General features: G+C 56.7%; 57 protein-coding genes, 3 tRNA genes and 3 pseudogenes (1 of these 63 cut by a window edge). 29 read left to right on the top strand and 34 right to left on the bottom strand.

Annotation, left to right across the window (positions count from 1 at the left end; all coding sequences use genetic code 11):
• The first annotated feature begins 31 nt into the window (after nt 1-31).
• Together PCAL_RS02490 and PCAL_RS02485 are read left to right on the top strand one after the other, a co-directional pair.
• Entirely contained in the window at nt 32-1111 is a 1080-nt protein-coding gene (locus PCAL_RS02490; RefSeq protein ID WP_011849148.1) for a radical SAM protein, read from the top strand.
• Between the two features lie 124 nt (nt 1112-1235).
• Nucleotides 1236-1442 (top strand): hypothetical protein, encoded by a 207-nt coding sequence (locus tag PCAL_RS02485; RefSeq protein WP_193322837.1) that lies wholly within the window; start codon nt 1236-1238, stop codon nt 1440-1442.
• Nucleotides 1443-1459: 17 nt separating this feature from the next.
• Here the strand turns inward: PCAL_RS02485 and PCAL_RS02480 are convergent, their stop codons facing one another.
• Nucleotides 1460-2515, bottom strand: a complete 1056-nt coding sequence (locus tag PCAL_RS02480; RefSeq protein WP_011849147.1) for a DUF488 domain-containing protein — start codon at nt 2513-2515, stop codon at nt 1460-1462.
• 279 nt (nt 2516-2794) lie between these two features.
• Here PCAL_RS02480 and PCAL_RS02475 point away from each other — a divergent pair, with 279 nt between their 5' ends.
• Genes PCAL_RS02475 through PCAL_RS02465 form a run of 3 tightly spaced genes read left to right on the top strand, consistent with a single transcriptional unit; the run spans nt 2795 to nt 4880 of the window.
• On the top strand, nt 2795-3439 hold the full coding sequence (locus PCAL_RS02475) for a hypothetical protein (protein ID WP_193322836.1): 645 nt from the start codon (nt 2795-2797) through the stop codon (nt 3437-3439).
• Nucleotides 3415-3651, top strand: a complete 237-nt coding sequence (locus PCAL_RS02470) for a winged helix-turn-helix domain-containing protein (RefSeq protein WP_011849146.1) — start codon at nt 3415-3417, stop codon at nt 3649-3651. The genes PCAL_RS02475 and PCAL_RS02470 overlap by 25 nt, the downstream gene beginning before the upstream one ends.
• A gap of 44 nt (nt 3652-3695) precedes the next feature.
• On the top strand, nt 3696-4880 hold the full coding sequence (locus tag PCAL_RS02465; protein WP_226951985.1) for a serpin family protein: 1185 nt from the start codon (nt 3696-3698) through the stop codon (nt 4878-4880).
• Between the two features lie 151 nt (nt 4881-5031).
• On the opposite strand, the pseudogene PCAL_RS02460 reads toward PCAL_RS02465, so the two are convergent.
• From PCAL_RS02460 to PCAL_RS02440, 5 genes and pseudogenes are all read right to left on the bottom strand, one after another.
• A pseudogene (locus PCAL_RS02460) lies at nt 5032-5157 on the bottom strand (NUDIX domain-containing protein); the annotation flags it as partial.
• A gap of 281 nt (nt 5158-5438) precedes the next feature.
• Nucleotides 5439-7250: a hypothetical protein gene (locus PCAL_RS02455; RefSeq protein ID WP_011849144.1), complete on the bottom strand. Its 1812-nt coding sequence runs from the start codon at nt 7248-7250 to the stop codon at nt 5439-5441.
• A 364-nt stretch (nt 7251-7614) separates the two neighbouring features.
• Nucleotides 7615-8274: a PD-(D/E)XK nuclease family protein gene (locus tag PCAL_RS02450; RefSeq protein WP_011849143.1), complete on the bottom strand. Its 660-nt coding sequence runs from the start codon at nt 8272-8274 to the stop codon at nt 7615-7617.
• Nucleotides 8275-8304: 30 nt separating this feature from the next.
• The gene (locus PCAL_RS02445) at nt 8305-9954 is read right to left on the bottom strand and encodes a thiamine pyrophosphate-binding protein (protein WP_011849142.1); all 1650 of its coding nucleotides are present in this window, start codon (nt 9952-9954) and stop codon (nt 8305-8307) included.
• Nucleotides 9951-10955 (bottom strand): 2-hydroxyacid dehydrogenase, encoded by a 1005-nt coding sequence (locus tag PCAL_RS02440; protein ID WP_011849141.1) that lies wholly within the window; start codon nt 10953-10955, stop codon nt 9951-9953. Before PCAL_RS02440 ends, PCAL_RS02445 begins: the two co-directional genes overlap by 4 nt.
• A 180-nt stretch (nt 10956-11135) precedes the next feature.
• Between PCAL_RS02440 and PCAL_RS02435 the strand changes: the two genes are divergently transcribed.
• From PCAL_RS02435 to PCAL_RS02425, 3 genes are all read left to right on the top strand, one after another.
• On the top strand, nt 11136-12137 hold the full coding sequence (locus tag PCAL_RS02435) for a formate--phosphoribosylaminoimidazolecarboxamide ligase (RefSeq protein WP_011849140.1): 1002 nt from the start codon (nt 11136-11138) through the stop codon (nt 12135-12137).
• Between the two features lie 28 nt (nt 12138-12165).
• Nucleotides 12166-13011 carry an aldo/keto reductase gene (locus tag PCAL_RS02430; protein ID WP_193322834.1) on the top strand — a complete coding sequence of 282 codons (846 nt, stop codon included), beginning with the start codon at nt 12166-12168 and terminating at the stop codon, nt 13009-13011.
• Between the two features lie 22 nt (nt 13012-13033).
• A tRNA-Ser gene (locus tag PCAL_RS02425) sits at nt 13034-13118 on the top strand.
• Between the two features lie 120 nt (nt 13119-13238).
• On the opposite strand, the gene PCAL_RS02420 is transcribed toward PCAL_RS02425, so the two are convergent.
• Both PCAL_RS02420 and PCAL_RS02415 read right to left on the bottom strand, forming a co-directional pair.
• Nucleotides 13239-14003, bottom strand: coding sequence for an ABC transporter ATP-binding protein (locus PCAL_RS02420; RefSeq protein WP_011849138.1), 765 nt, complete (start codon nt 14001-14003; stop codon nt 13239-13241).
• 29 nt (nt 14004-14032) lie between these two features.
• A complete protein-coding gene (locus tag PCAL_RS02415) occupies nt 14033-15358 on the bottom strand; it encodes an ABC transporter substrate-binding protein (RefSeq protein WP_193322833.1) in 1326 nt (441 codons plus the stop codon).
• A gap of 98 nt (nt 15359-15456) precedes the next feature.
• On the opposite strand from PCAL_RS02415, the gene PCAL_RS02410 reads away from it, so the two are divergent.
• The 3 genes from PCAL_RS02410 to rpl7ae are packed head-to-tail and all read left to right on the top strand — an operon-like array spanning nt 15457 to nt 17954.
• On the top strand, nt 15457-16392 hold the full coding sequence (locus PCAL_RS02410) for a branched-chain amino acid ABC transporter permease (RefSeq protein ID WP_011849136.1): 936 nt from the start codon (nt 15457-15459) through the stop codon (nt 16390-16392).
• A 1-nt stretch (nt 16393) separates the two neighbouring features.
• Entirely contained in the window at nt 16394-17473 is a 1080-nt protein-coding gene (locus PCAL_RS02405; RefSeq protein WP_011849135.1) for a branched-chain amino acid ABC transporter permease, read from the top strand.
• 31 nt (nt 17474-17504) lie between these two features.
• Complete coding sequence (gene rpl7ae, locus PCAL_RS02400; RefSeq protein ID WP_011849134.1) at nt 17505-17954, top strand: 50S ribosomal protein L7Ae; 450 nt, start codon at nt 17505-17507, stop codon at nt 17952-17954.
• 149 nt (nt 17955-18103) lie between these two features.
• Here rpl7ae and PCAL_RS02395 read toward each other — a convergent pair whose 3' ends face one another.
• Nucleotides 18104-18292 (bottom strand): 50S ribosomal protein L24e, encoded by a 189-nt coding sequence (locus PCAL_RS02395; protein WP_011849133.1) that lies wholly within the window; start codon nt 18290-18292, stop codon nt 18104-18106.
• Complete coding sequence (locus PCAL_RS02390) at nt 18289-18522, bottom strand: 30S ribosomal protein S28e (protein ID WP_011849132.1); 234 nt, start codon at nt 18520-18522, stop codon at nt 18289-18291. The genes PCAL_RS02395 and PCAL_RS02390 overlap by 4 nt, the downstream gene beginning before the upstream one ends.
• A 55-nt stretch (nt 18523-18577) precedes the next feature.
• Between PCAL_RS02390 and PCAL_RS02385 the strand changes: the two genes are divergently transcribed.
• Both PCAL_RS02385 and PCAL_RS02380 read left to right on the top strand, forming a co-directional pair.
• A complete protein-coding gene (locus tag PCAL_RS02385) occupies nt 18578-20467 on the top strand; it encodes an arginine--tRNA ligase (protein ID WP_011849131.1) in 1890 nt (629 codons plus the stop codon).
• A complete protein-coding gene (locus PCAL_RS02380; RefSeq protein ID WP_011849130.1) occupies nt 20464-21000 on the top strand; it encodes a hypothetical protein in 537 nt (178 codons plus the stop codon). Before PCAL_RS02385 ends, PCAL_RS02380 begins: the two co-directional genes overlap by 4 nt.
• Here PCAL_RS02380 and PCAL_RS02375 read toward each other — a convergent pair.
• The 3 genes from PCAL_RS02375 to PCAL_RS02365 are packed head-to-tail and all read right to left on the bottom strand — an operon-like array spanning nt 20995 to nt 22166.
• Complete coding sequence (locus PCAL_RS02375; protein ID WP_193322832.1) at nt 20995-21309, bottom strand: hypothetical protein; 315 nt, start codon at nt 21307-21309, stop codon at nt 20995-20997. The two genes, PCAL_RS02380 and PCAL_RS02375, sit on opposite strands and share 6 nt — an antisense overlap.
• A complete protein-coding gene (locus PCAL_RS02370; RefSeq protein WP_011849128.1) occupies nt 21287-21649 on the bottom strand; it encodes an SUI1 family translation initiation factor in 363 nt (120 codons plus the stop codon). The genes PCAL_RS02375 and PCAL_RS02370 overlap by 23 nt, the downstream gene beginning before the upstream one ends.
• A gap of 22 nt (nt 21650-21671) precedes the next feature.
• Nucleotides 21672-22166 carry a hypothetical protein gene (locus PCAL_RS02365; RefSeq protein WP_011849127.1) on the bottom strand — a complete coding sequence of 165 codons (495 nt, stop codon included), beginning with the start codon at nt 22164-22166 and terminating at the stop codon, nt 21672-21674.
• Nucleotides 22167-22252: 86 nt separating this feature from the next.
• Between PCAL_RS02365 and rpl15p the strand changes: the two are divergent.
• The 3 genes and pseudogenes from rpl15p to PCAL_RS02350 form a co-directional block, all read left to right on the top strand.
• Nucleotides 22253-22419, top strand: a pseudogene (rpl15p, locus tag PCAL_RS02360) (50S ribosomal protein L15); the annotation flags it as partial.
• Between the two features lie 50 nt (nt 22420-22469).
• Nucleotides 22470-23312, top strand: coding sequence for an S-methyl-5'-thioadenosine phosphorylase (locus tag PCAL_RS02355; protein ID WP_011849125.1), 843 nt, complete (start codon nt 22470-22472; stop codon nt 23310-23312).
• Between the two features lie 187 nt (nt 23313-23499).
• Nucleotides 23500-23898 (top strand): translation initiation factor IF-5A, encoded by a 399-nt coding sequence (locus PCAL_RS02350; RefSeq protein ID WP_011849124.1) that lies wholly within the window; start codon nt 23500-23502, stop codon nt 23896-23898.
• Here PCAL_RS02350 and PCAL_RS02345 read toward each other — a convergent pair.
• From PCAL_RS02345 to PCAL_RS02320, 6 genes and pseudogenes are all read right to left on the bottom strand, one after another.
• The gene (locus PCAL_RS02345; protein ID WP_011849123.1) at nt 23885-24469 is read right to left on the bottom strand and encodes a DUF655 domain-containing protein; all 585 of its coding nucleotides are present in this window, start codon (nt 24467-24469) and stop codon (nt 23885-23887) included. The genes PCAL_RS02350 and PCAL_RS02345 overlap by 14 nt on opposite strands.
• Nucleotides 24466-24801: an RNA polymerase Rpb4 family protein gene (locus PCAL_RS02340; RefSeq protein WP_011849122.1), complete on the bottom strand. Its 336-nt coding sequence runs from the start codon at nt 24799-24801 to the stop codon at nt 24466-24468. The genes PCAL_RS02345 and PCAL_RS02340 overlap by 4 nt, the downstream gene beginning before the upstream one ends.
• Before the next feature lie 981 nt (nt 24802-25782).
• Nucleotides 25783-25948: pseudogene (locus PCAL_RS02335) on the bottom strand (PLP-dependent transferase); the annotation flags it as partial.
• A gap of 76 nt (nt 25949-26024) precedes the next feature.
• Nucleotides 26025-26579, bottom strand: a complete 555-nt coding sequence (locus PCAL_RS02330) for a transcription initiation factor IIB family protein (RefSeq protein ID WP_011849121.1) — start codon at nt 26577-26579, stop codon at nt 26025-26027.
• Nucleotides 26580-26632: 53 nt separating this feature from the next.
• Nucleotides 26633-29398: a DOMON domain-containing protein gene (locus PCAL_RS02325; protein ID WP_193322831.1), complete on the bottom strand. Its 2766-nt coding sequence runs from the start codon at nt 29396-29398 to the stop codon at nt 26633-26635.
• 87 nt (nt 29399-29485) lie between these two features.
• Nucleotides 29486-29749 (bottom strand): hypothetical protein, encoded by a 264-nt coding sequence (locus tag PCAL_RS02320; RefSeq protein ID WP_011849119.1) that lies wholly within the window; start codon nt 29747-29749, stop codon nt 29486-29488.
• A gap of 393 nt (nt 29750-30142) precedes the next feature.
• Between PCAL_RS02320 and PCAL_RS02315 the strand changes: the two genes are divergently transcribed.
• The 4 genes from PCAL_RS02315 to PCAL_RS02300 all read left to right on the top strand — a co-directional run bounded on the left by PCAL_RS02315 (nt 30143) and on the right by PCAL_RS02300 (nt 36307).
• The gene (locus PCAL_RS02315) at nt 30143-31282 is read left to right on the top strand and encodes an RNA-guided endonuclease TnpB family protein (RefSeq protein ID WP_011849118.1); all 1140 of its coding nucleotides are present in this window, start codon (nt 30143-30145) and stop codon (nt 31280-31282) included.
• Nucleotides 31283-31593: 311 nt separating this feature from the next.
• Nucleotides 31594-32826, top strand: coding sequence for an MFS transporter (locus PCAL_RS02310; RefSeq protein WP_011849117.1), 1233 nt, complete (start codon nt 31594-31596; stop codon nt 32824-32826).
• Entirely contained in the window at nt 32823-34766 is a 1944-nt protein-coding gene (locus PCAL_RS02305; protein WP_011849116.1) for a hydantoinase/oxoprolinase family protein, read from the top strand. The genes PCAL_RS02310 and PCAL_RS02305 overlap by 4 nt, the downstream gene beginning before the upstream one ends.
• Nucleotides 34763-36307, top strand: a complete 1545-nt coding sequence (locus PCAL_RS02300) for a hydantoinase B/oxoprolinase family protein (RefSeq protein WP_011849115.1) — start codon at nt 34763-34765, stop codon at nt 36305-36307. The genes PCAL_RS02305 and PCAL_RS02300 overlap by 4 nt, the downstream gene beginning before the upstream one ends.
• Here the strand turns inward: PCAL_RS02300 and PCAL_RS02295 are convergent.
• A complete protein-coding gene (locus PCAL_RS02295) occupies nt 36297-37454 on the bottom strand; it encodes an MFS transporter (RefSeq protein WP_011849114.1) in 1158 nt (385 codons plus the stop codon). The genes PCAL_RS02300 and PCAL_RS02295 overlap by 11 nt on opposite strands.
• 52 nt (nt 37455-37506) lie before the next feature.
• On the opposite strand from PCAL_RS02295, the gene PCAL_RS02290 reads away from it, so the two are divergent.
• Nucleotides 37507-39144, top strand: coding sequence for an ABC transporter substrate-binding protein (locus PCAL_RS02290; protein ID WP_193322830.1), 1638 nt, complete (start codon nt 37507-37509; stop codon nt 39142-39144).
• 6 nt (nt 39145-39150) lie between these two features.
• On the opposite strand, the gene PCAL_RS02285 is transcribed toward PCAL_RS02290, so the two are convergent.
• Both PCAL_RS02285 and PCAL_RS02280 read right to left on the bottom strand, forming a co-directional pair.
• Nucleotides 39151-39942, bottom strand: a complete 792-nt coding sequence (locus tag PCAL_RS02285) for an ABC transporter permease (protein ID WP_193322829.1) — start codon at nt 39940-39942, stop codon at nt 39151-39153.
• On the bottom strand, nt 39939-40952 hold the full coding sequence (locus tag PCAL_RS02280) for an ABC transporter permease (protein WP_011849111.1): 1014 nt from the start codon (nt 40950-40952) through the stop codon (nt 39939-39941). The genes PCAL_RS02285 and PCAL_RS02280 overlap by 4 nt, the downstream gene beginning before the upstream one ends.
• Before the next feature lie 56 nt (nt 40953-41008).
• Between PCAL_RS02280 and PCAL_RS02275 the strand changes: the two genes are divergently transcribed.
• Nucleotides 41009-41103: transfer RNA gene (locus PCAL_RS02275), tRNA-Ile, on the top strand.
• A gap of 193 nt (nt 41104-41296) precedes the next feature.
• The gene (locus tag PCAL_RS02270; protein ID WP_011849110.1) at nt 41297-42109 is read left to right on the top strand and encodes a PD-(D/E)XK nuclease family protein; all 813 of its coding nucleotides are present in this window, start codon (nt 41297-41299) and stop codon (nt 42107-42109) included.
• Nucleotides 42110-42287: 178 nt separating this feature from the next.
• Here PCAL_RS02270 and PCAL_RS02265 read toward each other — a convergent pair.
• The 4 genes from PCAL_RS02265 to PCAL_RS02250 all read right to left on the bottom strand — a co-directional run bounded on the left by PCAL_RS02265 (nt 42288) and on the right by PCAL_RS02250 (nt 44008).
• Nucleotides 42288-42381 (bottom strand) — tRNA-Arg (locus PCAL_RS02265).
• Between the two features lie 30 nt (nt 42382-42411).
• Complete coding sequence (locus tag PCAL_RS02260; protein WP_011849109.1) at nt 42412-42570, bottom strand: hypothetical protein; 159 nt, start codon at nt 42568-42570, stop codon at nt 42412-42414.
• A gap of 41 nt (nt 42571-42611) precedes the next feature.
• Nucleotides 42612-43091 (bottom strand): hypothetical protein, encoded by a 480-nt coding sequence (locus PCAL_RS02255; protein ID WP_011849108.1) that lies wholly within the window; start codon nt 43089-43091, stop codon nt 42612-42614.
• The gene (locus PCAL_RS02250; RefSeq protein ID WP_011849107.1) at nt 43088-44008 is read right to left on the bottom strand and encodes a DUF58 domain-containing protein; all 921 of its coding nucleotides are present in this window, start codon (nt 44006-44008) and stop codon (nt 43088-43090) included. Before PCAL_RS02250 ends, PCAL_RS02255 begins: the two co-directional genes overlap by 4 nt.
• 36 nt (nt 44009-44044) lie before the next feature.
• Between PCAL_RS02250 and PCAL_RS02245 the strand changes: the two genes are divergently transcribed.
• A complete protein-coding gene (locus PCAL_RS02245; RefSeq protein WP_011849106.1) occupies nt 44045-44953 on the top strand; it encodes an AAA family ATPase in 909 nt (302 codons plus the stop codon).
• Here PCAL_RS02245 and PCAL_RS02240 read toward each other — a convergent pair.
• The 6 genes from PCAL_RS02240 to PCAL_RS02215 all read right to left on the bottom strand — a co-directional run bounded on the left by PCAL_RS02240 (nt 44944) and on the right by PCAL_RS02215 (nt 51633).
• A complete protein-coding gene (locus PCAL_RS02240) occupies nt 44944-45840 on the bottom strand; it encodes a hypothetical protein (protein ID WP_011849105.1) in 897 nt (298 codons plus the stop codon). The genes PCAL_RS02245 and PCAL_RS02240 overlap by 10 nt on opposite strands.
• Entirely contained in the window at nt 45837-47312 is a 1476-nt protein-coding gene (locus PCAL_RS02235; protein WP_193322828.1) for a DUF4129 domain-containing transglutaminase family protein, read from the bottom strand. Before PCAL_RS02235 ends, PCAL_RS02240 begins: the two co-directional genes overlap by 4 nt.
• A 194-nt stretch (nt 47313-47506) precedes the next feature.
• On the bottom strand, nt 47507-47863 hold the full coding sequence (locus PCAL_RS02230) for a helix-turn-helix domain-containing protein (RefSeq protein WP_011849103.1): 357 nt from the start codon (nt 47861-47863) through the stop codon (nt 47507-47509).
• A 40-nt stretch (nt 47864-47903) separates the two neighbouring features.
• Nucleotides 47904-49088 (bottom strand): RAD55 family ATPase, encoded by a 1185-nt coding sequence (locus tag PCAL_RS02225; protein WP_011849102.1) that lies wholly within the window; start codon nt 49086-49088, stop codon nt 47904-47906.
• Nucleotides 49072-49365, bottom strand: a complete 294-nt coding sequence (locus PCAL_RS02220) for a hypothetical protein (protein ID WP_193322827.1) — start codon at nt 49363-49365, stop codon at nt 49072-49074. Before PCAL_RS02220 ends, PCAL_RS02225 begins: the two co-directional genes overlap by 17 nt.
• A gap of 636 nt (nt 49366-50001) precedes the next feature.
• Complete coding sequence (locus PCAL_RS02215; protein WP_011849100.1) at nt 50002-51633, bottom strand: hypothetical protein; 1632 nt, start codon at nt 51631-51633, stop codon at nt 50002-50004.
• Between the two features lie 257 nt (nt 51634-51890).
• Here PCAL_RS02215 and PCAL_RS02210 point away from each other — a divergent pair, with 257 nt between their 5' ends.
• On the top strand, nt 51891-52112 hold the full coding sequence (locus PCAL_RS02210; protein WP_193322826.1) for a hypothetical protein: 222 nt from the start codon (nt 51891-51893) through the stop codon (nt 52110-52112).
• Nucleotides 52113-52119: 7 nt separating this feature from the next.
• Here the strand turns inward: PCAL_RS02210 and PCAL_RS02205 are convergent, their stop codons facing one another.
• Nucleotides 52120-52287 carry a hypothetical protein gene (locus PCAL_RS02205; protein ID WP_193322825.1) on the bottom strand — a complete coding sequence of 56 codons (168 nt, stop codon included), beginning with the start codon at nt 52285-52287 and terminating at the stop codon, nt 52120-52122.
• Between the two features lie 250 nt (nt 52288-52537).
• Here PCAL_RS02205 and PCAL_RS02200 point away from each other — a divergent pair, with 250 nt between their 5' ends.
• From PCAL_RS02200 to PCAL_RS02190, 3 genes are all read left to right on the top strand, one after another.
• Nucleotides 52538-52933, top strand: coding sequence for a hypothetical protein (locus tag PCAL_RS02200; RefSeq protein WP_011849098.1), 396 nt, complete (start codon nt 52538-52540; stop codon nt 52931-52933).
• A 74-nt stretch (nt 52934-53007) separates the two neighbouring features.
• The gene (locus PCAL_RS02195; protein ID WP_193322824.1) at nt 53008-53175 is read left to right on the top strand and encodes a hypothetical protein; all 168 of its coding nucleotides are present in this window, start codon (nt 53008-53010) and stop codon (nt 53173-53175) included.
• Nucleotides 53176-53250: 75 nt separating this feature from the next.
• On the top strand, nt 53251-54258 hold the full coding sequence (locus PCAL_RS02190) for an RAD55 family ATPase (RefSeq protein ID WP_011849097.1): 1008 nt from the start codon (nt 53251-53253) through the stop codon (nt 54256-54258).
• On the opposite strand, the gene PCAL_RS02185 is transcribed toward PCAL_RS02190, so the two are convergent.
• Nucleotides 54255-54398, bottom strand: coding sequence for a hypothetical protein (locus PCAL_RS02185; RefSeq protein WP_193322823.1), 144 nt, complete (start codon nt 54396-54398; stop codon nt 54255-54257). The two genes, PCAL_RS02190 and PCAL_RS02185, sit on opposite strands and share 4 nt — an antisense overlap.
• A gap of 114 nt (nt 54399-54512) precedes the next feature.
• Here PCAL_RS02185 and PCAL_RS02180 point away from each other — a divergent pair, with 114 nt between their 5' ends.
• Nucleotides 54513-54770, top strand: partial view of a TatD family hydrolase gene (locus tag PCAL_RS02180; RefSeq protein ID WP_011849096.1) — the beginning only. It continues 615 nt past the right edge of the window; only the first 258 of its 873 coding nucleotides appear in the window; it begins with the start codon at nt 54513-54515; the stop codon falls past the right edge of the window.

Raw genomic sequence — 54770 nt, 5'->3', positions numbered from 1 at the left:
TAAGTTTTTATCTGCTATTCCGGCGTCTTATGTGCGCCTAGTGTTTGGGAGGCATTTAGTGGAGATTGACGGGTCTTTTCCTCAAGTGGGCACGCTGGCCTTTGGGATTGTAGATAGGGGGACTAACGTGGTTGAGGTTAGGCCTACCACCGTGTGTGCGCTTTCTTGCGTCTTTTGTTCTGTGAATGCGGGGCCTGGGTCGAGGGTTAGGTGGGTTGAGTATGTGGTGGACGTGGGGGCGTTGCTCGTGGCGTTGGAGGAGGTTGTTAGGTTTAAGGGGGTTGACGACGTGGAGGTGCATATAGATGGGATGGGGGATCCTGGGAACTACCCCGCCTTGGCTGAGCTTGTGGCTGGGGCGAAGGCGATTAGGGGGGTTGCGTTGGTGTCTATGCAGACGAGGCTTTTTATGCTGGGGGAGGAGGGGCTTAGGGCTCTTGCCTCGGCTGGGCTGGATAGGTTGAACGTGAGCATAGACGCGCTTGACCCTGAGTTGGCTAAGAGGCTGGCGGGCGCTCCGTGGTACAACGTGGAGAGGGTTGTGGAGCTTGTGAAAAAGGCCCTTGACCTTGGCATAAATGTGGTGGTGAGCCCGGTGTGGATTCCCGGCCTCAATGACGGAGAGATGGCGAAGATAGCGAGGTGGGCGGCGGAGGCGGGGCTTGGGAGAGGCCTTACGCCGGTTTTGATCCAGAAGTACGTGCCGCACAAGAGGGGGCGCAAGGTCAAGGTGAGGCCTATGGGGTGGGGCGAGTTTTGGAGGCGCCTCAGGGAGCTTGAGAGAGAGACGGGGGTGCCCTTGGTCCCAAGGCCGGGGGAGTTCAACATCCACAGAGCCCCCGAGCTCCCCAAGCCCTACAAGGTGGGTGAGGTGGTGTCTGTGGAAGTGGTGGAGCGGGGTATTTTCAAGGGCGAGGTGCTCGCCGTGCCTGTGGCCAAGAGGGGGACGGCGGTTTGGGATAGGACTTTGACTGTGGCAGTGGGGCGGGGGGCGGAGGAGCTGTTGGGCGCCAGGGTGAAGGTGAGGATTCTCGAAAACGAGCACAACATATACATCGCGGCCCCTGTGGGCCGCCGACTGCCGCCACAAGCACATTACAGCGGAGAGTAGCATATGCTTGCTCATTGTTAGAGCGGCTGAGGGAGAGGGGCCTTGACGCTACGTCGTAGATCTAGTCGCATCGCCTCTGGAGTTGGGCCTCTCTGAGCTTCCTACTCTCACGTAGAACTGTGAGATGTATCAGAGAGGCGTCTTAGACCGCGGCGACTTGGTACAGGCGCGTGAAAAGATTTACAAGGCGGTGAGGGTGAATGCGTTGGCGAACGGTCTGCTTGAGGCTGTGAAGAGGGGACTGTGGCTGGCCGGGCAAAGCTCGGCGACGGTGTATATGTGGCGTGGGACGCCGCGTTCACGTAAACTGGCTCCACTAGGTAGGCGCTGAAGTGGCGAAGCTTAGGTTCATAGTCCTCCTGGTAGAGAAAGCGCGCCGGCTTTGCGCCTCTCGTTGATTAGGGCCACTAGTTTCTCCACGAAGTGGCTGTGCCGCCGCATCTCCTCCAGGGGCGGGGGGCTTAGGCAGTCCTTAAATACGCCGGGAACTTCTCCAAGGCACTGGGTGGCCTTTTGCCACGTGTCTGCCCAGAGGCCGCACTTGAGTACTGCGGCTAGGAACACCAGCCTCTTGGCCGCCTTGCACACTAGCACGGGGTGGGTGCCCTCTCTGAAGTACTGCGCCAGGGCCTCCGCCTCTCTTAGCTCGTTTTCCAAGGCCTCGCGGGGGTCGACTAGGAGGGGCTTTCCGCAGAGGAGTACGCCTCTTGTGACAAAGAGGTGGAAGAGGTCGGGGCGTGGGGCCGGTATTGTCTGGGCGTCGTACCCCTGGGGCAACTCGCCGGCGGGCTCGCCGTAGGCCACGACGTCTATGTCGCCGCCGCTGTTGTACAACGCCCCTCCGAAGAGGTAGACGCTGTGGGTTTTACACAAGTGGGCGAAGTCGCCCGCCGCCCTGGCAACGAGCTCGACGGGCGGCGGCTGTAAGACGCTGTAGCAGGGAGTGGGGACGTGGGGCTCCTCCCTTCCCCCCTTCCTAATGTGCACCACCGTGTGCCCCCTGGCGGCGAGGTAGTCGGCGATAAACTGTCTGTGGCAGTGCCGCCAGTCCTCCTCTTTGCACAACAGCGCCGCCGTCCTCTCGGCCGCCAGCTTGTTCAACTCCTCGAGGCTAAGGATTGCTGGCCCGTAGCGGTAGAGACGCCAGACATATGCGTCAAAGGTGGGGGACTGAGAGCAGCCGGCCCTTACCCCCCTCACGCCCAGCGCCCCCAACTCGCCCATCCACAAGTACTCCACGCCGGCCCCCTTCAACAGCTCTTCTAGCTCCCCCTGCGAGAATCCCCGCATCTTAGACCGGGGGAAGCGCCTAACGTCGACTACCACCTCTACGCCGCGCCTCTTAAGCTCGGCGAGAAGCCCCTCGGGGGTGAAGGCGGAGTACCCAACGGTGTACACAACCACGCGATAAAGTGGCCCCGCTTAAAAAACGTTGTCGGGGTGCGCCAGTGGGCCGTCCGCCGTGGTCAGCGGCCGGCTACCCAGCCGCAGTGTTTAAGGGCTCCTCGCGGCATTGCTGTGGGCTAAGGCAACGTTCAAAGCGCCTTGCTAGGCGTCTGTCACGGGGAGACGTGGGCCATGTGGAATAGGCGATATGGGCGTAAGGCGGCTTTCTACAATGCGCGTTGCGCTGGTGTGTACTTTCAATACGTCAACTTTTTAACGGCCCCTCTTTTACGAGTTGTGAAATTTCTCTACGTCATTCTAGCAACGGCGGCTCTCGCCATAGCCACGGGCGCAATACAATTGGCGGCTCCCAGCCACGTGCTCATGGCAGAAATGACAAGCGCCGCCGCGCCCCCCGCGTGGCCAAATGTGTCGATCCCCCTGTCGGTCCCGGCGCGGGAGATCAAGGTAAATGTCGTGGAGCGGCGCCCCGCCGCTAACCTCACGGCGAGTTGTAAGCCCGTAGAAGCGGAGAGTAGGATCTACATAGCTGTCTTAGAAAACGGCTACTTCAACTTCACACATTTTATGGCTACCTTGGACAGTTGTAGGCTTAACTTCACGGGCGGTCCCAGCGTCGTGGAAGAGGTCGGCCGGGGAGGCGTCTCGTTTTTTGAGGCATTGCGGCTGGTAGCGCTGGCGCTTGGGGTGGCGCTGTTTCTCTACGGCGCGTATCTGGCCAAGTGTAGAGGCGCCGAGTGCCTGTTGGATAGGGCAAAGTCGCTTCTCTTCCTCTCGGCCGCCTCCATAGCCGCCTCTCTTGCCGCCCTCCCCTCGCAGTTGTTGGCCGCCTTGCCCGCCGCCGTGGGTGTCTACGGCTTGTGGAGATTCTATGTGGGCATGAGGCGCGTGAGAAAATGGCTAAGTACGACCTTGACGTAGTGGCTAGGATACTCCTCTCCCTCTTGGAGTCCCCCAAGGGCCGCACTGCGCTGTATATGAGGACAGGGCTCAATTACCCACGTTTCCTCCAGTACCTAGACTTCCTAAAGGATAGGGGCCTCGTGGCGGAGGTCGACGGCTCGGTGAGGCTCACGGAGAGGGGTAAGGAGGTGGCCCTCGCCTTGGCCAAGGCGTTGGAGGATTTGACATAGACTTTGAGTACGTCAAATTTATTTGCTCGACTCCCGGCGGGGCTGTGCTACGTCTGTACCTCCTAGTTGCCATGGGGGCAATTGCCTTGGTACTGCTAGAGGCGTTGTCGTCAAGCGTTGGAAGCCCGGCGGCCCCTCCGCCTAGAAATTGCTCGCCCTCTCCTGCCCTCAACTTCAACGCCAGCGGCTACAACGAGTTCGCCGTGGAGTTTTACAAGAGGCTGGCCCTGAGCCACTTAGGCGAAAATTTCGCCGTGTCTCCTTTTTCCGTTTACAAGGCCTTCGCCATGGTGTACGCAGGCGCTGGGGGCGAGACTAGAGAGGAGATCAAGCGAGTTTTCGGCTTCGGCGAAGACCCCTGCGAAGTGGCGCCAGCTGGCAGAGGCATGGAAGAGGCAACCTCAGCGTGGCTCCAGACGGGAGCGACATTTACACAGCAGTACTTGGAAAAGCTTGCTTGTCTCTGCGCCGAGGCTCACCGCGTAGATTTTCGCGGCAACTTTAAGGCCACGGTCGAGGAGATAAACAAGTGGGTTGAGGAAAAGACGCGCGGCCTTGTAAAAGACCTAATTCCGTCGAGTCCAAAGAGGGACGTCGTAGCAGTGCTGGTGTCGGCGCTGTACTTTGAGGCAGGCTGGTGGCCGCGCTCCTTTTCCAGGGTGGGGGAGGGGAGCTTCGCCGGGGCGGCGCACCCCGTGGAGTACATGGCCCTCGACTTGAGGTCGTGCGGCGACCCATCGTTGGTGGGCAAAATAGAGGACAACATAACCGTGGTGAAGCTACCGCTGAAGAACACGGAGACTGCCATGTACATTGTCGTGCCGCTGGATTTCAAAGCCTACGTGGCCTCGTTGAATTATGAAAAACTCAGGGAAGATCTCTCCAATTTGACGGCCGAGGTCGTGTACGTAAAAATGCCGATCTTTGTGGCAGAGTTTAAGGGTTCTGTAAAAGATGTGTTGAAAGAAATGGGCATCATAAGGGCCTTTGACCCATCTAAGGCCGACTTTTCGCCCATGGACGGCTCCCGCGACGTCTATCTAAGCGACGTATTCCACGGGACCTACGTCAAGGCCTATGAAAATGGGGTAGTCGCCGCGGCGGCCACCGCGGTCGAAGTCGCTGTATGCGCCAAAGTAGGCGGTGCGGAGGTGGTAGTGGATAGGCCGTTTCTCTTCGTCTTGGCAGATGACAGGGTCATATACTTCATAGGCCACGTTGTCGGCTAGGGAGGCGTGGCGCCAACGTCTTCTCTCTGCCACAGCCTTCACCAACTGCACCACGGAGTTCCACACCTTCTCCCCGCCCTGCTTCAGCTCCCCGGACTTCACAAGGCTCAGACCCCGAGCTGAACTACGACCACCTCGCGATGGCCCAGTGGTACACGTACTCCACCTCCTCCCGGAAGCCCTCTACCAACTCCACGTCGAGGCCCGTCTCCTCCTTTACCTCCCTCAGCGCAGTTGCCTCGGGCGCCTCGCCAGGCTCGATGTTGCCCTTGGGAAAGGGAACATTAGTTTGGAACTTGCTACAGCTCTAAAACATTTTGCGGCATGAGACAAACCTATATAGTTCTACATATCAGTTTTATTAATTCTATTCTGGTTAAATATCAATAATCTGAAAACTGTGTAAAGCACGACGTTCGAGATCCTAATGGTTTTAGCGGCGGACTAAACTTTGACAAGTGCCGTGTGGCCGCCGTTTTGGACAAGAATTTTCGTCGGACAACGGCGTCGGCGCCGCTTAGACAAAGAAAATGTAAATGGGAGGGAATGCGGCGGGAATTATACACATGAAAAACAAAGAGAAGGTGCAGAAAAAAGGTGTGACACAACACTCAATATGGCTTCAACCAGCGTTTGCTCATATATAATAAACATCTTCTTCTTTTGATACACGGAAAACCGCAAACCAGAGGCTTCGAGTAGCTTCAACACTTCTTCGAACTTAGATTTGTCGATCAGAGATATGACGATGGATTTATGCTTCCCGTACGTTTTTGTGCGAAATCTCGCCACTTCGGCAATTTTTTCGAAAATGCGCCTTAAAGTTTCATGGTCGGGCACCGACACAGCCCGCGGCACTCTTTTGACGGCCTCCTTCTCCATTTGGTTCAAGAACTTCACCTCGAAGCCGCGTTTAGCCAAGTTCATCAGATCTTTGTACTTTATGTAGAGGCGCCCGTTATAGCCGGCCTCTACCCCCACGCGTCTGAGTAGCTCGCGTAGTTCGACGGCCTTCTTTCCACCGATTCTAAACCTCCCCTTTTCGTTGTTCAACAAGTACTTCTTTCCTCCTATATTCACGACTACAGCCACTGGGTACTCTAGCAACGTCTTATACAGCTTCACAGTCTTTTTAAACGCCGGCGTCGGCGGCGCTGGTAACAAGAGCTTCATGAGCCGCGGCCAGAGGGCGACTTTGCCCTCATGCCACGAAACTTTTAGCGCTTTTGCTAACTCTCTAGCTGCACCCCCCTCTGGCTTTGCTTTTGCGGATATCCGTATCAAATACGGACTTATTGTGCCATCGCCAATTATTAGCGACGTCAGAGTTGCACTTAGCGCCATCCACGAATTTACATCGTCTACAACGCTTTCAACTTTATGCCGTCTTATCGCCATATTGTTCAACACGCCGATAACTTCATATCCATGAGCAATCACCGCCTTTGGGTTTCCAAACGGGATACCGAATCGTAAATATGTCTCTTTTATCACACGGGCGGAGAAGCCTATTGGCCTTATGTAAACACGCGGATTTTCGCCTATCTTAGTTTTTGTAATGTAGCGAACGGCAAGCTTAAACACTAGCGGCTTGTCTTCATCAAATACCAGCCTTTTGGTAGCATATTTCACCAAGGCAATCCAATCAAACAACCTTAAGGCTACTTGGCCGGGGTTGCCCGCCTCATGTACAAGCTTAACCCTAGAGTCGTCGCTCAACAGCCAGCCCAAGCTTCTGAACAGCGCTACCGGGGCCTTGTCCCTTCCGCCTAACAACTTCGACGCACTCTCCGACAAAGGTACCTCAAGCCACAATCGCTCATATTCATGATCTATATTAAAGACGTTAAAGTGTAACTCATCGAAAATGCCGCTCTTTATCTTTAGAAGAGCGTCGAGAATTTTTCTTTCAAGCACGACAGACCTTTGACGACCTCTGTGCGGAACCCCCTTTGGTTCACCCCATATAACATAAAGTTTTTCTCCATCTATTACTAAATACGAGTATACAGGCTTCCTTAATTGCCAATTTACAATTTCATTCGATGGCCTACTCTTTTTTTCTACACCGCCGTACCTCTCTAGACTTTCCAGAGCCTTTAAGCGGATTTTGTACTCTACCTCTGCCAGCGCCCTTATGAGCTTGCCGCAGAGGGGGGCCGTGTTCGCAATGTACGTCCACATGAGGGTTAGGTCGCCCATGTCGTACTGGCGATCCCAGCTACGTTTGCACTTGCGGCCGGGGAAGTAGCACTTATCTGAGCGGAATGCCGCAAGGTCGAGGTACTTGTAGTACAGCTCTTTAAGCTGAGCGCACAGCTCGTCCCAACGCTCAAGCCTCTCGCGGAGCTCCTCCAAAGCCTCACTCACACTCACCTCTCCCATGTTAAAAATACATTTTAAAACCACCTACGCAAGCTCGGCCGCGCAGTGAGAATTCAGGTACTAGAAAGCGGCCAACGATTAGCCGCCGTCTAATACTTGATTTGACTCGGCAAGACGCTTGAAAGCAACCCACCCTCTTTACATTTTCTTTGTCTAAGCGGCGCCGACGCCGTTGTCCGACGAAAATTCTTGTCCAAAACGGCGGCCACACGGCACTTGTCAAAGTTTAGTCCGCCGCCAAAACCCACTTAGGCCCGAAACGTCGCACTTTACAGAGTTTTTTGATTTTTGATATACATCCAGAATAAAATTGACAAATTGGATATATAGAGCTGTATAGTAGGGCTTTTTACAGGGCTGATGCAAACAATGTGTCGGTGGGGTATACCACCTCTATCCCCATATCCTTTGCCATGGCCTTAACTCTCTCTGGCACCCTGTCGTGTATAAACGGCGTCACTACAAAGACGGCGTCTACTTTCACCCCCTTGGCTTTTTCGAAGTACTCCCTCTTCCGCCGCAGCGTGGGCAAGTCGCTGCGCTTGAGGGCAGAGGTTATCTCCACGAGGAACGTCTTGCCGTCTTTCACGACTACGTCGTACTCAACCTCGGAGGGCTCCCCGTAGACGTACCCCTCTCTGTCGAATAACATCACCTTCTCCACCGCCCAGCCGGCCTCGGCCAAGAGCCTCCTCACCCCCTCCCTAAAGGCCTCCTCGCTGAGAACCCCCCACCTGGCGCCTAGGGCAGTAATAGTCGTCTCCAAGCGGCGCATCTCACTATCAAATCTACGTTCCAAAGCCGCCACTCTCTCCTCCAGCCTTTTTACGTCCTCTTTTGTCGCCATCTTTTCCTCAAGTCTTCTTATGTCCTCTTTCGTGGCTAACAACTGCCATGGAGCTATCTTTGCCAGGGCTTGGTACAAGATCTCCGGCTTTGCCACTAGGACCTCCACTAGTATCGACGGGTTCTCCATCAACACCTTCTTTACCGCCTCCACAAGTTCCACGCAAAAGAGTACCCCCCTTGTATTTATATTTTAGAATCTCAGGGCGCCGTCTATGTTCATTGGGGGGAGGTCGTCGGGGTGTATTTTCAGCTCTAATAGGAGGGGCTTGTCCGTTGGCCTTGTAATAAAGTTCACGGCTTTTTCTATTTCCTCGTCTTGGCTTATTGACATGGCCTCGACTCCAAAAGCCTCGGCGAGTTTTACAAAGTCGGGGTTTGTATGTAGAGTTCCGTAGATGCGGCCCATTTTCTGCGCCTTCTGTCTTGCGTAGAGGACTCTATATGCGTTGTCGTTTACTACTATGATTTTTACGCCTATCTTCTCCCTAACCGCGGTCTCCAAGTCCTGTACAGTCATCATAAACTCTCCATCGCCTAATACTGCGTAGACGTCTCTCTCAGGGGCCACTACCTTTGCCCCAAGGGCCGCGGGGAAGGCGAACCCCATGGCGCCTAGGTTAAACGCGGCGAGGTACCCCCTCACTGCTTTTACTGTGATAAAGGCGAAGGTGTAGACGAGGTGCATGCCCTGTCCTCCCACCATGACGAAGTCCCGGGGGAGGGACTTGTTTAACCTGTGGAAGAACTTGGAGGGGTTTACAAACCCCTTGTAGCTCCTCGAGAGGGCCTCTGAGAGCAGGGCGTTCCACGCGGCCTTCCACTCCTCTATTTCCCTAAACCACTCGACGCTTGGCTCATATTTAAGGTCCAGTGCGGCTAGTTTTTTCAAAAAGTCGACGGCATCTGCGTAGTGGTATAGCGTATATGGCACGGGCTTCTTCTCGGCTAGGGGGTCCAAATTTACGGCGACGATGTCCCCCCTGGGCACGAAGTTGTAGCCGTACGTCGTCGTGTCTGACAGACCTGCGCCCACGGCCAGCACTAAGTCTGCCTCGACCAAAGCCCTGTCGGCCACAATGTTACCGCCGCCGAATCCCACTTTGCCTAAAAACAGCGGGTGGTCCTCCGGATAGGCCCCTCTTCCGTTGCCTGTCACAGCGACTGGTATCTTCCACCTCTCAGACACATCCAAGAGGAGGCGCCTCCCCTCTTCGTTATTCACGCCGCCTCCCGCAAGGATCAACGGCCTCTTAGACTTAGACAAGAGCTCGGCGACTTTGTCTACGAAGTCCTTGGGCACGGTCGGCGGCGGTGCAATCTTGACCTCGCACTTCTCCGCCTGCGAAGACATGTTCCACACGTCCTCTGGTACTTCTACAAACACTGGACCCTGGGGAGGCGAAGCTGCGAGAGAGTAGGCCTCCGAGATCACTTTCCCAATTTCCAAGGGCTTGTCCACTCTGTAGACGCCCTTGACTAATGGCCTAATGATATCCCGCTGAGGGACTTCGAGCCAAGAGTCGAGGCCGGCCAGCCTCCTCTTGACGGCCCCCGAGATGAGGAGCAGCGGCGACACGTCTTTATACGCGGCGGCCACAGATATGAGCGAGTTCAAAAAGCCAGGCCCCGCGTGGACTGCGGCAACGCCGGGCCTGCCGGTGATTCTGCCCTCTGCGTCGGCCATGGAGACGGCCACTTGTTCGTGCCGCGTTGAAATATACCTAATTTTGCTGTCTCTCAAGGCGTCTACAAAGTCGAGAATCGACGTGCCAATTAGGCCGTATACGCGCTTTACCCCCAATTGCTCAAGACATTTGACAACTGCCTCAGCGACGTTCATGGCATATTAACAACGTTGTCAGGCTTAAGGCCGGCGAGCACTTTAAACACGTTTTCAAGGCTCACGTTTATTATGCGCATTCTAGCCTCGTTTGTGGCGCCGGCGATGTGCGGCGTCACTACGACGTTGTACCCCTCTCTGGCGGCTTGAATAAGCGGGTGATCAGGCGGAGGCGGCTCCACTGAAAACACGTCTACTCCAGCCCCCGCAATCCAGCCCTCTCTAACTGCCTTGGCGAGAGCCTCCTCGTCCACTATCTCGCCTCTTGAAACATTTATAACCACGGCGGTGGGCTTCATAAGCCTTAGCTCCCTCTCGCCGATCATCTTCCTAGTAGCTGGGGTCAGAGGCACATGGATGCTGAGGATGTCGCTCTCGGCCAATAGCCTGTTAAAAGGCCTATATTCTGCGCCCCTCTTCTCCATCTCTTCGTTTCTCACCACGTCGTAGTATATTACCTTGGCGCCTAGCGCCATAGCTCTGACCGCCACCTCGCGGCCAATCCTCCCCATGCCCAACACGCCCCACGTTTTTCCAAACACTTCGCCGATAACGTTCATGAGCTCCCCTTGCGTCCACTGGCCTTCTAAAAGCCTCCTATGGGCATACACGGCGCGTTTTAACAACATGAGAGCCAGCATTATTGTGTGCTCAGCCACAGAAATGGCGTTAGCCCCACCTATGTTGGCCACGGGGATGCCCCGCCTCGCGCAAGCCTCTACGTCGATGTGGTCGTAGCCGGTGCTTGGCTGTTGAATAAGCCTAACCTTAGACATCTTCTCACAGAGCGAGGCATCTATCTTAATTCTAAAGGTGTAGTCCCCCACCACGACGTCTGCATCTGCCACATGTCGCCCAATCTCCTCGTAATTTGGCTCAAAAAATGTCACAACTTCCACCTCGTCGATGGCGATGCCGTACTTCTGGGCAATGGGGGTTGCCCACATTTTAAGCAAAGCCTCAGGCGCTGGAGATAAAACAACGATCTTATACTTAGCCATATAAGAAAGAATTGAGGCATTTAAAACTTTAAAATATTTACATATAAATTCACAATATTTGTCTTGTCTATAAAATAGGTTTAAGATTGTTAAGAGGAGTATTTAGACAGATGAGGAGACTTTAGAAAAACATGGACATTGTTTACGGCAACTTTAAAAAAGCTCTGCAACGCCTAGGCCATGTCCGCCGCGCTGAAGAGGTACGACTTGGATAAGTTGGCCGTGGCCACGGTGGCCTCCCACACCGCGCTCCAAATCCTCAGGGGAGCCAAGAGGTACGGCTTTAGGACAATAGCCGTGGCACAGAGAAACGCCGACTTCTACCGCCAGTTCTCCTTCATCGACGAAGTGTGGACCGCCGACTTCTCCAACTTTAGGCACGTCGCTGAGAAGCTCGTGGAGAAAAACGCCTTGTTCATACCCCACGGCTCATACGTCGAGTACGTGGGGTGGAGACAGGCGCTGGAGGCCCCAGTGCCCACCCTAGGCTGTAGAGAGCTGTTGCGCTGGGAGGCCGACCAGTACAAGAAGATGGAGCTGCTGGCCGCCGCGGGGATACCCACGCCGAGGTACTACAAGAGGGCCGAAGAGGCCGAGGGCCCCGTAATAGTCAAACTCTTCGGCGCCAAGGGCGGCAGGGGGTACTTCGTGGCAAAGAACAGAGAGGAGTTGGCCAAAAGGATCAAGGCGGTGGAGGGCGACTACATAATTCAGGAATACGTCTTCGGCGTGCCCGCCTACTACCACTACTTCGCCTCGCCGGTGTACAACAGAGTGGAGATCTTCGGCATGGACATCAGATACGAGACCAATGTAGATGGGAGAACCTTCGGCTGGGTAGAGCCCACCTTCGTAGTGGTGGGGAATCTCCCGCTGGTGTTAAGGGAGTCTCTGCTCCCCGTGGTGCACAAGTACGGAGTCGACTTCGCCAAGGCAGTGAGAGAAAAGGTCAGCTGCGAGCTGGCGGGACCCTACTGTCTCGAGAGCATAATAAGAGACGACATGACCATCGTCGTCTTTGAATTCTCGGGGAGGATCGTGGCTGGGACAAACGTCTACATGGGCGTGGGCTCCCCCTACTCTGTCCTCTACTTCGACGAGCCCATGGACATGGGAGAGAGGATAGCCCACGAGATAAAAGAGGCCGCTGCGAGGGGCATATTGGAGAAACTTTTCACATAAATTTTTAAATATGTATACAAATACTCATGTGAAGTGCCTCAAGAGGGTGGGCTGCGTGCCCCCCATGGGGGTGGGGACTTTTGGAATAGGCGGAGACTTCTGGCACAGAGACGACTCGCGGGACTACCACTGGATACAAGCGCTCCGCAGAGCCTTTGAGCTCGGCCTAACCCTGGTAGACACCTCTGAGCTCTACGGCAGAGGACACGCCGAGGAGCTTGTAAAATATGCCTCCTCAGACATAAGAGACTTGTACATAGTGGCCAAAATCCAGCCCACGGCCCCCACCCCAGAGGAGGTCTTCAAACGCCTCGCCGCCTCCGCCGAGAGGCTGGGCAGGAGGGTGTGGCTGGCGATGTTCCACTGGGTCCCAGTAGGCGCGTCCATATGCGACGTGGTAAAGGCGCTGGAAGCCGCCGTTGAGAAAGGCCTAGCCAACCACTACGGCTTGAGCAATGTGACAGCCCAACAACTCCGCCAAGCCCTCACCTGCTACAAGAAGACGCCCCCCGCCGCCGTGGAGAACAGGTACAGCCTACTCCACAGACGCGACGAGGTAGACATATTCCCCATAGTGGAGAAGGAGGGGATGCTCTACATCGCCTACTCGCCACTCGAAAGAGGCGCCCTAGCCCTAGACCCCTTCCTAGCCGAAATAGGGAAACGGTACGGAAAAACCGCCGCCCAAGTGGCCCTCAACTGGTACACGAGGTGGCCCCACGTGGTCCCAGTCCCCAAAGCCGCCGACATTAAACACGTAGAGGAAAACGCAGGCGCGCTGGGGTGGGCACTCACAGAAAAAGACTGGGAGCTCATAAACACACACTACTACGCCTACAGATTCGAAGTAGCTCCCCAGCGAGACAAAACTTAAAAACACACAAACCACGAGACACGCCGGGGTGGCCGAGTTGGTCCAAGGCGCGGGCCTGCTAAGCCCGTCCCCATACGGGGGCGTGGGTTCAAATCCCACCCCCGGCGTGTTTTCTCGCTGTCCTCCCGCCTTAACGGCGACGCTTTAAACCAAACGGCGCGCTTTACTTAAAAGAGGCACGAGTCGACAGAAGGAGAATAAAGAGGCTTCAAACCCTGTCGTGCAGTTTAGCCCCCTATGTACACCTCTTTCACCTTTGGGTCGTTGGCCACTTGCTCTGGGGTCCCCTTTGATATTACTCTCCCGCTTGCCATGGCGTATACGTAGTCCACGTACTTAAAGGCGATGTCGATTCTGTGCTCGATGACGAGGAATGTGGTCCCCGTCTGGTTTATTTCTTTCACAGTTTTAAAGACCTCGTGGGCCTGGTCGATGGGGACGCCGGCGATGGGCTCGTCGAGGATTATCAGCTCTGCGCCCGCCATCAGGGCCCTGGCCAGTTCCAGGAGCTTCAGCTCCCCCGCTGAGAGGAGGTACGCCGGGGAGTCCCACTTGTCCTCCAGCCTGACGGCTTTGAGGATTTTAAAAGCCCTCTTCGCCAGCTCCTCCTCCTGCTTGACCCAGTTTCTCGTGAGCGCGGGGAGGACGCCCTCGCCCCTCTGCCCCCTGGCCACCACTAAGAGGTTTTCGAGTACTGTCAGCTTTAGGAAGATCTGCGGTATTTGAAACGTCCTCACAATGCCCGCTTCGAAGACCTTGTGCGGAGGCCAGCCTGTGATGTCCACGGCACGCCCGTCTTTGTAGAACAGGACGCGGCCCGCCTCGGGCTTGTAGACCCCGGTCACCACGTTTACAAAGGTGGTTTTCCCAGAGCCGTTTGGGCCGATTATCAAGGTCACCTTTCCCCTCTCCACGGCTATGTCCACTCCGTCTAGGGCGCGGAATGCGCCGAACTGTTTTACAACGCCCTCAGCCGTAAGTATAAAAGACATGGGGCAAAAAAGGTGGGTGTTTATATGTGCTACTGCTGGAAGAGGGGCTTGCCCTGGTCGTAGACCACGATCTTTCTATCTGTGCCGTAGTAGTACCCCGCGTCTATGTACTTTGGCTGTCCGCCTTCAACGACTACGCCCCATATGAGGTAGTTGGGGTAGGCCCTGTCGCCGTATTCGTCTAAGTACACCTTCCCGGTCACTCCCGAGTACTTGCCCTCTTTGGCCCACTGCTCTAGTGTGGCCTTCACCTTGTCTGGGTCGTCTGTGCCGAGCTCGCATACGATCTTCATGAGCATCATGGCGGCGTCGTAGCTGTAGGGGTCGTAGGCCACGGGGTCTCTCCCGTACTTAGCCTTGTACTTCTGTTTAAAGGCTTGGTAGTTGGGGTCGTTGGGGTCCGGCGCGGCGATAGTGCCAAGCAACTTAGCGGCGGCCATGTACTGGCCCACCTGCTTTATCAAAGCCTCGCTGTAGGCAAAGCCGTCGGTCCCAATCCACCTCACTTTGCTCAACACGGGGTCACCGCCGGCGGCAGACATGGCGGCCACACCGTCGTCTTCAAAAGTGAGGAAGACCACCGCGGCGTCTGGCGAAGGCTGGCCAATGGCCTTAGACACCTCGTTCACCACTGTGGGCATTGCCTGTGGAAAAGCCTTGGGATCTGGGTCATAGCCCTTTACAGCGACGATCTGTATGCCCAACTTCTGCGCCTCTGAGACAATGGCGTCTTTAAGCCCGACGCCCCACGCGTCGTTTCTATAGATAATGGCCGCCCTCTTAATGCCCAGCTTCTGCATCAAGTCGGCTATGGCCTTGGCCTGGGCAAAGTCGGTGGGGACCATTCTAAACACCCAGTCGGCCACCGCCAGTAGTGGGGAAGTTGAGGATGGGCTAACCACGATTATGTGGTTTTGGTCGGCGAAAGACTTCACCGCGCTTACCTCTCTACTAGACATTGGGCCAGCGATTAGCCTAGCCCCCTTGCCGTACAACACCTGCAACTTCTGCAAAGCCTGGTTGGGGTCAGTCGCCGTGTCCTCTACCAATAGTTCAAACTTAATGCCCTTACCAGCGCACATCTGATTAGCATCCTCTACAGCCAGCTCCACCGCATTCTTCATGCCAATGCCATAAGACTGCAGCCCCCCAGTCAAAGGCGTCAACGCGCCTATTTTGACAACTTTTACCTGCTGTGCAGGCGTAGTCGCTGTGGGCGTGGCGGTGGTTTTTGTTGCTGGGGCCGTCGTGGGGGAGGGCGCTGGTGTAGTAGGCTGTTGCATTAGGAGCACTGCGGCTATTACGGCTATAATTACCACCGCGATTGCTACCCAGATGTAGGCTTTTGACGCCATAGAGGCCCATGACCGGGTATATAAAAGCATTGCTCATCTATATAGATAAATGTAGTCTATTGTACTAAAAGTTATTTAATAGGTCTTTTTGGGGGTGCATGGACTTGTTCATAGACTACCCAACTCTTGCAAGGGCTATAATATTTTCAAACATATACGCATTGCTAGGCCTTGGGCTAAACCTCACTTACATCACTACTAAGATACCGTCTTTTGCCCACGGCGACTTGGCCACAGTGGGGGCCTACGTGAGCTATTTCACCATCGTCTTCCTTCTCGGTGGTGCTGCCGCAAGCGTCTACCTCTCTCTCCCTCTAGTAGTGCTGATGAGCGGGGCCGTCGCCGTGGCTACCTACATCGCGGTTTTTAGGCCAATGATTCGGAGGGGGGCTAGCATAACTGCGCTCATGATCGCCTCCTTCGGCGTCCACTTTGTCCTCTTCTCTGCGGTGGCCATAGCGGCGGATTATGTGCAAAATACGTACAAGGTGTTGACTAGGAACGTCTTGCTTGCAAATTACGAATTTGTGTGGCCTGGCACCGACTTCTTGACCTCCTCTCTCATAAACACGTCGCTGGCGGTGGCCGCGGTGTCGGCTCTGCTCTACTTCATTCTCTACAGAACTAGGTACGGAGTGGTCATGAGGGCCAGCATAGACAACATCTACTTGGCCAAGGCTGTGGGGATAAACGTGGAGGCCGTCTTTGCCATTGCGTGGTTCTTAATAGGCGCCGTGACCGGCCTCGCGGGGGTGTACATGGCCATGTTCTTCCCCATGACTGAGGAGCTGGGCTGGCTGAGGCTCGCCCTTGTCTTCGTCGCATCTGTGGTGGGCGGTCTCTCCAACATATTCGGCGGCCTCTTAGGCGGATACGTGGTGGGACTTAGCACAGTGCTAGGCGCAGCATATATCCTGGCCCCCCTCAACGTGCCCATAGAGTTTCAGTTGATCATACCCTTCTCCATCGTCATTGTCATTCTGCTATTCATGCCTCAGGGACTTGTCTCACTCTTAACCAAGCGGGGGAGGTGATATGTTTCTCCAAATTGATGTATTTATAAGAGAGACGGTCGCCATAGCGGCTATATACGCTATATACGTCCTCAGCCTCAACTTAGAGGTGGGGTACCTGGGCCTGCCGCAGTTTGGCAAAGTCATGTTCTTGGCGCTGGGGGCCTTCGCCGTTGGGGGAATTGCCACTAAGGTTGCGCTCCTCCTATACGGCGGCCTTATACAGAGCAGACTTGGGATAAACCCCCTGGCAAACCTCGACGCGTACTGCACCGCCTATCAGTACCAGGCGGCCGATGTGATAAAGGGGATCTTCCTCTCCAATCCCCTGGAGGCTGTGGCGTTCTTCCTTATGGCTCTCATCATAGCCGCCGCGTTGGCGGGGGTGTTCGGCGTAGTGATGAGTTGGCCGGCCATAAGGCTCCGCGAGGACTACCTAGGCATTCTCCTCTTGGTGAGCGCCGAGACTATTAGAGTAATAACCACCTACACCCCCCAGTTGGCCTGCGGGGTCTTCGGTGCCGTGGTGCCGGATCCCTTTGTGTGGATGGGGGAGCTCAGGCCCTGGGGGTACGCCCTCGTCGTCGTCTTGCTCCTCGTGTTGACCTTCTTCGTGGCGGAGAGGCTGGGCAACTCTCCCTTTGGCAGAGCGCTTAGGGCTATCCGCGACGCAGAGACGGCGGCTGCGGTATTTGGAAAAGACATAGTCCGCTTTAGGGTTAGAGTTTTGGCGGTCGCCTCGGCGCTCAGCGGCGTGGCCGGCGCCCTCCTGGCTTTCTACAACAACTTCGTAAACATGGGCCAGTTTGTCCCACTCTACACCTTCTACGCTTGGCTCATGTTGATCATTGGGGGCAGCGGCAACAACGTGGGCGCGCTAGTTGGGGTAGGCATATACTACGCCGCGGATAGGTTGTTGAGCTTGTACAAGGAGGGGATTAGGCAGGTGGTCAACGTGGACCCCGTCTTCTTCCAGTACATGGTCTTCGGCATAGTCGTCATCTTGGTGCTAATGTTTATGCCGCAGGGCGTCGTGGCGGAGCGGCCTGTGAAGACGCTGAAGCGGAGGAGGCTCGAGGAGCTCCGCAGAGAGGCGGCCTAAAGTTTATATATTGGGTTATTTCTAGGGGGCCATGGCGGTGACGATTGACCCAAAGACGTTCTACGCCAACCCTCTGCCGGGGAAGCCGTTCTACGTCAGATTCGAGGTGCCGAGCGACGTGGCTGAGAAGGCGCTGGAGATACTTTCAATTGCGAGGCAGACGGGGAAGATCAAAAAGGGGACTAACGAGACTACTAAAGCCGTGGAGCGCGGCCTTGCGAAACTTGTGTTAATTGCCGAGGACGTGGACCCCCCCGAGGTTGTTGCCCACCTCCCGCTTCTCTGCGAGGAGAAGAAGGTGCCCTACGTCTATGTGCCGTCTAAGGAGAAGTTGGGAAAGGCGGCTGGGATAAACGTGGCCGCCGCGGCCGCGGTGGTAATTGAGGCAGGCCAAGCTGCAGGAGAGCTGGAGGCGCTGGTAAACAAGATCAACGAGATTAGGGCAAAACACGGGCTAAACGCCATCCCGGTCAGACGCTAATTTTTCCCTCACATTTTTACTGCAACTGTCGTTTTGGCGACACTCCACTTGCGAGGAGTACAAAGTGTATAGCTTGTGGCTGATATACATCTACCGATTCACGCCTCGGCGCGTCAACCGGTACTACGGGTATAACGAGGAGAAGTGTACTACTTTGAAGTTTTGGCTTTTTTCTTTCTTACCCATGCAAGTTTTCTGGGGTTTCTCCCGTACTTGACTGCGCTTACGAAGCATTTTCTGCTGCAGAATCTCTGTACTGTGCCGTCGCTTCTTACGTACATTATGCCGTAGCCTGGGGGTATGTCGGCGCCGCAGAAGGAGCACTTGTGGATCTTCATCTTGCCGTAATTCTCCTGGCTTCTCTTTCGGTTTCTCTTAGCATTACAATGTCGCCGAGGCGTACTGGGCCTTTTACGTTTCTAGTGAGTACTCTGCCCTTGTCTCTCCCCTCTAGTACTCTGATCTTCACTTGTGTTACTTCGCCTGCCACGCCTGTCCTCCCCAGTATCTGTACCACTAGCCCGGCTACTGCATCCTCGTATGGCGAGAACTTTACCTCCTCAGCCATAGGCGGCCGTTTGCACGAGTTTTTAAAGTTTTATAAGTGGGAATTACTCGCCTTTGTGGACCCTCTACAGCCTGCTAGGGAGGAGTTTGGGAGAGTGGTGGCCGAGGTGGCGAAGCGGCTTGGCATTGGCGAAGTGCCCGAGGTGGAGAGGGCGAAGAGGTTTGGCTACTTCACTGCGCGTTTCCACAAGTACAAGGTGGATCCCGGGCAGTTGAAGGCGGCGGCGGAGGGGGACTGGGGGCTTGAGTATCTGCAGTGGGTCTCTGCAGATGGCTTGTACCTCAACGCGGAGTTGAACGTGGCCAGGCTGGCCGGGCTTGTGTTCGACGCAGTGGCTGAAATGGGCAGGCGTTATGGGTCAGACGTATGTCCAGGGGGGTCCTTCCTCGTGGAGCACACCTCTGCCAACCCCGTCCACCCTCTGCACATTGGCCATGGGAGAAACGCCATTTTGGGCGACTCGCTGGCGCGGCTTTTGAAGTTCTGCGGCGCTAAGGTGGAGACGCACTTCTACGTCGACGACTGCGGCGTCCAGGTGATGTACGCAGCGATTGGCTACCGCGCCGTTAGGAAGGAGGCGGCGGAGGCCGTGGCTCGGGGGGCTAAGCCGGACTTAGTGGTGGGCTACATATACTCTGCCACAAACGCCGTGGCGGAGATAAATAGACTGAAGAAGGAGCTGACGGCGGCGGGGGAGGAGGAGAAGAAGAGGGAGATAATTGCACAGATTGATGAGTGGGTGGCGGTCTTGAAGCGGCTGATGGACGTGGAGGGGGGCCTTGTGAACAAGGTGGTGGAGGTCCTTGGGCAGAGAGATGTGGCTCAAGAGGCCGTGGAGCTCAACAGGAGGTACGAGGCCGGCGACGCCGAGGCGAGGGAGGCCGTGAGAGAGGTGGTGGATCTTGTGCTGAGGGGTCAGAGGGAGACTTTGGCGAGGCTTGGCATAGAGATAGACTACTGGGACTACGAGAGCGACATATCCGTCTGGTCTGGCGAGGCCATGAGGATTGTGAGAGAGTTGCAGAGGAGGTGGCCTCAGTATGTGGAAAACAAGGGCGGCGCCGTGGTGTTCCGCGCCGACAAATTCGCGGAGGACTTCAAGTTGCACGAGGTGTTGGACCTCCCCAAGTTCATACCTCCCGTCACTTTGACTCGGTCTGACGGCACCACTCTCTACGTCACGAGGGACGTGGCCTACGCTCTGTGGCAGTGGAAAAGGGGCTTGGGCAAGGTTATTAGGGTGGTCTCCACGGAGCAGACCCACGAGCAGGCGCACGTCCGCATAATCCTCTACGCCCTAGGCCACGAAGACGCGGCTAAGAACGTTGTACACTACGCCTATGAAATGGTCAACTTGCCGGGGGCGAAGATGTCCGCGAGGAGGGGGCAGTACATCTCCCTAGACGAGATTTTGGACGAGGCGGCTGAGCGGTCCGCCGCCTTGGTGAAAGAGGCTAACCCAGAGGTGGCGGGAGTAATAGCCGAGAGGGTGGGCGTGGGCTCTGTGAGATATGCCTTCCTCTCCACCGGTCCTAGGAAGCCCATAGAGTTCAAGTGGGACGCCGTCTTGAACATGCGCCAGAACTCTGGCCCATTCCTACAGTACACGTATGTCCGCGCCTACTCCATACTGGAGAAGGCCCAGGCCCCGCCAGCGCGGCCTGAGATACCGGGGGAGATGTTGCCCGAGGAGAAGACCCTGGTGGTAAAAGTGGCGGAGTGGCCCACGGTCGTGAAAGAGGCGTTTCAAGCCCTCCGCCCAGACTACGTCGCAGAGTACTTAGACGGCCTCGCCCTAGTGTTCAACAGCTACTACGAGAAGGCGCCTGTGTTAAAGGCCGAGGAGCCGCTCCGCGGCTTTAGGCTGGCCTTAGTAAACGCGGTGAAGACGGTGTTGGAGGCAGGGTTCTACATCCTCGGCATACCCACCTTGACCAAGATGTGAAAGAGGTCGGCGTAGTGGGGGAGTGCATAGCCGCCGAGGCGCTGAGGCAGAGGGGCCTTCGAGTGTTCAAGCCGGGGGAGTTCGTGAGAGCGCTGGAGCTGGCCGCGGTCTACCACTCGCTGGAGGGCCAATGCGCTGCGGAGCCCCCGCGGCCGCTGGCCTACACGCTGGCCACTCCCTACGGCTACGTGAAAGTCGGCTATTGGCGAGGCAGATGTCTCGAGGGACTGCCCGACGCCACGCCCCTCGAGGCCAGCGCATACGCCCCTTGCGTAAAGAAGTGCATAGAGGCGGAGCTAGGCTCCTTGCTCCAGGCCCTAAGCCGCCACATACACCTACTCGCCTATAGGCGCGCCCTCGCCACAGTTGACTTATTCGCCGAGAAAGACGGCGAGATCTACGCCGTAGAAGTAAAGACTAACACAGGCCGGCTCACCGAGGCGCAGAGGGAGAAGGCAGAGGCGCTGGAGCTGAAACACCTCTTGGTGCGGGTGCACATTCAAAACCCCATTGTGGAAATACGCCCCCTATAGGGGCTGGGAAAAAAGTTGGGATTCTAAGACTTGGCTGGCCTTCTCTAGGCACACGACGATGTCTCTAGCCAAGAATTCCCTCGTCATTGGGGACAGTGCGCCGTATATCCCGTCGTTTGCCAAGGCGTAGGCTGAGGCTAGGAATTTGGCGAGGACGTATTCCCCGCTGGATTGGGCCAGTTTGTCGATTTTTCTCCAAGCCTCGAGCCACTCCGTGGCCTCTAGTAGCTCTAGGCAGAGGGTGGCCAAGGCCTTGTAGTCCCCCCTCCCCAGCGCCTCCTCCGCCTTACGTCTCAGTGACTCCCTCATCGATGAGTATGTTCTCCTCCTTGAACCCCATCTCTACTAAGAGCTTCTTGACCTTGTGCCGGTGATCGCCTTGTATCTCAATCCAGCTATCCCTAATAGTCCCCCCCGCCGCCAGCCTCTTCTTCAACTCCCTGGCCAAGTCTTTGATTCCCAGCTGTTTTGCGTCGTCGGAGTTTCCGAAGTCCACAATAGTCACGTAGTGTCCCCTCCTGTTCTCCAGCCTAATCCTAATCAAGGCCTTTTCCTTGGTAATTGTCTGCATCAGCGCCGTGTCTTCGCCCCCGCCGAGCAGTTGGTCAATTATGTCCTCGGCGTCTTGACCCGGAAGCTTGATCTCCATTCCAAACTCTACACTTTCCTCACTATTTAAACATTTCCTCGATGACTGGCTCTATCCGGACCTGTGCCTTTTGAACAACTGAAACAGGCGCATTTATAAAAACGGCGAGGTAGCCAGCGGTGAAGGCTCTGTCTACGCACTCCACAACGCCCGGGGCGTCGGTGAGGAGGAGCTCCACTGGCTTAACCACTATATGCTGCGGCGTTTTAACGCCGAGGGGGTAGGCGTAGGGCTTGCGGATACATTGAAACATCCTCTTCCTGGGAGTCGCCACATACCCCACCCCAAACTCCCCGCCCTTGTCCACAAGGGCCACGTATGTCTCCCACGGCGGAGACACGCCGACCACCTCTACGCCGGAGATGCGGTACTGCTTACCAGGCGAAATCTCGACCTCTACCTCGCGTTTAAAAACCCAGGGCAAATTTAACGCAGAGACCTCATAACGCTCGCCCAGCCTCTTCGCCCCGTACTTCCTCAATAACTCCGTAGGCGTCGGCGCAAATACCTCAGACATGTCAGCTAGAACAGCCAACTATAAAAGCCTCGCCCACACGCCCTCGCCTAAGCGCTAGCCAGCCGTCAAATACTCCAAAGTAGCACTTGGGCCAGCATAGGAAGAGCGGCGGCTCTGGCGGCAAGGGCATGGTTGGCTTTCACAAGCACGAGTGGTCTCTTGTCATGAAATACGGCGAGAGCGGCACCGGCTGGCCCTTCTACGGAAAACACGGGTTTAACAACCCGAGCCCACCTCCGTCGAATGGCGCCCTAGGCGTTTTTGGCGTCATAATAGTTAAATAAAGTAGGTAATTTAGGCGACATGGTTGTGAAACTGACTCAACCGCCTAGGAGGCCTCAGGAGATAGGGTTTGACAGCTTCCCCACTCTGGGCATCATTGGGGGCTCTGGGCTGTACGACCCTGGGATTTTTGAAAACGCCGTGGAGGTACAGATGCACACCCCCTACGGGCTCCCCTCAGACAACGTCATCGTTGGCAGAGTCGCCGGGCGGGTAGTGGCCTTTCTGCCTAGGCACGGGAGGGGGCACAAGTACCCGCCCCACAAGATACCCTACAGGGCCAACATATACGCCCTCCACGCCCTCGGCGTCAAGTCCGTGGTGGCGGTCAGCGCGGTGGGCTCGCTGAGGCCCGACTACGCCCCCGGCGACTTCGTCGTCCCAGACCAGTTCGTGGACATGACCAAGGGGCGCGAGTACACCTTCTACGACGGGCCGCGGACGTGCCACGTGCAAATAGGCCTCGAGCCCTTTACACAGGAGATTCGGAAGGTGTTAGTGGAGACTGCGTCGAAGTACAACAAGACTCACGACGGCGGGTGCTACATATGTATCGAGGGGCCACGCTTCAGCACAAAGGCCGAGTCCCGCATCTGGAGAGAGGTGTTTGGCTGCGACATCATAGGCATGACGCTTGTCCCCGAGATAAACCTAGCGAGAGAGTTGGGGATGTGCTACGGCCTAATAGCCCTCGTCACAGACTACGACATATGGGTCCCCCACCAGCCGGTCACAGCCGAGGCCGTGGAGAAAATGATGACGGAAAAAATGGCGCTAATCCGCAAAGTAATCGTCGAGGCGATTCCCAAGATTCCTGAGGAGATTCCAAAATGCGCAGAGATTCTCAACTACTCCTGCGTCTAGTGCGCACTAGTAGCGAATAATCCACGACCCACCCTCCTCGCCCACTTTTACATGGGTTATTGCCTGGGGGAACGCCCCCGGGCCTAAGGGCCGGTGGCCCGCCTATGGGGTAGTCTAGGGCGGCGAAGGAGGTTGGCCCGCGTCTAGCCTCGCGTAATACTTAAATAGAGGTGCCGATTGTGGTGCCATGTCGACGAAGTATGTGGAAGTGGGAGAGCTCAAGGAGGGGTCCTACGTGGTCATAGACGGGGAGCCTTGCCGTGTTGTTGAAATTGAGAAGTCGAAGACGGGTAAACACGGCTCTGCCAAGGCCAGGGTTGTGGCCGTGGGCGTCTTTGATGGGGCGAAGAGGACGCTCAGTTTGCCAGTGGATGCGCAGATCGAGGTTCCAATAATTGAGAAATTCACGGCGCAGGTTCTCTCAATATCGGGCGACGTGATTCAGCTCATGGACATGCGGGACTACAAGACCATTGAGGTGCCTATGAAGTACGTGGAAGAGGAGGCCAAGGGGAGACTGGCTCCGGGGGCAGAGGTGGAGGTGTGGCAGATTTTAGACCGCTTCAAAATAGTCAGAGTGAAGTAGCGGGAGGCGGAGTGGTGAATAGGTAGTAGGGGTCTTCCCCCGCGATTTCCCTGAGAATTCTGTCCGTGATTAATTCTACCAGGTCTATTCCGACTCTTTGTTTGACATCTTCGTAGGAGGTAAAGGGCTTCTTCTTCCTCTCCTCGAGGATCTCCTGAACTTTCTTCTTACCCACCCCCCTTAGTAGCTCTAGGCTGTGCATTTTAAGAGTGAGGGGCCCTGCCTCGTTTAGCCATTTCACGAAGCGGCTCTCCTGTTGTTCTACAAGCTTTTTAACAATGGCGACGAGGTTCTCCCGGCCCTGGGGCTGAAGGTCATCGTATTTAATCCTCCTCACGATTTTGTCCACCTTATCTCTGGCCCCGGGGCCCACGTACAGTCTCTCCCCTATCTCCACAGAGACGCCTCTCTTCAGGGTGACCTCCAGGAGAGTGAAGTGCTCCTCTCCCACTAAGTGGGCGTAGGTGGCGTCGTGGGGGAAGTCTCGCCTAATCTTAGGGGGGAGTTTGTATACTGCGACTTCAGGCGGCAGTATGTCAATTACGTAGCCGTATTCCTCCCTCTTTTTCATTGCCCAGTCAACAGCTTCAAAATCTCCTTCAGCTCCGAGTCTGAGTACTCCCTCTTCTCCAGGTAGGAGAGCACGACCCTCAGCTCCTCTAACGAATCTATGGACAAGTTCACCAGTTGAGCAGCTGTGACTCTAGTAAAGCCGAAGCGCTCCATGAGCTGTTTCACCAAGGCCTCGGCCTCGTCCCCCCTCCTCTTAACGACTTTCTCAAGGTAGTCGAGAGTCTTCCTCTGCTCTTCACTGAGCTGAGACCTAGAGGCCAACTCCCTCAAGATCTCCAGCGCCTTCGCGTTAGTCACCTCCTCCGACCTTATAATCCTCCTAACACTCACTAGTAGGTCGTTATATCAGCTTTATAACTTTTAGCGTCCGCTCCAGAGGCGGGAGAATGTACGTAATGGCCAGCTCTGGGGGATTAGTCACTGTGGAAGAGGCGGCACGGCCACACGTCTTGCGGTTTCGACGAAGTAATACGTCTATATATTTCTATATATCCATTTTGACAAAACTGTTCTAGACAAAATCGAAATTCTGAAAACTGTGTAAAGTGCGACGTTCGAGGTCCTAATTGGTCTTGACGGCTGGCTCAACTTAGTAAAGCACTGGGTAGCCGCCGTAAAGGACAATAGGTTTTACGCTTAAAACGGCGTCGGCGCCGCTTTGACGAAAGAAATGTAAAGGGGAGGGGCTGTTGTACGCGCGTTGCCAAACGTCAAGCCCGAATGGGGCGGAAAGAGGCGCGGCCACATCGCCACGCCATATAAGGGGGCGCCGCCTGGCGTAAGCTGTTCGCCTCTTACGTGAGGATGAAGCGGTCCCCACTTGCTTTTACAGCCTCTTAGCACGGCCTCTACCCTCTTTATGTCGCCCCCCTCTGCCAAAGCCTTTAAAGCCACGGCCACGTCTGTGTACCTGATTCTCACCGCGGCACCACTAGGCGGTGGCCGCCGCCGGAGCCGTCGCACCCGCGATATGTCCACCTGTTGCGCCCGCTCCTCCCATCCACGTTCTGGCAGTAGCCCCAAGAGGCGCCGTTGAGCAGAACACACAGCTCTCTAACCGTCAGCGCACGGGCGGCTCTTTAACGGCGCGCCGCACTGCGGCGTGCACGTAAAAATGTAGCCCGCACCCGGGGGCGGGAAAAAGCACTACCTAGCCCAGGCGAGTAGCCCTAACGCGAGATACAATTTGACGCACCGCTCCACGAGTTGGCGCATGTACCCGGCGTAGCCCGTACTCCACGTCGCTACCTCCAAGGCCACAGCCTCGCCCTTCGGCGTAAGGGCGTATCCACCTTCTATGATGAGGCCTTTGATGCCCAACTTTCTCTTGTCTTCGTCAGGTATCGGCGAGGCGGCGCTCGCGATTGGGTATGTTGCTATGCTCTCCACGCCCCCCAGGCTGGGGCCTGGAGTTATAAGCCTGAGCGACTTGAAGAACTTCAACACGGCCCCCCTTTACGCGGAAGGACACCACTGAGTTGCGTATACATCATAGGGGCAAAAAAAGGGGATTTGCCCAGCCACTCCGCTCTCTGTCTGCGGCTAGGCGTAGTTTACGCCCCTCTCGGGACGCCCCTCCTGACGCATATCTTTACCGCCAGCTTCAGCTTACGCACAGTAGCCTTGACCGATATTGGGCTTACTCCCAGCGCCTCAGCCGCGGCGCGGGCTGGGGTGCACGTGGCGGTGTATATGACGGCGGCCACAACCCTCGGCGACTTTCCCACAAGCGCCCTCCTATCCAGACGCCTATAGAGCGCCAAAGCCTCCTCCAACGCCGCCCTCCCAAGCCCAAGCTTCGCCGCAGCGGCTTCGATGTAGTACTCCACCCTCTTCGAAGGCGGAATCCACGCGGTGAGTCTTCGCTTCTGTTCTAGCCATGCCCTTGCTCCCTCTAGCTCAAGCCACTCCCTCAGCGGGACACCCCTCTTCACCAGCGCCAACCTCAGCCCCTTCGACAGCTCAGCCGCCTTCTCAGCCAGCCTCTCGTCAACGCGGCGGATTGGCCACATATACACCGGCCCAATCACTGTGCCACACTGGACGCAGACATACTCGCCGTCTGGGCTAACCACCACCGCTCTGCCGCCGCACACTGGGCAAGCCATGCCATAGAGTGGGCGAGGAGTACATTGAACAGGAGAGGGAGAAAAAGTGGGGCCTATTTGTGGGAGCGGCGGGCGAGGGCTAGGGCGAGCGCTATTAGGGCGATGGCCATTACAGCGAGGGCGATCAAGCCCAAGAGGTCAAACTTCTCAACCACGACAGTCGTAGTACTTGTCTTCTCCACTGTGGCCGTCTTTTCCACAGTCTGCGTAATAGTGGTAAATCTCTCAGAGGTCTCCGTCACTGTCCTAGTCGCAGTAGTTGTAACACTAGTCGTAACCACCTGGACGACAGTCGTTGTCACAGTCTTAGTCGCACCCACAGCTTTGACGTGCGAAAGATTTGGCAAAGAGTCCAAATCAACGACGACATCTAGAGAATTCATACACCTCCTCTCTAAGCCGGGGACATCGTACGGGAGACCCATACCCCACGTGTCAACCCACACCCTAAGCAAGAACTTTCTGCCTACCCCCATCAGTCGTAGTGTTTCTAGGGGTATTTTCACTTCTACAAAGTCTCCAAAATAGCCCAAGCCCAGTGTCTCTACTCCAATCAAGTTGGGAATAGCGAACTCTAGCCCTACTCTATCGTTGTCGGTGCGGAGGTCTAAATCTCTGTCAAAAACCAGCTGAATCCTATTCTGCGGCGAATAGGGCTTGTCGAAGAACTGTATAGCCACGTAGAGGTAGTTGTCGTCATGTGCCACATAGACGCTCTTAATGGCGTTGCCGGGGATTGTGGGACAACTATCCTCAGCCCTACTCTTCGTCACATTTAGCACATACTCCGAGTTTGCCACCCAGTCTCCAATATCTCCATCGATCTCTATCTTGCCCACCTTATAGCCGCCCTGCAACCTCTTAGCCTCGTACAGCTGTCTCTTTGTCTCATACAGCTTCTCCAGTAGCCTATCGACTAGGAGCTCGGCGCCGCTGTAGTCGCCCCTCTTCAACTGTGCATACGCCTCATCTAGTTCTCTCTTAAACTCTGTAGCGTCTACAGGCAGTGCTTTTATAACCTTCTTGGCTGAAATTATCTTGCCCAAGACCCTCGGGTAAGTGCCGTTTAGGAAGGCCTCCACATCTGACGCAGACACGTTTAAACGTGTCTTTGTGTAAAAGTCGAAGAAGTCGCTTGACTTTCCGCCTGTGATCTTGTTAAGAGCGGCGATAAAGGCCTCCTTTGTGAGAGGCTTAGTGCCATTGAGGGCCTTAACTAAGTCGCCTAAAATTTCCTCAAAACGCCAGAGGTTGAAGGGGTATAGAGTCTCCTCTGGGTCGCCTTTCCAAGCCACGTACTCTAGATACACGGCGTATAGTGTGTCGGGGGCCAGTGTAAAATTCTCCCGTATAAAGTCTAGAAATGTGTAAAAGTAGCTGTACCACTTGCCCTCTTCTACAAATCTCTTTAAAAGAGTCTTATTAAGATTGAGGTCTCTAACTTCGTCAAAGTATTTATACATGTCAATTTTAAACTCTCTTTTCAACATAGAGGCTACCTCTGAGACTTCTACAAATTGCCACTTCTTATTAGCCACGGCGAGGCCGTGTAGCTTGTAGATGTCTAAGGCGCCGCCGCTCTTCTCTCTCAGTATGTTGTCTAAGTAGAACATGGCCAAGGGGGCGTAGACGTACTTAATCCAGCTTGGGCCACCCAACATAGTGCCAGGGCTGTACTTCCTCTCCTCAAAGGCGCGGAGGTACAGTATGTACCTAGGCACTATTAGAGAGCCGTTGTAGATAGAGCTGTTAGTAGCCATAGAGGCGGCGACGTAGCCCACGTAGTCTTGCATGCCTTTATACCATATGGGCTCGGGAGTGTCTCTAAAGTCTAGGGCGTAGACGTATGTAAGCCACGGAGTGACGTAGTGATGTAGTATGTGGCCAATGCGCCATATCATGTCGTTGTGAAAAACCCACACGCCTCCGTACAGCCCCATGTCGGTAATGTACTCCGACTCCGGCCTTGCCCCCTCTGGCAAAGTCTTCCTAAGCGGGTGCATATACGCCCGGTCGACTGGGGGAGGGAGGCCTAGGAGCTTCATCATAATATCAATTCCGCGTGCGATGACGTTGGCCTTGTACTGGGCGCCTAGGAGTGGGTCATAGGTCCCGTCGTATCCCATTGTGTTGAGGTAGTCGTTTAACAAGAGCTTTGACTCAAATATGGGGAAGTACACAGTGACTCCCTCTGCCTTTGCCTCCGCCAGCTTGTACAACTTGCCCGCTAGGAAGGGCGACTGTAGGAACATATTGTACTCGAAGTACAACAAGTCTTCAGTCCTCTGGCTGTATGCGGCTACGACATACCACTCCTTTAACACTCCGTCGAGTCTTATGGCGACAGTCTTAGGCGTCAGAGTGTAAGGCTGGAAAAACGCCTCTTTAGGCCACATTTGTACATAGTCTGCCCCAACGTCGACTATTAGCACTCTCTTAGGCAAATAGCCGCCATAGGACGGCTGGTAGTACCACACAAGTCTTGGAAATGTGTAGTTGAACCACGCCCATGCCCTACCCCCGACGACAAGGGTAATGACGCCTCGCGCGCGGTCGTAGGTATAAGACACACTCGCGCCCGTTATATTCACCACGCCCCTCATAAACTGGCCTATGCCAAACGAGACCTCTCCTCTACCATAAGTCCAAAATTTTACAACAACCCACCCGCCTTTGCCAGGGTTTACGTGGAGGACGTATTCCACATCCGCCATAGGCGGTAAAATCTGCCGCTGGGCATCTAAGGCTAGCGCGTATTGTGCAAGAACTACGACAATTAGCACAAAGACAACCCCCTTACTAAAAGCAACAAAACTCATAGAAGTAGAAGCTAACTGTATATTAAAATTATGGCCCATGTTCAGGCGGAATGAAGCCGTAGAAGGATAGGAGGAAAAAAGCGGGAGCTAACCCACCTCTTCGAGTTGGTAGAACTGCTCCAAGTATTGCCTGTGTTTTGCGTATCGGCAGTCTGCAAACACGACTACCTCGGCCCTTCTTGCCCTTCCCGCCAGCTGTACTGCGTTTACCAGCTCAACCGCGTCTGGGTCCACTCCCCTTGCGGCGAGGGCCCTCCTCGCCGAAATGTGGAGACTTGGCCAAAACACCAGCACAGCGTCGAAGTCCAAGTCCAGCCGCCGCGCCTCGCCCGACGTTAAGCAGATTACCATAACTCACCCAGCCCACTCTTTAAATTGAACAATTTGCCTACTTGGTTGCAAGTTGGCGGTGTCGCTACGCCGTTTTTACACGCCGTCGCCCCCTTTGCTGACTTGTGATACAAGTCTGTAAAGCGTCTCCCGCTGAGAGAAGACGTCGAGTCAACGGCGGCGGACTTGCACGCAAGTCGGCAACCTGTTCAATTTAAAGGGGTGTGCGGCCGTGGGCCTCTCCGTAGACGCCGCTTAGCGGCTCTGCGGCGCGTTGAGGGCCATAAGCTGGAAGCAATAAGACACCCGCTGGGTTAACCCCTTTCCCCCTCCCTCTTCTTACTTTCAGCCTACTCTGTCAATTGTAAAGAGTTTCACCAAACGGCTTATAATGAGCTATAACGACAGTCGGCCATGGCTTGTAAAACCGACAAGCTGATAGCGACGGTAAAGGCCAAGGTGGAGCCGACGCCTGAGCTGATTGAGCTACTGAAAAGATACCGCGACGGGCTGAACATGGCGATAAGGTGGGCCGTGGAAGCGGCAAGGGCGAAGGGCCGCCCACCGACGCTATCTAAAATATACAGGGCCGTCTACGAGCAGTTGAGGACCATGGGACTGCCGTCTTACATAGCCTCTGCGTGTTATAGGGAGGCCTTAGCAATAGTGAGGTCGTACTTGGCCAGCGGAGCTAGGGGAAGGATGCCGGTGGTGAATACTTTGCACATGTGGCTTCACAAGAATGCGTACCGTGTCAGAGACGGCTACCTATACGTCACGGGTGGATACAAGGCAAGAGTGGTAGGCATAGAGGAGAAGTACAAGGAAGGAGAGTGGAAAGAGGCTAAGCTGGTGTACCGCGGCGGCGATATGTATCTGTACATAGCGGTGGAGGTGCCGAAGCCCATGCTTGTTAAGCCAAAGGGCGTAATCGCCGTCGACATAAACGAGCGGTATGTCTACTACGGCAATTCGCAGTGGGTGAAGAAGGTGGAGACGCCGGTGGAGAAAGCCATGCGACTGAGAGAGCTGGCTGAGAAACTACAGAGGAGGTACTCGGCGCCGCGCTACACGCCGTGGAATAGGAGAGGCGGCATAAGAGAGAGGATACGCCGCTTGCACAAAAAAGCGAGAGACATCGTGGAGGACTGGGCGAAGAAGACTGCGAAAAGGATTGTAGAAGAGGCAAGGGAGAGGCAGTATGCGGTGGCAGTGGAAGACTTGACAGGCCTAAAAGAGGCAATAAGGGAGCTGACAAAGGAACACCGCGTGGGACTAATGCTGTTAGCATACCGACGCCTGCTATGGTGGATGAAATGGCAGGCAGCTAAGCGTGGCGTAGTGGTAGTAGAGGTGGAGCCGAGAGGCACATCTACGACCTGTCCCAAATGCGGCGGGAAGATGGAAGAAGTGGGCCATAGAAGAGTGAAATGCGTCAAATGCGGCTTTGAGGCTGGGAGAGACATAGTTGCGATATACAACATCGAAAAGAGAGCCCGCGAGAAGTTGGGTAACCCCTCTTTTTCCCCACTGGCGGTCTTAACGCCGAGTTAATCCATATAAATCCATTCGTTCATTCTCACATGCGTTGTCGCCCGGGGGATCGCCCCCGGGCATTCGACATGGGGGGAACTCCGGCCTCCCCGACTGCCCCGCAGATGACAGATGTGGCAACGAATAGATGCGGGGAACCAATGACCCGCCCCGGGGCAACCTGGGGCGGAGGAGGGGGTCGGAGTGGGTTGCTACACCAGCTTTATAACTTTTAGGCGCTGAAAAATCGTTGGGAATTTGGCTACCGCTCTCTCCTTATGCCATGAACAATTTTATGTGTGATACTTAAAAATACATTATAAATTTCGCTTATGTCGGTAAAAATATCTCCGGGTCTCGTTATTGGTGTTGCCTCTGGAACTGTGCTTGAGTGGTATGACGCATTTTTGTTCGCAGTAGCGGCGAGCTACGTGGGAGCCGCCTTTTTCCCATCTAAGGATCCGTTGGTGCAATTGGCAAACGTCTTTCTCACTTTTGCCCTAGGCTTTTTTGCCCGCCCCATAGGTGCGCTTCTTTTTGGTTACATAGGCGATCGCTATGGGAGGAGAGTTGCCATGTTTTGGACTTTGACTCTGGCGGGGCTCGCCACGGCGCTTATAGGCGCGGTGCCGTCTTACGCGCAGTGGGGGCTCGCCGCCACGATTACGGTAATAGTGCTCAGGCTTTTACAAGGCTTGGCGTTGGGAGGTGAGTGGGGAACGGCGGTAAATTACCTATTTGAAAACGTTAAACGCAAACGCTTGTTTATGATGTTTGTCCAAAGCGGCGTCCCTCTTGGGTTGCTCTTGGCTGCCGGCGTTATGCTGGCTTTCGTCCAAGCCTTTGGCGAAGGCGCGACGGCGGCGTGGGGCTGGAGAGTTGCATTTATGCTATCGCTAGTCCTAGTGGTTATAGGGCTATTATTCAGACTAAGATTTGGCGAAACCTTTGAATATATTGAGGCCAAGCGCGCGGCGGAAAAGGCGTCTAACCCCATCGGCGATGTATTCACAAGATATTGGAAGCCTCTCATAGTGGGCATTTTTCTAGCTGGGGCGGCAGGCGCGGTGTTTTACTATGGAAACACGTTTTTGCCAAATGTCGCAAGCGCCTTGAAGCTCATAGATGCGACCACTAGATTCCTCCTAGTGGTGATATTCGCGGTGCTTGATCTCCTCGGAATTATCGCAAGCGGATTTATCGCAGAGCGTATAGGCAATGTGCCCCCAATAGTCTTTGGCTTTTTGCTGTTTATAATAGCCGCCCTGCTCGTGGAACAAGGTCTCTCGAATGTCTCTACACTGTTTTTACTGGCCATATTAACAGGTATCGCCCACGGAATTGTCTACACGCCTGAAGCCGCCTACCTCGCAGAATTATTTCCCACACTTGTGAGAAACACCGGCGTCTCTACTGCATACCAATTCGGCAACACAATTTTCGCCGGCACTGCGCCCTACATAATGACTAGCATACTCCAATACGGCCGCCTAACTGCTGGCCTCTACTTGGCCGTCTTAGCGGCCATCGGCCTCTTGGGCGTCTTGCTTTATAGAAGGAGATGATCGTCGGAGTAGACGTAGGCGGCACCTTCACAGACTTCGTGGCTGTAGACGAGGAGGGCAGAGTGGCGGCATTTAAGATTTTGTCTACTCCAAGAGAGCCCGAGAGGGCCGTGGTGGAGGGCCTCTCGCGGCTGGAATTCTCCGAGGTCTTACACGCCTCTACCATTGGCACAAACGCCCTCCTGGGGCAGGTGGGGCTTGAGCTCCCCAAAGTGGCCTACTTCACCACTAGGGGGTTCAGAGACGTGTTGGAGATAGGCAGGCAGAATAGGCCGCAGCTTTACGACTTGTTTTTCCAAAAGCCTAGGCAAATAGTGCCGAGGGACCTCCGGTTTGAGGTAGAGGAGAGGACTCTGCCAGACGGCACTGTGGAAAAACAGGTCGACCCGGCCGAGGTGTCTACGCTTGCGGAGAAGGCCAGAGCCGCAGGCGCCGTGGCGGCCGCGGTGGGGTTTCTACACTCTTACGCAAATCCAGACAACGAGAGGAGGGCGGCGGAGGTGTTGCGCAAATACTTCGAGTACGTCACCGCCTCTCATGAAGTGGCGTGGGAGCCCAGGGAGTACGAGCGGTTTTCCACTGCCGTGGTAAACGCAGCGCTGATGCCGGTGGTGGGGAGGTACTTGGCCAAGCTGGACAGCTACGTCCGCTCCAGAGGCGGGAGAATGTACGTAATGGCCAGCTCTGGGGGCTTAGTCACCGTGGAAGAGGCGGCACGGCGCCCCGTCCAGCTGGTGGAGTCGGGCCCCGCCGCGGGAGTAGTGGCGGCGGCAGAGTTGGCCAAGGCGTTGGGGGAAAGGAGAGTTGTGTCGTTTGACATGGGCGGCACCACTGCCAAGGCCGGCGTCGTCGTAGACTTCGAGCCCTCTATCACCACGGAGTACGAGGTGGGCGGAGAGAGCCACAAGGGGAGGATAGTCAAGGGGTCGGGCTACCCAGTCCGCTTTCCCTTCGTCGACTTGGCCGAGGTCTCGGCGGGTGGGGGGACGATTATCTGGAGAGATGCCGGGGGCGCCCTGAGGGTGGGCCCCCTCAGCGCTGGAGCTGACCCAGGCCCCGCGTGCTACGGCAGAGGCGGCGCAGAGCCCACGGTGACAGACGCCAACTTGGTCTTGGGCAGAATTCCCGAGGCCTTAGCCGGCGGCGCCGTCAAGCTGGACCCAAGGGCGGCTGAGAAGGCGTTGGCCAAGTTGGGGGACCCCGTCGACGTGGCTGCGTCCGCTGTAAAGTTGATAAACCTAGAAATGGCGAGGGCTATACGGTTGGTCACAGTGGAAAGGGGGCTCGACCCCTCGTCCTTTGCCATAATGGCCTTCGGCGGCGCGGGGCCGCAACACGCGGCAGAGGTGGCTGAGGAGATGGGTATCAGCAGGGTGTTGATACCGCCTATGCCAGGCGTATTTACCTCCCTTGGCATGCTCATGGCGGACTTCAAATTCGAGGCCCGCATGGCGTATCCCCGCGATTTGGCGGAGGGCTTCCGCCTGCTTGAGCAACAGCTGTCTATCTACAAGCCCGACTACTACGTGAGACTGGCAGACGTGAGGTACAAAGGCCAGGGGTGGGAGCTGACGGTGCCCCTAGGCGCCGACGTATCTCCCGAGGCGGTGAAGAGGGCCTTCGAGGAGCGGCACAAGGCCACCTACGGCTTCACCCTGGACAGAGAGGTGGAGGTAGTCACAATCCGCGCCTTCGCCGTAGTCAAGCGGGCGAAGCCGCGCCTAAGAGATCCGCCGTCGGAGGGGGCGCCTGACGTGGGGGAGAGGGAGGTGTACTTCGACGGGTGGACAAAGGCGGCGGTGTACAAGAGGGCCCAGCTACCCCTGGGCTACAGAGTAAAGGGCCCCGCCCTAATAGTCGAGGACAACTCAACCACCGTTGTGCCGCCGCGGTGGGAGGCGGCCGTGGGGAAGTACGGCGTATTGGAGATGAGGCTATGAAGTGGGAGCTCGTCTTCAAGGCCACTGAGTACATCGCGGAGGAGGCGGGAATAGCGCTTAGGAACTCCGCCTTCTCTCCCAACATTAGGGAGAGGATGGACCACAGCGTGGCTGTGGTAGACGCCGAGGGGAGAATTGTGGCACAGGCGGAGCACATCCCCGTGCACTTAGGCTCCTTCTACGTCGGCGTTAAAAACCTCTTGCACTATTTGTCAAAGGAGGGCGTGGAGCTGGAGGAGGGCGACGCGGTGCTCACCAACGACCCCTACATCTCTGGCACACACCTCAACGACGTCATGGTGCTGTACCCAGTCCACTGGCGGGGCAGACTTGTGGCATACATAGCCTCCAAGGCCCACTACGTAGACGTGGGAGGGCCTCTCCCAGCCTCTCTCAACCCGGCGGCCAAGACCTTGTACGAAGAGGGCGTGGTAATACCCCCGGTAAAGATACTGAGGAGGGGCGAGCTCAACAGAGAGGTCTTGGCAATAATCCTAGCCAATTTTAAAACCCCGGACTACGCAAGAGGCGACTTAGAGGCGCAACTGGCGGCTTCTAGAGTAGGCGCCGCCCGGGTAAAAGACCTTTTTGAAAAATTCGGCGACGCGGCAAAGGGCTGGGAGGAGGCCGTTGAATACGGGAGGAGGCTGACTCTGGCCGAGGTGGAGAAGTGGCCCAAGGGGGTCTACAGGGCGGAGGACTACCTCGACTGGAGAGGCGAGCTCCTCCCCATACGCATAGCCCTGGAGATATCGGAGAGGGGCATCAAGGCGGATTTCACGGGGACAAGTAGACAAGTGGAGGCCCCCGTAAACGCCGTGCTTGGAGTCACCTTCTCGTCCGTCTCCTTCGCAGTTAGGTCAGCCCTCGGCGTAGACGTACCCACAAACCACGGCTTCTACGAGGTAATAAGCGTGGAGGCTCCTCAAGGCACCTTGGTAAACCCCGTCAAGCCAGCCGCCGTGGGAGCAGGCAACTTGGAGACGAGCCAGAGGGTGGCAGACGTGACCTTCCTCGCTTTGTCAAAGGCGTTGCGGGGCAGAATACCCGCCGCGGGCTCTGGGACTATGATGAACGTCATGATAGGCGGCTTCTGGAAAGGCCGCTACTGGTCCTACTACGAGACGGTGGGGGGAGGCACTGGGGGGAGGCCCGGCTCGCCCGGCGTCTCCGGCGTCCATGTAAATATGACGAACACGTTAAACACGCCGATTGAGATCGCGGAGAGGGAGTTCCCCCTAAAATTCACCGCGTATAAGATAAGGGAGGGGAGCGGTGGGCGCGGCAAGTGGCCGGGGGGAGACGGCATAGTGAGATCTTTCAAAGTCTTGTCAAAGTCGACGCTTTCAATAATAGCCTCTAGGTTCAAAATGGGGCCCTGGGGCCTAGAAGGCGGCGAGCCGGGCAAGCCTGCCAAAGTTGTGATAAGAAGGAAGAACGGCGCCGTTGAGGAAATTGAAAGCGCCACTGTGGAGCTGGAGGAGGGCGACGAGGTGGTAATAGAAACCCCAGGAGGGGGAGGATACGGAGCTAGTGTGTAAACTCCTCGGGCTCTTTCAACATCTTCCACATTATGGCCCCCGCGGCTATTAGCATAAGGCCTGCCAGGGGCATCGCCGCCGCTGGCTCCAGCTCCATTATGTACCCAGACAGCGCCACCGAGGGCACAGAGCTCGCCCTAATGGCTATGTTAGAAACGGCGGGCGTAGTGGCTTCGCTGCCCACGGGCGCCACGGAGGAGATGTAGGAGGAGCGCGCCGTACCTCCAATGCCCACCGCGGCGTTGTAGAAGACAAAGGCCACTGCGAACGGCACTACTTCTCTGAAAATTGGCAATGAGGCCAAGAGCATGCCCGAGGCCACGCGGCTCACCACGGCGGCTCTTACAAGCCCCAGAGCCTCCACGAGCCTATACGCGAAGAGGGAAGACACCATAAAGGCGCCGTTGCCCACCGCGAAGATGAGACCTATTGTTGCCTCGTCGAGCCCCATGTATGCGTGTAGCCACAGAGAGAGGAGGGGCATTGAGAGACCTATGCCCACCCCGGCCACGAATTGGCTGAGAGAGTAGCCCGCCACCTCTCTCCCCCTAGTTGCCACTCTCTTAAGCGGGTTCACTGCCCTAACTCTCTCGCCCCGCCCCAGCGCCACGGCAATTAGGAGGGCTGTCCCAAGGGCCACGGCCGAGTAAGGCGGTATAGAGTGGCGCAAGTCGGTGAAACCGGCCGTAGCAGAGCCCAGTATGCCCCCTAATGTGGATATGGAGTTCACAACGCCGATGGCCTTGGCGCTTTCCACGTGGCTTTTGCTGTGATCTCTAATCACGGCCAATATGAGAGGCACAAAGGCCCCCCTAGTGGCGCCGGGGCCCAAAGTCCCCATGCCCCCCAGCCCAAGCGCCAGGGCCAAAAGCCAAGGATTTTTCACATGGGCCAAAGCCAAGAGGCCGAGGGCAAACGCGGTCTCGCTGATCGCAAGCCCCCTGGCGTGTCTCACTACGTCTCCCACCACGCTGTAGGCAATGGAGGCGCCGAGAGATATAAGCCCCGCCAGAGACAACACTGCGCCAGCCCCCGCCGCGCCTCCAGCGGAGGCCTCCAAGGCGATGGGCAGAGAAACTGCGAGATGCCCCAAGATGAAGTACCGCACAAACCTAGCCACGCCAACCACGGCTACCACGCGCCTCACAGCCAAAGAAAGACACAGCTTAAAGAATATAACCCACTTACATCTCTCTCACATGAACAAATACTTGGCAATTGGAATCGCCATATTAGTAATAGTATTAGCAATCGCCGCCGTGTTTCTAGCTCAACAACCAGCGCAGCCCACAACCACTGCCGCCCCCACCACGGCACGACCTACCACGGCTCCCACCCCCCAGCCCACTACCCCCGCCACGACTACTACGCCGCAGGCAACGCCTTTGACCATCACAATAGGCGTCACAGACAAGGTGACGGACCTCGACCCGGCAAACGCCTACGACTTCTTCACTTGGGAAGTCTTGTACAACACCATGGCGGGCCTCGTCAGGTATAAGCCAGGCACTACGGAGATAGAGCCAGACCTCGCCGAGAGTTGGACTGTGCTCGAGGGGGGCAAGGTGTGGGTCTTTAAGCTAAGGCCGAATCTCAAGTTCTGCGACGGGACGCCGCTGACCGCGGCCGACGTCAAGAGGTCTATTGAGCGCGTGATGAAGATAAACGGCGACCCCGCGTGGCTTGTCACAGACTTCGTAGAAAAGGTGGAGGCCCCTAACGCTACAACGGTGGTATTCTACCTACAAAAGCCAGTCTCCTACTTCCTAGCCCTAGCGGCTACGCCGCCCTACTTCCCGGTGCATCCCAAATACGCTCCAGACAAGATTGACTCAGATCAAACGGCGGGCGGCGCGGGGCCTTACTGTATTAAGAGCTTTGTGAGAGACCAGCAGATAGTCCTTGAGGCAAACCCCTACTACTACGGCCCCAAGCCCCAGGTTGGCCGGGTAGTGATTCGGTTCTATAAAGATGCCACCACTCTAAGACTTGCCCTTGAGAGAGGGGAGGTGGACATTGCCTGGAGGACTTTAAATCCGCCCGACGTAGAGGCGCTGAGGGCCTCGGGCAAGTTCAACATAGTGGAAATACCGGGCTCCTTCATTAGGTACATAGTGCTCAACCTCAATATGCCAGAGTTAAAAGACGTCAGAGTGAGACAAGCCCTCGCCGCGGCCGTGTGCAGAAGGGACATAGTCAACGTGGTTTACCGCGGCACAGTTACGCCGCTGTACACGTTGATACCAGAGGGCATGTGGAGCTCTTACCCAGTCTTCAAAGAGAAGTACGGCGATTGCAACATCACGCTTGCAAAGACGTTGCTACAACAGGCTGGTTACAGCGAGTCCAAGAAGTTGAACATTGAGCTGTGGTACACGCCTACTCACTACGGCGACACTGAGAAAGACCTCGCGGCGATGTTGAAGCAACAGTGGGAGGCCACGGGGATGATCGCTGTCACAGTTAAATCTGCCGAGTGGGCCACATATGTGCAACAGCTCAGAAGCGGCGCATTGATGGTCTCACTGCTCGGCTGGTACCCCGACTACATAGACCCCGACGACTACACAACGCCGTTTTTAAAGACTGGCGCAAATAAGTGGCTTGGAAACGGGTACAGCAACCCAGAGATGGACCAGATCTTAGACAAGGCGTCGGTGGAAATATCTCAGACTGCCAGAGAACAGCTTTACCTACAGGCACAGCGCATACTGGCCCAAGACGTGCCCATAATACCGCTTATACAAGGCAAGTTGTACATGGCGACGAGGCCGGGCATACAGGTAGTGGCAGACCCCACAATGATATTCAGGTACTGGACCATCAAAGTCGGGTAGCTTTTTTCACCACTCTTTTTTACCCACTCTCTCCCCAAGACCCTCCCCCATCAGTGAAAAACCCAGGGCGGTCAATATTATGAAGAAGCCGGGGGCCAAGAGCCACCACGCCCCATTCACAATGTAAGACCTCGCGCTGGAGAGGTCAAGCCCCCAGTCCGGGGTAGGCGGCGTCACTGTGTAGCCAAAGAACGCCAAGGCAGACTCGGTCAACGCGGCGTCTGCGATATTGATCGTGGCCACGACAACGAAGCTGGGCACTAGGTTGGGCAAGATGTGGCGGAAGAGAATCTTCCACCTGGGCATCCCCAGCGACACGGCCGCCTCAACGAACAAGCTGGATTTAACCACCATAGTCTCGTTGCGCGCCATTCTAAAATACGTGGGCACGTACACAACGGCGATGGCCACTGCGGCGTTTAACGGGCTGGGCCCCAAGACGCTGGCTATGGCAATGGCCAAGATGAGGCTGGGAAAGGCGTACATGCTGTCCATCACCATGCTCAACCCTCTGTCCACCCGCCCGCCCATGTAGCCCGAGAAGAGGCCCAGGGGGAAGCCCACCGCCGCCGAGAGAGCTGTAGCGAGAAGCGAGACGCCGATGATCACTTGCCCCCCGTACAAGACTCTGCTAAAGACGTCCCGCCCCAAGTTGTCAGTGCCAAAGAGGTGAGCCGCGCTGGGGGGCGCCAGGGGCTCGCCCACGGACTTGGTCGGGTCGTACGGCGCGATGAGCGGGGCCGCGATAGAGAGGGCCACCACCGCGGCTGTTATGAGGACTCCAACCCTCAGCATCATACCCCCTTCCTCACTCTTGGGTCAAGCAACGCGTTGATGATGTCGACGGCTACGTTTAACAACACGACTATGACGACGAAAACGACCACTGTCCCCTGTACAGTGGTGTAGTCGAGGTACTGTATCCGCTCCAGGAGGAGAGTGCCTAAGCCCGGCCAGGAAAACGTGGTCTCTGTCAACACGGCCCCCTGTAGCAGGAGGGCGAGCTGGAGCCCCATCATAGTCACCGTGGGCACAATGGCGGCTCTATACGCCTTCCAGAGGACAGCCCATTCCCCAAACCCCATGGCCCTATAAGCCGCGACGAAGTCCTCAGACAACGTCTTCACCATGTTGTTCCTAATAAGCCTGGTGAAGACCCCCGAAAGCACGAGGCCGAGGGTGAAGGAGGGGAGGGCGAGGTGCCAAAGCGCGTCGGCGAGGGAGTCTAGGCGCCCCGCGAGAATGGAGTCCACTACGTACAGACCGGTTATTCTCGGCGGCTCCAAGCCCGGGGTAATTCTCCCAGCCACAGGGAAAAGGCCAAGCCACACTGAGAAGACGAGCTGGAGGGCGAGGCCCAGAAACGGGATAAACAAGACATAGGCCACCATGGAGTACACCCTAGCCCCAGAGTCCACCCACCCGCCAAACCTAGCCGCCAAAAAGCCAAACAAGTGGCCAAGCGCTACGCTCACTAAAAACGACGCAACGGCGAGCTCCACCGTGGCCGGCAACCTATCCAAAATCTCCGCCACCACCTCTCTCCTCCCAAAGATGAGGCTCCTGCCCAAGTTGCCAGTAAAGACCTGTGCCAAGTAGTCAAAGTACTGGACGTAAAGAGGCTTGTCCAAGCCTGCCTCCTTAATCAACTGCTCTACGTACTCCTGGGGGGCCTTCATCCCCACCATGGCCACAATAGGGTTCCCAGGGATGACCCTAAGCACAAAAAACACAACCGTGAGCAAAATCAACAGAGTGGGGACAGCCAACGCCAGTCGCACGGCCACATACCTCAAAAGACCAGCCATAACCCCCCCACAAACCCCACCTTTAAACTTTTAAACATGGAAAAACACACCCCCAAGGGCCCGTGGCTTAGCCCGGTTAGAGCGCCCGGCTGATAACCGGGAGGTCCCGGGAGGGTACACCCCGGGAATTCAAATCCCGGCGGGCCCACCACAACTCTCAGCCCACTATCACACCCTTAAACGGCGATGAGACCCCTGATATAACCAGCTTCCGAGTCGACAACACCTTCAAACGGGACATAATGGCGCGCCTTTTGCCTTCGTTGCCGCCCCTCTGACTTAGACAAAGTCTATAGCGCTCGTCGGTCTGCGCGCTGTACAGGCTTATATACTTGGGCATATGCGTGGTTGTGGATCTTTCTCAGCTTAAGGCCGCTCTTCTCAAGCTGTTGAAGGAGGATGAGGAGTTTAGGTACGCAGTGGCTGGGCTAATTGGGCTAGAGGAGATTTTGAAGCGGCTTGACAGACACGAGGAGGAGCTTGTGAAAATTTGGGAAGAGCTGGCTAGGCTTAGGGAAGACATGAATAAGAGGTTTGAACACTACGATCAGCTATTCGCCGAGGTGTTCAAGCGATTTGAAAAATATGACCAGCTCTTCGCAGAAATTCTCAAGAAGCTGGAACAGCACGACCAGCTGTTTGCAGAGATTCTCAAGCGGCTAGAGCAGCATGACCAGCTATTCGCCGAGATATTCAAGCGTCTTGACCGCCACGAGGAGAGGATTGGGAGAGTCGAGGAGGAATTGGCTAGGCTTAGGGCTGAGGTGGAGAGGGGGTTCCGCCGTCTCGACGCCCTGGGCGCTAGATGGGGCGTGATGACTGAGAAGGCCTTCCGCGACGGCCTTCGGGGCGTTGTCGAGAGAGAGCTCGGCCTCAAAGTGGAGCGTTGGACGACGTACGACGAAGAGGGGAGGGTATTCGGCTTCCCAAGCGAAGTGGAGGTGGACGTCGCCGTTAAAGACGGCAAGGTCATACTCATCGAAATTACATCGCACGCCAGGCCGTATGAAGTGTCTCTCTTCAAAAAGAAGGCCGACCTATACGCCGAGAAAGAGGGCAGAAGGCCAGACAGACTTGTTATTATCACGCCATACGCCGAGGAAGACGCGAAGAAGGTAGCGGAGAGGCTGGGTATCGAAATTTACACGGGGGTGTAATACTGCCTCAACGGGCGTATCTCCGCCATTACGCTTTAACATCAGCGCTTTGGCTCTCAGCCTGTCTTAGCAATATATGTGCGCGATTTTAAGCCAGTCACATGTGTCTCTTGAACGTCATTTCTTACTAACGTTGACTTGAGCTACTAGACGTAGGTTGAGACGCGGGGCGAGCGATTGGCGGGCCCGGTGGGATTTTTGGGCGGCTTTGCCTGAACCCACGACCTACGGCTCCGAAGGCCGCCGCTCTAACCTGACTGAGCTACGGGCCCCCTCACCTACTGTGTCCGTTATTAAAAGTTTCAAAGGCGTCTCTGCGCAACCTCGCTTAAGAACTTGGCGAGGTGTGGGGCGGTGGCTCTCAGCTTGGTGATGGCTGTTTCTACGTCGTCGGTGGGGCCTATGCCGTATTTCCAAAGCCCGTAGGCGTGAGGACCCAACAACTCCAACACCGACGTCATGAGTACGCCGTATATCCAATTTAAAAAATCCTACGTAGCGCCTAGCTCCCGGCGGGCCTTGTGGCCCAGACGAGCAGGGCCAGGCCGATGGCGGCTAGGGCTAGGCCGGCTGTGTAGTCTAGGCGTGGGGCGTAGTCCTTGGCCAAGAGTAGGGCGGCGGCTGGCGCCCCGGCGGCGGCTAGGTAGAGGCCGTGGGGGCCCTCCACGGCCGTTGCCACTGTCAGCAATGCGGCGGCTAGGCCAAGCCAGGGGCTCGGCGGGGGGACCTCGGGGAGGGCGACGAAGAGCCTTAGGGTGGGAGACGCCAAGGCGGCCTCGGCGAGGTATAGGACTAGGGTGGCGAAGGCCGCCGTGTAGGGCCTCTTGAGGCTCAGTGCGAGGTTTATGATGAGGAGAAAGGCGGCGAACGCCCCTGGGCTGGCCCAGTGGTCAAGGGCGCGGGGGTATATGGAGAGGATTGGGTGTCCTACGAAAAGGACGTATTGGACAGCCGCCGTAGCCAAGCCGTATAGGGGCCTCATACCACCTCAGCCAGTTTTTCGACGTCTGTGAGCACCTCGGCGCCTCTGGCTCTGAGCTCTCGGTAGAGGGAGAGCCGCCTAATGGCCGCCAGGGGGTTGCGGGCCGCCACGTCTATGTAGACTACGCGTAGACAGTCCACGGGGCATGGGTCTCTCAGAGAGCCCACGTATGTCACAACGTCGGCGCAGGGGGGCCTGCCCGTGCAAGAGGGGGTGAAGGACTTGGGCACCTCCTGGGCCTCGCCGTGGCCTAACACGAAGTAGGACACGTCGTACCCCCTCTCGGCGAGGATGGCCGCCGCCTTGGCCGCGGCCTCCACCACGGCCCCCCTGAGCCTCCTGGCGTCTACCACCACCACGGCCCTGCCCCGCTCAGACCCGGCGTACTTGTTCACGTAGAGCTCGCCCGTTTTGGCAAAGGCGCGCCAATTTACGCGCCTTAGCGGGTCCCCGGGCTGGTAGGGCTTCACCTCGGCGAACTCCTCTGCCCCCTCCCAGGGCTTGGCGGGGGGCGCCGCGGCGCGGGGCTCCTCTGCGTACACCACCACCGCCCTCTTGGTCATGGCCGGGTTGTAGACCTCTACCACGAGCCCCCCGCCGGGGGCCTCCTCTCTGTACCGGAGCCTCAACGTCCTTTTAAGAGGTGGCTTGAATAGTGCCCATCTGCGGGGCCCGCCGGGCGCGTCCAACGGCGCGGCGTCGTATATGTACAAGACGCCCGGCAGTCTGTCCCCCTGGATGTACACCTCCACGTAGCTCCCCTCCCTCCTCTTAGCCACGGCTATCCGCGGGGGCGGGAGCAACGCGTTTACTGCGTAAGAGGCGAGGGGCACCGCGGCCAGGAGGGCCACATCGCCGTTCCCCAAGGCCAGGCCCGTGGCGAGGAGTATTGCGGCTGTGGCGAGGAGGGGCTTCACAAACTACCTTTTTTAAATAGCTTTTTACCCACCGCCGTGAGAAAGGTGCTGGAGGTGCTGTCGCAGTTCTACGTGGCAAGGCGGGATGTCCTAGAGCTCTTGCTCGCGGCGGTGGTGGCCCAGGGCCACGTCCTCTTCACAGACCCGCCCGGGCTGGGCAAGACCACCTTGGCCAAGCTGTTGGCCAAGTCGCTCGGCCTCTCCTTCAAGCGCATCCAGTTTACGCCTGACATGCTCCCAAGCGACGTGGTGGGGGTAAACGTCTGGCGCCCCCACGAGGGCCGCTTCGAGTTCGTCAAAGGCCCCGTCTTCACCAACGTCCTCCTGGCCGACGAGATAAACCGCGCCCCGCCCAAGACCCAAGCGGCGCTCCTTGAGGCAATGGAGGAGCGCCAAGTGACAGTGGACGGAGTGACCTACAAGCTGGAGGAGCCCTTCATAGTCCTCGCCACGCAGAACCCCGTGGAACACCGCGGCGTCTACCCCCTGCCAGAGGCCCAGCTAGACCGCTTCCTGATCCAGCTCTCAGTGGGCTACCCAGGCGAGGCCGAGGAGGCGGAGATCCTCAAGAGGAGGATCGCGTGGAAGAGGGACGACCCCACGGCGTATGTGACCCCCGTGGTGGGGAGAGAGGAGCTGCTAAGCTGGATGCGGAGGGCCGAGGAGGTGTACGTAGATGACGCAGTGTTGAAGTACGTGGTGAAGATAGTCCAGGCGCTGAGGTCCCACCCCCTAAACGCTTACGGCCCAAGCCCCAGGGGCTCCATCGCCCTCGTCAAAATGGCCAGGGCACTGGCCCTCCTCGACGGGAGAAACTACGTGGTCCCAGACGACGTGAAAAAGGCCGCCGCGGCGGTGCTCAGCCACAGAATATCCCCAAGAGACGGCGACCCCCGCAGCCTAGTGGAAGAAGTGGTGGCTAAGACCCCCATCCCCTACAGATAGCGCCTTAGCAAGGCCTCCACCTTCCTCAAGTGCCTCTCCCTCCTCCTCCTATTGGCCCTCTCCACGAGCTTAGCCACAAGCGGCGGGGCAAAGGGAGACGGCTCCCAGTCCCGATAAGACAAGGCCGCCCTCACCACCTCCACCACACGCCCCTCCTCTACACCAGCCTTGGCCAAGTGGTATGCCACATACGCCGCGAGGAGGGCCACGTCGCCAGTTTTCACAAACCTGGCCTCCACTCGCTTAGCCGCGAGGACGTCCGCGTCGTCGTAAAGCCTCGGCCTAGGCCACTTCGCCTCTGTGCCGAGAAGTAGGAGCGAGGCCACCGCCGCCGCGGCCACTGAGGCAAAGAGCTGGAGGCCGCCCACCAGCGCCGAGACTTGGTAGAGGACCCCCAGCAGGCCCCCGAGGACGCCGAAGAGGGCAGTCCGCCTGGCGAAAAACCTCCCCCGCCTGCCCCCCGCCAGCCCCAGCGCAGAGGCGGCCGCCGCGCCGGCCCCAACCCCCCACGCGGCCACGGGGAGGAGGGGCGCCCCAACGGCGTATAGAAAGGCCCCCAGCGACCCCGCCGTCACGGCAATTGAGACGGGGGCCAAGACGCGCCTCAGCCTAGTGAAAAACCGCGCCGCGTTGAGAAAGAAGCCGAAGGCCACCCCCACCAAGAGGGCTCTGTGGAACAGGGACAGGGGGAGAGGCGCCAGGTAGACCGCCGCCGAGACGCCGAGGAAGGTAGAGAAGTAGCCAGCCACGTGGCGCCGGCGCCTGTGGAGGAGAGACCCCACCCCGTGGCCGAGGAAGAAGGCCGCCAGGGGGTACGCCGCCGGCCTAAAGGCGGGGTCGTAGTAGGCGAGGAGAAGGAGGGCTAGCCCAGCCGCTATGTAGATCATAGCGCCCTCCTCAGCGCCTCTACGTCGCCCTTAGACACGGCGGGGCCGAAGAGCGCCCTCTCAAAGGCCAGCGCCAACTCTCTCAACTCCGGCCTAGCCGCGGCGAGCTCCCTAGGCGTAGTAGTGGCGGGGAGGCCAAGCCGCCTCAGCAGTTTCACAAAGAGGGCCCCCGCCACCCTCCTGTAGTCCACCACTCTGACCAAGTACACCAGAGGCCCAGCCCGCACCACGTAGAGCCCCGGCCTGTGAAAGACGACAGCGACGGGCGCCCTCCCCACCCGCCTCCTCCCCACATACACGGGGAACCCCCTAGGGCCCTCCACCAAAAACTCCTCGCCAACTCCCACCGTGGCCGCCCTCCTACCCGCCGAGAAGTAGGCCAAGGCCCCCACCGCCGCGGCCGCCACAGCGACTACGGGCCAGGGGACCTCCGGCACCTGCGGCGCGGCCAGCTGAGGCAGAGAGGGGCCAGGCGGAGGAGGCTGAACGGCCTCAGGCCGCAGAGGCACGACGGGGAGAGACTGCGGGGCAGAGCCCGGCGGCGTGGCCTCAACGCCGACCCACCCAACGCCCTCGACGTAGTACTCAGCCCAGGCGTGGGGGCTAAAGGCCGTCAACGCCCAGTCCCCCGGCACTGGGCCATCGGAGACATACCCCACCACAAGCCTCGCGGGGACCCCCGCCGACCTGGCCAAGAGGACAAAGGCAGAGGCGAAGTGTATACACACCCCCCTCCTCCCCTCCTGCAGAAACCAGAGGACTGGGTCTACCCCCGGCGGGACGCTGGGCCAGAGAGAGTCCATAGTGCCGTCGTAGCGGAAGTGGGAGAGAAACTCCTTAATCTTGGCCACCTTACACGCCGCATCTGCACAACCGGCGGTGACGTTGGCGGCTATGGACTTAAGCACCGGCGCAAGGCCCGGCGGAACCTCTAAGTAGACGCCGCTGGGAGGGGGCTGGGGGGCGCCGGGGCCGTAGTACGACGCCGCCCTGCCCACGGAGCCGCCTGTGGCTACCACAAAGAGGCCCTCCTTAGACGCGGCCAGGGAGGCCCCGGGCGCAACCACGCGGACAGACCCCAGCACAAGCCCGTCCACAGAGGGCGTGGCCACGGGGACGCAGCCGCCCATGAGAGGAGCAGAGAGGTTTACCTCGCCCCCAAACGAGGCGGGGCTCCCCACAGTGACTACCCCAGCCCCCACGGCGAAGGAGTCCCCCGCCGCCCGGCTCCACGCCCCATCGACATAGCTGTCAAACACAAGACAGCGCAGATACATGACGCCCCCAGTCCCCCTCGCGTACATCCACGCCTTGAAGTACAGCCCCCCAGACACAGAGACCACGGGCGGGCTAAACTGCGACGACCCAGGCAGAGGCAGGACAGAGGCAGAAGAGGGAGACGGGGCAGGCCCCAGAGAGGCGAGGCCCAGGAAGAGCAGAGCCAAGCCCACCAATGCCAATAGAGTTCTCACAAATCGTACACCACATAAAAATTTGAACATGAACCACGGCGCCTTCACCATCGCCCCTGCGCCAAACGCACAGAAAACGCCAAGCAGTCGCACGACAAGGCGCCTGGGGGACACAACGCCGCAGAGCGCGCCTAGTGTCACGAGGTGGCTGGCGGAAGTGAGAAGCCGTGGGGCCGGCTCTTACGCCGAGGCCCTCAGGGCCTTGTAATCAGGCGCTTGAGGATTTCGGCTATGTGAGGCGCCTTCTTCTCCAGAAGCTCGATCGCCTCTTGGAGAGACATGTCCGGCCTCACCCCGTAGGCCCTCAGCGTCAGGGCCAGCTCCTCCAAGGCGTCGGCCACCTTGATAGTCCTCGCCACGTCGGCGGTCTTAAGGGCCACGTACCGCCTCTTCCCAACCCTAATAGTCTCCACAAGGCCCTCCCTCTCCAAGGTGAAGATGTGCCACTGCACCGCCCCGTAGGAGAGCCCCAGGGCCTTGGCGAGGCGGTAGACAGGGACGGGGCCCTCCCGCCTAAGAATCTCCAATATTGCCTTCCTCGGATCTTCCACAGTGTGGATAGGGGACCTATTTATTTTACTATCGCTTAAACTACCCCAGGTAGAAGCGGCCGTCCCGCTCCACCACCCTGAGCTCTCTCACAGGCCACCCAAGCGCCGACTTGACCACCACGGCGCGGTCGGGGTAGTACCTCCACGCAGTGTTAAACATGCCCAAAAGCGCCCGCGTGGGCTCCACTCCCCTAAACGTGGCCAAGACGGCGGAGTCGGGGAGGAAGGTCTGGAAGAAGTCCATGACGTACCCCACCCTCCTCGCGCCGTAGCGGGCCAACACCTCCTCAAGGCCGTACAACGCAACCACAGACACATCCCCCACCTTGTCCAACGCCTCGTGGAGAGCCGCATCGTCGTCAAGCACGGCGGCGGGCACCACCACCTCCTCCACGCTACAGCCCACCTGCCTAGCCAAAGAGCCCATAAGCGGGTACGTCGACACCACGCCCACCCTCGACTCGTCTAAGTAGTCGCAGAGGAAGGCAGCCGCCAAGCGGAGAGGCGTCGGGTGATCCTCGAGAAACACCCCAACCCTGCTCCCAGCCAGCAACCCCGGCCGCGTGTAGGCGGGAGCCCGGCCCACAAGCGCCTTCACCACCTCCTCAGAAAACGTGGCCCTTCTGCCAGAAGGCGTTGCGGCCAGCTTGCCCCCCAGCGAGCCCTGAGACCACCTCCTAAGGAGGTGCACCCCCCTCCGCGAGATAGTGAAAAAGTACTCGGCGCCGCGGCTCGGGCTAAGCCTAGTCTTCACCACCCGGAGAAGCCTATAGCGGGCCCCCCTGTGGAAGACCTGCCTAACCTCCACCAACGAGTCGGCGTAGTAGGCGAAGTGGGACCCCCCGACAGACTCCTCGCCGATGGCTATAACAGGCCCCCTAAAGATGCGGTATATAGAGGCGGCCGCCTCCCTAGACTGAGGAAGGGCGTTGATTCCATCCAAGATGGCCACGTCAGGCTTCACCTCCACGTACTTAGAAACCAACGTGCTGTACAACACATCTGCGTCAGAGACAGCGAAGAAGTCCAACACCGTCAGCCTCCCCACGTCGAGGCCCAGCGCCCTCGCCTTAGACACCACCGCCTCCCCAGTCTCGTAGAACCCCGCGTAGAGGACACGGTCCCCCAAGCGAAAGGCCGCATAGAGGGCAAGCGACGTCTTCCCAGCGCCAGGCGGGCCGTACAGGAGAGAAAAGCCCTCAAAAAACTCAAAGCCGCTCCACATGGCTCACAAACCTAGCCCACCCCTCCTCCCCCCTCAACGCCTCCCAAGCCACAGACGCGTCGACCCCAAGCTTTCTCACATACTCGACGAAGAGCGCCGCTATGAGCTCCGCGTTGTGGCCACCCATCTCCTCAGCCACGTACTTGGTCAAAAGCCACGGCTTAGAAAAGACGTCAGAAAGCGACACGCCACGCCGCCTCAGCCTATACTCAATCACCACCCTCAGCGGCATCCCCAGCGAGTAGTAGAAATCCCGAAACACCTGGTACGCGTCCACAAACCCCCAAACCGCCACCCTTAAAAACCTTACTATACACCCCACCGACACCACTGGAGCGGGCAACCGGCGCATAGTTCAAATACCCGTGCCTACAGTTACTCGGTGATGTAGCTAGGCGCTGCGGAATATGAAGACCGCTCGAGAGGGCTGATACATAATCTTCAATATACCAAAAAGTATAAAAACATGGGGCGCAGTTGAGGTCGGCTAGCTGGACGGCAACGCGTCGTGGGCTGGCCTAGGCGCCGCGCCGGGGCTTTATGGAGTTATATAGCAAGCGTATGCCGAGGCAGTTGCCCACCTTGGCGCCCCTCTGCCCGCTGAGCCGTCTGTCTCAGCGACTGCGTTAGTTTTCTGCTTACCAGGTTGTCCAAATCCTACAAGTACCCGACGTACTTACACAGCTCTCCGCTCTAGAGACAGAGGTCTCTCACCCCGTTTACAAAAGGCGTTTGCAACTTGTTAATGTGGGCGTTGTTTGTCCGCTGGGGTTAGAATTTCTGACTCGTCGGTTTCGGCCGCGGTGAAACTGAAAAGTTGCAGGAATTTGTTACGTAGCCTTACCTGTTGCACCAAGCTTACTTGTTGAGAGTTAAAACTCCTATAGCGGATACTTAAAGGGGCGACAAAAACTTACGCTTTTTTCGCCCTCCCGATTAATACTCCCACCGCCAAAGCCGCGACTGCCACTGCGGCTAAAAGCGCCGCGTCTGTCTCTCTAACGACAAGTCTCTCAGTCGTAGTTTGAGTGACTGTGGTGGGAACGGTGACGACCGTGGGCGAAGTGACGACGATGGGAGACGTCATAGTCACTTCCTTGGTTGTGGTGATGGGGAGTGTAGCAGTGGTGGTGACAAGTATCGTCACATACGCTGTGGACGTTGTAGTTACAGTGGCTGTCTGACCCTCTGCTCTTTCTACGGCGGCGGATAGCGCCTCTACTCGTGAGAGGATGTCGTTGGAGTATTGTAGCTTGCTATATTCGGCGGTTATGTTGTTGAAGTTGAGCATATATTCGGTGTTTGGAACTAGCTGAATCTTATAGCGGAGCGTTATCTCCTCCTCGCCGCCAGTTAACCTATACGACTCAGGGCCCAGGGGGGTTATCTTAAGCGAAATGGGGACTCCTTTAGACTCTAGGTCTGTTAAACTGAGAGGCGGCAGGCCCTTGACCACGTAGTATATTGCAAAAAACTCGTCGATATTTGAAAAGACTAAGTAGCGGTTTGGCCCAGCCGGTATGGTGCCATATGTCTGTTGAAGGCCAAGAGCTAGGAAGAGGGCAACGCCGCCGCTTCCGCTTTCGCTTGCATAAGCTCTAACTCCCCCGTGGAGAACAAGGTAGCTACTAAGGTCGCTGCATTTTTGGCATAACGACTCAGGCATAAAAGGCTTTGACCAAGGAAGTTGACACAACAACTGGCACACGCGCTTTATGAGCTGGATGAGTCTTCCGAGCTCTTCACGGTTTACACGAATATTAAACTCGGTTAGGTATTCCTCTCCAACTTTTAACACGTGCGGCGCTTTTACTTTGACTATACCAATCCCTTTAACATACTTCTCCTCTACAACATCGGCTACTCTAACAACTACGACATTGCTATCCGCAGATTGTGCACACACTTGTCTCTCGACCATTCCACAGTCGCCATACACCCTAACTCTGCCGCAAGTGCCTTGTGGAAAGTCGTATGGCCCAAAGTCCACTCTCAGCGTTGTACATGCCGTTGCGAAGGGTTGTTCCACCTCCTTTTCCACATACATACCGCCGATGTCCAACGCGACTCTCATGCGTTGCGAGGGAGACTTGACGTAGACTCTCACTCTCCACCCGCCCAGCTCCCCGCCCCTCTCCACCTCCACTTTGTCAATCTCTGGGCACTTATACGCCATAGTGCACACGGCGTTAACGCCGTATATGTCCACGCTCTGCACCCACACCCACCGGCCTTGCTGGTTTGTCCACAGTGGGAATCCAAGGGCCTCGTACTCAGGCTTTAGCTCAATGACAAAGGTGCAGGGGCCGGAGCCCGTGGGATAGCACCAGTCCAACGCCTTCCACTCCCCCTTTACTAATGCCCATGCGCCAAGTGCCAACTGCCCGCTGGCTGAGGCATTTATGAGAGCTGTAGCTCTATACGCTGAACATGTTGAGTTTAGCAGACAGGGTAAGGGCTCTACTTTAAGCTTGAGAATCTCCGCGAGGGGCTGAGCCGCCACAAGCAACGTGGCGAGAAGCAACACCGCCAGCCACTTCGCCATATGACATTTTAGCCCCATTTTTTAAAAATTGACGTGAAGTAAGGAGTCGTCTTTGCAATTATTGTAGCAGTCGTACTGTTTTTCTCGTTTTTCTCCGCCATTGGTGGACGTGGTGGCGGAGGTGGGGGAGGTGTGTGGTGGCCTTCTCCCGCTTGCACCCCCAGCGTGCACGTCTATGCGGTGAATGCAAGGGTCTACCCACGGGGGCGTTACGACTCATACTTCTAGCCGAGGGCGGATCCCGCGTCATCGTAGATTTGTCTATTAGGGACGAGCCCCTGCCCCGCAATAACGACGTAAGAGTCGTCTTGTGGTCCCCCTCTGGCAACGTAATAGCGGACGTAGTGGCCAGGGGTCACTACCTCTACGAGTTTTACGCATATGAGAGTGGGACATACTACCTACGCCTAGACAACACGCGCTCCGTGGTCACGGCCAAGGTTGTCGCAGACAAAGTGAGAGTTGAAAAGAGCTTTTAACACGTCGCTAGGGCTTACATGAAGTGCTACCCGCGGTGTATACGGCGTAGAGACCCAAGATGATAAATGGGAGACCTAGTACCCAATCAAGCCCATGCCCCCAGCCTACAAGAACAACGCCGACAAGGAGCACTATGATTCCTAGAATAAGTAAAAGCGCGGTGACCTGCGACACAATGATATTACTACAACGCCTTAAAAATCTTGCCATAACCTGAGAATTTGATACTTGTATACAGTTAACTATCTGGCGTACCTTACTACGTGCTTTACCGCATTTGTTATCTGCGTAAGCGCCGCAAAGGCCGGTCGTCGAGCTGGCTTTGACGGTGCCGGTCTTTGTCCAGACTTCAAGGCTGGAGATTGCCCTCGGCGATTTACAGAACTTCTTTGAGGATTACTCTTAACAAGCTCACGTCTAGGCTTTGGAGCTGTACCATGCCGAGATAAGGCTTCTGCATAGGAGAGTTATAGCAGAGCACCCAGAGCACGTAAGAGAGATCGCCCTCGGCGGCCTCAAGTCCGACGGGTCGTATAGCGAAAATGCCTACGCCAAGTTTGTCTACGACTTCCTTGGCCTAAAGTTGGAGGACCCCCAGCGCTACATCGCATCGGCCAAGCTCTGGAAGATGCCTGATGTGAAAGTGGTCGTGGAGGACTCCCTACAGTACAACTTTGTAAAATTCGTTCACTACCTCAACAAGCTGACGGAGTTCATCTTGGGAAAGGCGCGTGGTGTAAGCATAGAGCTACCTCAAGCGGCGGAGGCATGCTCGGCATGGAGCCGTCGACGAGATGTATGCGTGCACTTTCTATGCTGAGTATGTCCCACTTCGCCGTAAGGACAAAGGAGAGGTGAAGGGCGGCGGGCAGGATATACGGTGACTGTTGGGTAATGATTGTAAGCAAGGCCGCTGAAGTCATCGCCAGGGCCATAAACGCCATATACGGCGAAAGGGGCGTAGAGAGGAAAGTGAAAGTGAGACACAACAAAGGCAAGCCCTACATCAGGCTCGCCAACGTTGACCTAGAGCTGTTAGGCTTGATACAACGCGAATACTAGTAGCATCCTCGGGCTGAGGCGTTACACCCACCGTGCTACACCAAAAAGAATAAAAAGCGAGAGGAGAGAAGGGGCGTGAGCGAGCTGGCTGAGGTGGTGCGCGAAGGGCTTACCCTTATCTACGGCCCTCCCGGTGCCGGGAAGACCTCCATAGCGATGAGACTTGCCGACACTGTGGGCAACAGGGTGATGTGGATATCCACGACTGAGGGGCCCAACTTTCTAACCCTCGCGGCGAAGCGGGTGGGGGCCAGCCCGGAAAAGTTCGCCTTCTTGGACTTCCCCAGGGCCTTTAGGGAGGACATTGCCAAGTATGTGCTGGAACACGCCCACGAGTACGACGCCGTGGTCGTCGACTCAGTGAACGGCCTGGCCTCCTCTATTCCCTCGCTGGAGAAGCTGGCCCACTCTGTCTTCTACCAAATCTCGAGGGACCGGCCGGTCATCCTCGTGGCTGAGGAGGAGCCCCGAAACTTACACTACATAGCGGACCACGTAGTCCACGTGTGGTATAAGATAAACAGCGTAGGACATTTAATCCGCTATTTCCAGCTGGAGAAGTCCCGGAAGAGACCCCCTGGCCCCCGCTACATATTTGACATAGTAGAAGGTGAGGGGATAATATACATAACAATGGCTGGCACCCGCGGACACCAGGAAATCATCATAGACGACAAGCTTGGAGTTGAGGTCCCTCTAAAAAGCACGATTTGTTTAGGAGCACCTAGTGTGAAAAAAGTGGTGAAGATTCTATCAAATATCAAAGATGAGGCTATTTTCCTACAGATAGGTCCGTGGACCTCGTACAGGGGTCTAGAAATTAAAAGCGACCAAGAAGTAGTTGTATCAACATTTCACACATTCTTCGAGTTATGGAATAGACTGGAACGGAGAGAACTACCTAATGTGAGGTACCTAGTGGTAAGCGGTCTCCTCAACCTCAGCGAAGATGAGATTTATGACTATTTTTACATCCTCTATGCATTTCAAGATTATGTTGACTTCTTAGTTATTGTGAATATTGGCTCTTCTGAAGAGCTGGAAAAATTAGAGAAGTATTGCGCTGAAAGTGTACGGTTTTAGAGTTTCTCGAATTTTGTATTACCGTCGTTTAATGGTAATACACCTGTTAATGCAAGTACTATTAGGGCTCCAGCTATGGCTAGCTTGGCGAATTTCACGACTGTCATGTATGTTTCGTATTTCTTTACTACCTTGAGCATGTCAAATGCGTCTTGTACCTTTCTCGTGGATAAACCTTGACATGTATTTAACGTTTTAATTTAGTATAGAAAGGGGGGTGCACCAGATCTTTTTTATTGGGGGTCTTTCTTTCCGTGGTCTTTGATAACCATGCTCATGCGAATGAGGTGGCGGGGCTTGGGGCTGTGGAGGTGGTTAGGCGGTTTAAGGCGGCTGGTGGGATTGGCATTGTGTTTGTGTCTTTGTTGACTTGGTCTATTGGGGGGCGGCCTGGGGATAGGGATTGGGTTGCTAGACTGTACGACCACACGGTGGGGAATGTGGGGGTGGCTAGGGGGGCTGGGCTTGTTTCTGGGGCTGTTGTGGGGGTCCACCCGGCGGAGTGTGTGAGG

Origin of the sequence: Pyrobaculum calidifontis JCM 11548, from assembly GCF_000015805.1 — an archaeon.
GTDB classification, from domain to species: Archaea; Thermoproteota; Thermoprotei; order Thermoproteales; family Thermoproteaceae; genus Pyrobaculum; species Pyrobaculum calidifontis.
Note: the sequence above shows the minus strand (reverse complement) of the source record. Positions and strands in the feature narration are given on the sequence as shown.

Excerpts from the sequence above, each read along its gene's own strand:
- PCAL_RS02485 (WP_193322837.1), top strand. The coding sequence starts at position 1,236 with ATGTATCAGAGAGGCGTCTTAGACCGCGGCGACTTGGTACAGGCGCGT.
- PCAL_RS02470 (WP_011849146.1), top strand. The coding sequence starts at position 3,415 with ATGGCTAAGTACGACCTTGACGTAGTGGCTAGGATACTCCTCTCCCTC.
- PCAL_RS02445 (WP_011849142.1), bottom strand. The coding sequence starts at position 9,954 with ATGAACGTCGCTGAGGCAGTTGTCAAATGTCTTGAGCAATTGGGGGTA.
- PCAL_RS02440 (WP_011849141.1), bottom strand. The coding sequence starts at position 10,955 with ATGGCTAAGTATAAGATCGTTGTTTTATCTCCAGCGCCTGAGGCTTTG.
- PCAL_RS02435 (WP_011849140.1), top strand. The coding sequence starts at position 11,136 with ATGTCCGCCGCGCTGAAGAGGTACGACTTGGATAAGTTGGCCGTGGCC.
- PCAL_RS02420 (WP_011849138.1), bottom strand. The coding sequence starts at position 14,003 with ATGTCTTTTATACTTACGGCTGAGGGCGTTGTAAAACAGTTCGGCGCA.
- PCAL_RS02415 (WP_193322833.1), bottom strand. The coding sequence starts at position 15,358 with ATGGCGTCAAAAGCCTACATCTGGGTAGCAATCGCGGTGGTAATTATA.
- PCAL_RS02410 (WP_011849136.1), top strand. The coding sequence starts at position 15,457 with ATGGACTTGTTCATAGACTACCCAACTCTTGCAAGGGCTATAATATTT.
- PCAL_RS02405 (WP_011849135.1), top strand. The coding sequence starts at position 16,394 with ATGTTTCTCCAAATTGATGTATTTATAAGAGAGACGGTCGCCATAGCG.
- rpl7ae (WP_011849134.1), top strand. The coding sequence starts at position 17,505 with ATGGCGGTGACGATTGACCCAAAGACGTTCTACGCCAACCCTCTGCCG.
- PCAL_RS02395 (WP_011849133.1), bottom strand. The coding sequence starts at position 18,292 with ATGAAGATCCACAAGTGCTCCTTCTGCGGCGCCGACATACCCCCAGGC.
- PCAL_RS02390 (WP_011849132.1), bottom strand. The coding sequence starts at position 18,522 with ATGGCTGAGGAGGTAAAGTTCTCGCCATACGAGGATGCAGTAGCCGGG.
- PCAL_RS02375 (WP_193322832.1), bottom strand. The coding sequence starts at position 21,309 with ATGAGGGAGTCACTGAGACGTAAGGCGGAGGAGGCGCTGGGGAGGGGG.
- PCAL_RS02370 (WP_011849128.1), bottom strand. The coding sequence starts at position 21,649 with ATGGAGATCAAGCTTCCGGGTCAAGACGCCGAGGACATAATTGACCAA.
- PCAL_RS02365 (WP_011849127.1), bottom strand. The coding sequence starts at position 22,166 with ATGTCTGAGGTATTTGCGCCGACGCCTACGGAGTTATTGAGGAAGTAC.
- PCAL_RS02355 (WP_011849125.1), top strand. The coding sequence starts at position 22,470 with ATGGTTGTGAAACTGACTCAACCGCCTAGGAGGCCTCAGGAGATAGGG.
- PCAL_RS02350 (WP_011849124.1), top strand. The coding sequence starts at position 23,500 with ATGTCGACGAAGTATGTGGAAGTGGGAGAGCTCAAGGAGGGGTCCTAC.
- PCAL_RS02345 (WP_011849123.1), bottom strand. The coding sequence starts at position 24,469 with ATGAAAAAGAGGGAGGAATACGGCTACGTAATTGACATACTGCCGCCT.
- PCAL_RS02330 (WP_011849121.1), bottom strand. The coding sequence starts at position 26,579 with ATGGCTTGCCCAGTGTGCGGCGGCAGAGCGGTGGTGGTTAGCCCAGAC.
- PCAL_RS02325 (WP_193322831.1), bottom strand. The coding sequence starts at position 29,398 with ATGAGTTTTGTTGCTTTTAGTAAGGGGGTTGTCTTTGTGCTAATTGTC.
- PCAL_RS02320 (WP_011849119.1), bottom strand. The coding sequence starts at position 29,749 with ATGGTAATCTGCTTAACGTCGGGCGAGGCGCGGCGGCTGGACTTGGAC.
- PCAL_RS02315 (WP_011849118.1), top strand. The coding sequence starts at position 30,143 with ATGGCTTGTAAAACCGACAAGCTGATAGCGACGGTAAAGGCCAAGGTG.
- PCAL_RS02310 (WP_011849117.1), top strand. The coding sequence starts at position 31,594 with ATGTCGGTAAAAATATCTCCGGGTCTCGTTATTGGTGTTGCCTCTGGA.
- PCAL_RS02305 (WP_011849116.1), top strand. The coding sequence starts at position 32,823 with ATGATCGTCGGAGTAGACGTAGGCGGCACCTTCACAGACTTCGTGGCT.
- PCAL_RS02300 (WP_011849115.1), top strand. The coding sequence starts at position 34,763 with ATGAAGTGGGAGCTCGTCTTCAAGGCCACTGAGTACATCGCGGAGGAG.
- PCAL_RS02290 (WP_193322830.1), top strand. The coding sequence starts at position 37,507 with ATGAACAAATACTTGGCAATTGGAATCGCCATATTAGTAATAGTATTA.
- PCAL_RS02285 (WP_193322829.1), bottom strand. The coding sequence starts at position 39,942 with ATGATGCTGAGGGTTGGAGTCCTCATAACAGCCGCGGTGGTGGCCCTC.
- PCAL_RS02280 (WP_011849111.1), bottom strand. The coding sequence starts at position 40,952 with ATGGCTGGTCTTTTGAGGTATGTGGCCGTGCGACTGGCGTTGGCTGTC.
- PCAL_RS02260 (WP_011849109.1), bottom strand. The coding sequence starts at position 42,570 with ATGACGTCGGTGTTGGAGTTGTTGGGTCCTCACGCCTACGGGCTTTGG.
- PCAL_RS02255 (WP_011849108.1), bottom strand. The coding sequence starts at position 43,091 with ATGAGGCCCCTATACGGCTTGGCTACGGCGGCTGTCCAATACGTCCTT.
- PCAL_RS02240 (WP_011849105.1), bottom strand. The coding sequence starts at position 45,840 with ATGATCTACATAGCGGCTGGGCTAGCCCTCCTTCTCCTCGCCTACTAC.
- PCAL_RS02225 (WP_011849102.1), bottom strand. The coding sequence starts at position 49,088 with ATGTGGAGCGGCTTTGAGTTTTTTGAGGGCTTTTCTCTCCTGTACGGC.
- PCAL_RS02215 (WP_011849100.1), bottom strand. The coding sequence starts at position 51,633 with ATGGCGAAGTGGCTGGCGGTGTTGCTTCTCGCCACGTTGCTTGTGGCG.
- PCAL_RS02195 (WP_193322824.1), top strand. The coding sequence starts at position 53,008 with ATGATTGTAAGCAAGGCCGCTGAAGTCATCGCCAGGGCCATAAACGCC.
- PCAL_RS02185 (WP_193322823.1), bottom strand. The coding sequence starts at position 54,398 with ATGCTCAAGGTAGTAAAGAAATACGAAACATACATGACAGTCGTGAAA.